Below are 55,182 nucleotides of genomic sequence, written 5' to 3' on the forward strand. Positions count from 1 at the left end.
AGATCCAGGGCCGCGGCGGCCTTGGCGCGGCTGGCCAGGGCGGCGGCAAGGGCGGCTTCCAGTTCGCCCCGGCGCTGGGTGGTGACGCCGGCCTGGCTCTGGCTGACGGCCAGGGCGGCGCGGACATTGGCGGCGTTGGCGCGGGCGGCGATGGCCTCGGTCTGCACGCGCTCGGCGTCGCGTCGCGGCACGGTCCCGGCGGCGACCAGGGCCTGGAAGCGGCGGGCGTCGGCCTCCGCGCGGCTGGCCTCGGCGTCGGCGGCGGCGATGCGGGTGCGGCTCTCGGCCACCCCGGCGGCGGCCAGGCCCTGCTCGGCGCCCAGTCGGCTGATGGCGGCCTGGGCCTGGGCCACGGCGGCGTCGGCCAGGGCGAGATCCCCTTCGGCGGCGGCGAGCCGGGCGGCGTATTCCTCGGGATCGAGTTGGACCAGCGGATCGCCGGCCTTGACCGCCTGGTTGTCGGCGACCAGCACCCTGGCGATCAGGCCCTTGACGCGCGGGGCGACGGTGGTGCTGTCGGCCTTGAGATAGGCGTTGTCGGTGGCCTCGGCTGGCCGGGCGGCGTGCAGCCAGGTCACACCGCCGATGGCGACGGCGGCGGCGACGCCCAAGACAATCAGGGCCCGGATCAATGGTCCGCGCCGGTTCACTTTCGGTGGGGGCGCGATGCTGGGGACGGCTTCGAGAGTGACGGCGCTCATTGGTCAGAGCTTTCAAAGACGGCGGCGATGCGGGCCTTGATCGCCGCGCGCGACTGTTCGAGCAGGCTGTCGGAAAGGGTGGGGTCGGCGACGGCGCGGGCCAGGCTGACCGCCCCGGCCATCTCGGCCATCAGCGAGCCGGCGAGCGCGGTGTTGGCGGCCTCGTCCTCACCGGGCAGCCGACTGGCGATCCCGCCGATCAGCGACTTGATCCCCGTATCGAAGGCCTCGCGGGCCGGGCCGGCCTGGCGGGCCATGTCGCCGGCCAGGGCGGTGATCGGACAGCCCAGCTCGCGGCCATCGCGATGCGAGGCGGAGACATACATGTCGACATAGGCCTCCAGGGCCGTCCGGGCGTCCTGGTCCCCGGCGGTCAGGGCAAAGCGCTTGCGGCCCTGGCGGAACGCCTCTTCCACCGCCGCGCCCAGCAGCGCTTCCTTGGAGGCGAAGTGGGCGTAGAAGCCGCCATGGGTCAGGCCGACCTCGGCCATCACGCCGGCGACGGCCAGCTTGTCGGGGCCCTGCCGGCGCAGCGAACGGGCGGCGGCCTTCACCACCCGCGCTCGGGTTTCCTGCTTGTGATCCTCGGGGTAGCGCATCGCGCGGCCTTTCATTATATGACGGGTATCATATAAAAACTCACTGCCCCGACGCAAGGCCTATCGATGAGTGACGCAGCGGCGATCCCGGCCCCCCGGGTGTTCAGCGAAAAGACTAAGTTCCTGATCTTCGGCCTGATGGCGTTCGGCCAGTTCATGGCCCTGCTGGACATCCAGATCGTCGCCGCCTCGCTCAACACCATCCAGGCGGGGCTCTCGGCCGGACCCGACGAGATCGCCTGGGTGCAGACCGCCTATCTGATGGCCGAGATCGTCATGATCCCGCTGGCCGCCTTCCTGTCGCAGGCCGTCTCGACCCGCTGGCTGTTCACCGCCTCGGCGGCGCTGTTCACGGTCTCCAGCCTGATGTGCGGCCTGGCCTGGGACATCGATTCGATGATCGCCTTCCGCGCCATCCAGGGCTTCGTCGGCGGGGCCATGGTGCCGACGGTGTTCGCCACGGGCTTCACCCTGTTCGAGGGCCCCAAGCGGGCCATGGTGCCGGCCATCCTGGGCGTGGTCTCGACCCTGGCCCCGACCCTGGGGCCGACGGTCGGGGGGCTGGTCACCGAGATAGCCGACTGGCGCTGGCTGTTCTTCATGAACATCGTGCCGGGCCTGGCCATCACCATCATCCTGCCCATGCTGGGCAAGCTGGACGAGGCGCAACCGGCCATGCTGAGGCGCATCGACTGGCTGCACGTCGCCTCGCTGGCCGTGTTCCTGGGCGGGCTGCAATATGTGCTGGAGGAAGGCCCGCGCCACGACTGGCTGGACGACAGCGGCGTCGCCACCGCCGCCTGGCTGTCCTTCGTGGGGGCGGTGGTGTTCTTCGAGCGCAGCTTCTTCTCGACCATGCCGGTGCTCAAGCTCAGCCCGTTCAGGCGCCCGACCTTCGCGCTGGCCTGCGCGCTCAATGTCATCACCGGATTCGGGCTTTATTCGGCGACCTACCTGACCCCCGTCTTCCTGGGCCGGGTGCAGGGCTGGACCAGCCTGCAGATCGGCACGACGGTCTTCGTCACCGGCATCGCCATGTTCTTCGGCGCCCCGATCGCCGCCCGTCTGTCGACCAAGGTCGATCAGCGCCTCGTCATCGCCGCCGGCTTCATCCTGTTCGCCACGGGCCTGTGGATGTTCTCGGCCGTCGATGTCGACTGGGGGTTTGGGCAGTTCTTCATGCCCCAGGTGGTGCGGGGGTTCGCCACCCTGCTGTGCATCGTGCCGGCGGTCGGCATGGCCCTGAACGGCGTGCCCCCCAGCGAGCTGCGCTACGCCTCGGGCCTGTTCAACCTGATGCGCAACCTGGGCGGGGCCATCGGCATCGCCACGGTCAACACCTGGCTGCTCAGCTACGGCCGCGCCCACGGCCAGGACCTGGCCGCCGGCCTCACCGCCGGCGGGGCGGGGAGCTTCGCCAGCGAGCTGGGCCGCCGCATCTCGGCCTGGACCCCCGACGCCGTGCACGCCGCCGCCATCACCCAGGCCGAGATGGCCAAGGTCATCGTTCGCGAGGCCCTGGCCATGGGCTTCGCCGACGTGTTCCGGCTGATGGCCTGGGTGTTCATCGCCGGCCTGATCATGGTGCCGTTCGCCAAGGCGGCGCCGGTGGGGACCGGGACTCCCGCCGAGGCCCATTGACCGGGAGCCGCTTTCCCGCTTTTCCGGTGGAAACAAATGGGAGGCGAGCATGGACCTGCAGCTGACAGGCAAGGTGATTTTCGTGGCGGGCGGCAGCCGGGGCATCGGCCTGGGCATCGTCGAGCGGCTGCTGGCCGAGGGGGCGAAGGTGGCGATCACCGCCCGGGGCGCCGAGGCGCTCGAGGAGACCCGCGCCCGACTCGCCGCCCAGTATGGCGCGGACAGGATCTGGGCCATGGCCGGCGACATGCGCGATGCGGCGACCATCGAGACGGCGCTGGACCGCACCGAGGCCGAGTTCGGGCCGATCTTCGGGGCGGTGGCCAATGTCGGCCTGCATCCGTGCCCGCCGGGCTTCGACATCGATGACGCGACCTGGGACGGCGGCTTTTCGCAGAACCTCGACAGCGCCTATCGCCTGGCCCGGCCGGTGCTGCGCCGGCTGACCGAGCGGGGCGAGGGCGCGCTCCTCTTTATCAGCTCCATCGCCGGCCTGGCCGCGCTCGGCACCCCGCTCACCTACGGGACAGCCAAGGCGGCGATGAACCATCTGGCCGGCGAGCTCTCAAAGCTGGTCGCCGCCAAGGGCGTGCGGGTCAACACCATCGCACCGGGCAACATCATCTTCCCCGGCGGCGACTGGGAGGAACGCTCGACGGGTGAGCGCGCTGACGCCTGGTGGCGCTGGATCAAGCGCGAGGTGCCGATGCGGCGGTTCGGCAAGCCCGAGGAGATCGGTTCGGTGGCGGCGTTTCTGCTCAGCCCGCTGGCCAGCTTCGTGACTGGGACCGTGGTGCCGGTGGACGGCGGCCAAACTCGCTAATACAGACCCGCTAGCCTTCACCCTCGCGGTTCAACTCCGCCACCCGCTCCAGGATCAGCCGGGTCCGAAGGCGCAGGATCAGTTCGCCCAGGATCTCGATCCCCTGCCGGCCCAGCCGCGCCGCCTCGTCAGGGTCGGCGGCGCCGGAGATGCGTTCGTAGAAGCGGTCGACCTCGGCCTTGGCCAGGGGCGCGAGGGCCTCGACATAGATGGCCAGGTCCTCGCTGAAGAAGCCGCCGGTCTCGCCGAAGCCCTGGTCCTGGGCGCGCCGCCAGGTCTGGACCAGGGCCAGGTCATAGGCGCTGATCGCCGGGCCCTCGGCGATGACCCCGGCGGTCATCAACCGCAGCAGTTCCTGCAGGGGCATGCCGGCCAGCGTCGCCGCCTCCTCGACCGGGATCACCGGTTCGAGCGAGGGGACGTCCAGATCCTGCGCCAAGCGCCCTTCCAGCCCCGGGAAGGCGGCGAACTTGCCATGGGTCGGGCGGTCGAGCAGGTCCTTGATGAAGCTGAGCGGCAGGTAGCGCTGCTGCTGTAGCCGCCTGATCACCGCCAGCCGGCGCAGGTGCTCGTCATCATAGTTGGCGACGTTGGGCTTGGGCCGGGTCGGTTCGGGCAGCAGGCCCATGCGGATGTAGTAGCGGATGGTCTCCCGCCCCACGCCGCTCAGCCGTTCCAGTTCCTGCATCTTCACGGGGCGGGTGTCTCAGGCCTGACCTCACCGATCAAGCAAACTCTCAGCGTGCTTTCTGGAACCCTTCCTCCTCGATGGAGGAAGGGCAGGGTTGGTGGTGCGCGCTCGGAATTTGGGCGAGGGGCTCAGGGTGGCGACCACGCCCCCCCGAGCGCTTCCGGAAACGCACTGCCACCACCACCATCCCCGCCCTTCCTCCATCGAGGAGGAAGGGAGCCCGTGGTTTGACCCGGTTTCTACTCCGCCGGTTCCATCGCCCCGGCCCGGGCCATGACGCTCTCGACATAGGTCTTCCGGGCGTCGAACTCCTTGGCGATGTTGTCGTCGTCTTCCTGCAGGGCCTGCACGTCGGCGTCGGCGAAGCCCAGTATGCCCATGGTCTCGTAGCCCTTGGTGATGGTCGGGCCCCAGAGGCCGATGTCCTTCACGATGGGGACGATGCGGGTGAAGAGGGACGAGCGGAACATCTGCATGAAGCCGCTGTCGTACATGTGGGCGGCGCAGTCGGCGGGGTTGAGGCCGAGCGTCTTCCAGACCTCTACCGCGTCGAAGCGGTCGCGCATCAGGTAGCAGGCCTCGAGCAGGAACTCCTCGCGCTCATTGCGTTCGGCCTGGGACAGTTGCGGGTAGTAGTCGCGCAGGGCCAGGCGGCCGAAGGCGACGTGGCGGCTCTCATCCTGCATGACATAGGCGTTGACCGCCGCGGCCAGGGGGTTCTGGGCGTGGTCGCGGATCTGCTGGAAGGCGGCCAGGGCCAGCCCTTCGATGACCACCTGCATGCCCAGATAGGTCATGTCCCAGCGGCTGTCGCGCAGCACCTGGTCGATGAGCTCCTGCAGCGGCGGAGTCATCGGATAGGCGACCTTGAACTTCTCCAGCAGGCGCTTGTAGCTCTCGACGTGGCGGGCCTCGTCGATGACCTGGGTCGAGGCGTAGAACTTGGAGTCCATGTCCGGGACCTGCGTGACGATCTTGGCGGCGCAGATCAGCGCCCCCTGCTCGCCCTGCATGAACTGGCTGATCTGCCAGCCCTGGAAGTGCCGGCGGACGGTCGCCTTTTCCTGGCGCGACATGGCCTCGTACTGGGCCATGCCGGCGATGGGCAGCATGGCTTCGGGGAGTTGCTCGGGGTTGTCCTCGTCCAGCTCCTGGGTCCAGTCGATGCGGGTGTTGGCGTCCCACTGCATCTCCACGCCCTTGCGGTAGAGGCCGGCCATGGCGACGCGGCCATCGTCATAGTCCCAGTTGAAATTGACGTCGTAGTTCTGGGGCACCGACCATTTCGAACCGTCGGGTTCGATGGCGTAGATATCCTTCAGGCTGGGCATGGGGCGTTCCTCTCCCGCAGTGTTTTCGACTCTTACGGCCGATCCTCCAGCCTAGATCATCACAAAATGCGGAGTGGCGCTACGCATTTTTTCGGCCAACATGGCGCAATTCTGGGACTCGCCCTACACCCACAGGATGCAGATCGATCTTTCCGACCGGTCCGTCCTGGTCACCGGCGCCAGCCGCGGCATCGGCGTGGCCATCGCCCGCAAGCTGGCCGAGGCCGGGGCCCGGGTGGCGGTGCATTATGGGTCGAGCGTCGACGAGGCCGAAACCCTGGCGGGCGAGATCGGCGGGGTGGCCCTGCAGGCCGATCTGGCGCGGATCGGCGAGCCCGAGCGGCTGTGGGCCGAGGCCCAGGCCCGGCTGGGCGCCATCAGCGCGCTGGTCAATAACGCCGGCATCGCCCTGGGCTCACCCCTGGACGGCGAGGCCTGGACGGAGAACTGGGACCTCACCCAGGCGGTCAACCTGCGCGCCCCGGCCGCCCTGATCCGCGCCGCCCTGCCGCATTTCATCGCCCAGGGCGGCGGCCATATCGTCAACATCGCTTCCCGCGCGGCGTTCCGGGGCGATACGCCGGACTATCTGGCCTATGCGGCCTCCAAGGGCGGGCTGGTGGCCCTGACCCGCTCGATCGCCCGGGGCTTCGGCAAGCAGGGGATCGTCGCCTTCACCGTCGCGCCCGGCTTCACCCGCACCGAGATGGCCCAGGACTTCATCGACCAGTATGGCGAGGCCTATGCATCATCCGACATCGCCCTGACCCGGATGACCGAGCCGGCGGATATCGCCCCGACGGTGGTGTTTTTGGCCTCAGGTCTGATGGACCACGCGACGGGGGCGACGATCGACATCAACGCTGGGAGCTATGTGCACTAGCCCTTGAGTTGGGCTTCGAAATCCATGGCGTCGTGCAGGACTCGGACCACGTCTACCCGGTCGCTATCAAAACGATAGGCGACAAAGTGGCGAGGGTTGGCAAGCCGCAGACCGGACTGACGCCGCGCGACATGTCTGAGGTGATAGAGCCAAACAGGGCTCGAAGCGCTGCTTTCCAGACGGGACGCCGGTCGCTGTGGTTCTTCAACGAGCTCTTGGAACGCCGCTGTCATCAGGCGGCGGTAGCGGGTCGCCGCCTCTTCTCCGAAGGCTTGCCGGCTCTGTCGGATGATCAGGTCCATATCGCGCCGGGCCGGTAGCGCCAGCACCAGCAGCCTCACTCGGCGCTCTCGTTCTGCAGTTCAAGCATCCAGGCGTCGATATCGGTCACCTCGATACCTTCGCCCCGATCAAGAGACTCCAGCCCTTCGTTTATGGCTTCCCGCAGTCGGGCAAGCTTGGCTTCATGTTCGTCTCGCTGCTCCTTGAGCAAGCGCAGACCAGCCCGAACGACTTCGCTGGCATTCTGATAGACGCCCGATTCCACCTGCTCGTCGATGAAGTGGTCGAGGCCTACGCTCAGATTGACGTTTCGCGTTCCCATGCCCGCACGATAACTCCACTGGCAATTCTTGCCAATGGTTCGGGCGGGATGAACCCAGCCTCACGCAAAGGCGCATTTCGCCAGGCCGACCGAACGCCTACCTTAGCCCCATGTTTTCCTGGCCCGACCGCCGCATCCTCGACCTGTTCGGCATCGACCTGCCGATCATCCAGGCCCCCATGGCCGGCTCGTCCACCGCCGAGATGGCCGCCGCGGTCAGCGCGGCCGGCGGGCTGGGCTCGATGCCGGCGGCCCTGCTGTCGCCGGACCAGCTACGGGAGGCGGTGGGGACCATCCGCGCCGCCACCAACCGTTCGTTCAACCTCAACTTCTTCTGCCACCAGCCACCGGCCGACGACCTGGCCCGGGACCTGGCCTGGCGGGCGGCTCTGGCGCCCTACTATGTCGAGCTGGGGCTGGATCCCGCCGCCATTCCCACCGGCGGCGGCCGCGCGCCCTTCAACGACGCCTACTGCCAGGTGGTCGAGGAGACCGCCCCGGCGGTGGTCAGCTTCCATTTCGGCCTGCCCTCGCCCTCGCTGGTCGAGCGGGTCAAGGTGGCCGGCGCCAAGGTCATCGCCTCGGCGACCACGGTGGCCGAGGCGGTCTGGCTGGCCGAGCGGGACTGCGACGCCATCATCGCCATGGGCTCGGAGGCCGGCGGCCATCGCGGCAGCTTCCTGGGCCTGGACATGGCGGGACAGGTCGGGACCTTCGCCCTGGTTCCGCAGGTGGTCGACGCGGTGGATATCCCGGTGATCGCGGCGGGCGGCATCGCCGATGGGCGGGGCGTGGCGGCGGCGCTGATGCTGGGGGCTTCGGCCGTGCAGGTCGGCACGGCCTATCTGTTCTCGCCGGAAGCCAAACTGGCGCCCGGCCACCGCGAAGCGCTGGAAAACGCCCGCGACGACAACACCGCTATCACCAACGTCTTCACGGGCCGCCCAGCGCGGGGCGTCGCCAACCGGCTGGTCAAGGAGCAGGGCCCGCTATCGCCGAACGCCCCGGCCTTCCCCAACGCCGCCTTCGCCGTGGCGCCGCTCCGGGTCGCCGCGCCGGCCGATTTCGGCAACGCCTGGTCCGGCCAGGCCGCCCGGCTGGCCGCGCACCTGCCGGCTGGCGAGCTAACCCGGCGGTTGGCGGAGGAAGCGCTAGCCTTGCTCGCGCCGTAGGGGCGGAACGCCCTTAAGAATTTACCACGGACAACACAGACAACACGGACGGGAGCCAAATGAGGCCACCCGGCCGAAGGCCGATCGATTAAAAGCCCCTTCGGGGCGATGTCGCGGGAAAACGCAGCCCGTCCGTGTTGTCCGTGGTTCAAATGAGCCGGAACCGCCGCACAGCGCCACCCGGCCTCACACCGTCTCAGCGTCCGCCCCAATCTCCGCCAGCACCTCGTCGGTGTCGCGCCCCAGCGGCGGCGGGTCGCGGCGGATGGAGACGGGGGTCTTGGAGAAGCGCAGGCCGGGCTTCATAGCGCGGTAGGCGCCCTCGCCCTCCAGTTCGCGGGTCTCGAACAGCGTCTCTTTCAGCTGCGGGTCGTCGAAGATTTCCTCGGGCAGGTTGGCCCGCATGGCCGGGATGTTGTTCTCGGCGCAGAGGACCATCCATTCCTCGGTGGTGCGGGTCGAGGTCGCCTCGTCCATCATGCCGTAATAGGCGTCGACTCGGCCGCCGCCGGCCGGGGCGGAGGTGAAGCGTTCGGTCTCATAGGCGTTCGGGATGCCGCCCAGGGCCAGGTAGCGGGCCGACTGCTCGCGGTTGGCGGGCAGCACCGACAGCCAGCCGTCCTTGGTGCGGAACGGACGGCGGTGCGGGGTGATGGTGGTGGTGTGGCCGAAATGGCCGGTCGCCGGCAGGTAGGTCTCGCCATACAGGTGCTCGGCCATCAGGAAGCCGGTGAAGGTCTCCAGCATCGGCACGCAGACATACTGCCCCTCGCCGGTCCGCTCCTTGTGGCGCAGGGCCGCCAGGCAGGCGATGGCGGCGAAGAGGCCACAGGTCTTGTCGGCGATGATGGTGGGCAGGGGGCGGAAGACCGCATCCTTGTCGACCATGGCGGTCAGGCCGCAGGCCCCGGCGGCCGACTGGATCAGGTCGTCAAAGGCCTGGCGTCCGGCATAGGGGCCGGCCGGGTCGTAGCCCATGGCCTCGACATAGACGACGTCGGGCTTGATGACCTTGGCGGCCTCGTAGTCGAAGCCCAGCCGGGCGATGGCCTCGGGCCGCATGTTGTGGATGAAGATGTCGGCGGTCTTCAAGAGGCGGCGCAGGGCCCGGCGGCCGGGCTCTTCCTTCAGGTTCAGCACCACCGAGCGCTTGTTGCGGTTCAGGGCCACATAGGTCGGGCCCATGGTCTTGGAATTGGGGGCCTTGCCGCCCCGCTGGCGGTCGCCGGTCGGCTCCTCGACCTTGATCACGTCGGCCCCCAGGTCGCCCAGGGTCTGGGTGGCGTAGGGCCCCAGCACGAACTGGGTCAGGTCCAGGACACGCACACCGTCCAGGGCGCCGGGGGCAAAGCTCGACATCGGGCAGTTTCCTCGAACAATCGTTTTACCCAGTTTCCCGGCGCGGAAGCCGAAAGGCAACCGCCCGTGCGGCCAAAACACCTCGTGAAGGCGGCGTTAACCATACCCTGTTGGACTGCCGGTAACCCAAAGTGGGCCATTGTCCCGGCCGAGCATGACCCAATCCCTTCGCCCTACGCCCGAATCCGCGCCCGAAACTGCGCCTCGCCGCCTGCCCGTCGCCCGCCCCTGGGCGCCGCCGGCCGAGGCGATACTGCCCTATCTGCATGAGGCGGACGCCAACCGCTGGTACTCCAACTTCGGGCCGCTGCTGACCCGGTTCGAGGAGCGGCTGGCCGATCGTTTCGCCGCCCCCACCAACATCGCCACCTGCGCCAACGCCACCCAGGCCATCACCCTGACGCTGAAGGCGCTGGGCGTGCAGCCCGGCCTCTGCCTGATGCCGGCCTGGACCTTCGTGGCGACCGCCCATGCCGCCATGGCGGCCGGCCTGACCCCGCATTTCCTCGATGTCGATCCGCAGACTCAGGTTCCCAGCCCCGCCGACGTGCGCGCCGCCATCGCCAAGGGCGGGGTCAGCGCGGTGATCGTCGTCGCCCCCTATGGCGCGCCGCTGGAACACCGGCCGTGGGAGGCGCTGATGGACGCCACGGGCGTGCCGGTGCTGATCGACGCCGCCGCCGCCTTCGACACCGTCACCCGCGCCTCGCTGCCGACCCTGGTCAGCCTGCACGCCACCAAGCTGCTCGGGGTGGGCGAAGGCGGCTACCTGGCCTGCGAAGACGCCGACCTCGTCGCGCGGGTGCGGGCCCAGACCAGTTTCGGCTTCCAGGGCAGCCGTGAATCCCTGGTCCCGGCCACCAACGCCAAGCTGTCGGAATACGCCGCCGCCGTGGGCCTGGCGGCCCTGGACGGCTGGCCCTCGGCCCGCCTGCGCTACGCCATCACCGCGCAAAAGATCCGGCTGGCCCTGGCCCTGGTCCCGGAGATCAATTTCCAGCCCGGCTGGGGGACCCACTGGGTCTCGACCACCTGCATCGTCCGCATCGACGGCGGCGGCGCGCCCCTGCTCGAAGCCTCGCTGGCCGAGAGCGGCGTCGACACCCGTCGCTGGTGGGGCGGGGGTTGCCAGGCCAGCCCGGCCTTCGCGGGCTGCCCGTCCGACCCGCTGCCCGTCACCACGAAGTTGGCCCGCGAAACCCTGGGCCTTCCCTTCGCCGCCGACATGGACGAGGACGACATCGACTGGCTGGCCTGCGCCGTCATCCAGGCCGTGCGCGGATGAGCACCATCCTGGTCTTCCCGGCCGGCCTGCCCGACGCCCTGCGGTTCAGGGCCGAGGCCGAGGCGCGGGGCGACACGGTGATCGGAGCCTCGTCGCTGGCCTTCGACGCGGCTCAAAGCTCATACGCCAACTGGGATTTCCTGCCCTTCGTGCATGACGAGGCCTTCCCGCCGGCCCTCAAGGAAGTGGTCGCCCGCCGCCACATCGACGCCATCTACGCTCCCCACGAGGTCGTGGCCGGCCGGCTGGCCGACATCATGGCGGAGTCCGCCCCCGGCGCGCGGCTGATCGAGGCCTCGCCGATGCGCGATAAGGAGCGGGCCTATCGCGACCTGCGCCAGGCCGCCGAACGTCAGAGGACGGAGGACTGGTTCGCCGCCTCGCCCTTGCCGGCCAAGCCGCGCCTCTCGCCCGTTCAGGCGGCGGGCCTGACCCGGCTCGTCGACACCATTCCGGGCATGTGCGACGGCGACAAGATCGCCTCGGTCTGCGAGATCATGCGCCACGCCCCGGCCGGCGATATCGTCGAGATCGGCTCCTGGTGGGGCCGCTCCGCCGCCCTCTTCAACTGGCTGGGCCGCCACTACGGCGTCGGCTCCATGCTCTGCGTCGATCCCTGGTCCAGCGCCGAGCTGCCGCAGGGCGTCGCCGTCCTCGACCGGGCCAGCGCCGCCATGGACACCGACGAAGCCCTGGCCATCTTCCAGATGAACCTCAGCCCCCTGGCGCGGGGCGACCTCAACTACATCCGCGCCCGCTCCACCGACGGCGCAGCCGACTATGGCCCCGGCCTTGTGGTCGACACCCCGGCATTCGGCCATGTGGAATACGCCGGCCAGATCGCGGTGCTCCACATCGACGGCAATCACGCCTATGACAGCGTCGCGGCCGACGCGGCCGCCTGGATCGGCCACATGAAACCCGGCGGCTGGATCATCTTCGACGACTATGTCTGGGCCTTCGGCGATGGGCCGAGGCGCGTTGGCGACGCCTTCCTGGCCAGCGACGCCGACCGCATCGCCTTCAGCTTCGTCATGGGCACCGCCCTCTTCGTGCAGCTTCGGGCCTGACCATGCGCCACGAAACCCCCGCCGCCCCGCCGCTGACCGCCGAGACCGTCGACTATCTGATGACGACCCGCGGCTGGGTGCTGTTCCCCGGCCAGATCGGCGAGGTCCAGCTTCAGGCCCTGCGCGACGACAGCGAAACCGTCTACGCCAGGCGCCGCGCCCTGCAGCTGAAGAACGGCGTCGGCGCCAACATGGAGGGCGCCGCCCATCATGTGCTGGGCGAAGACACCAGCTTCGACGCCTTCATCGCCGACCCGCCGCTCTGGGAGACCATCGAGGGCCACTTCGCCGGCAAATTCATCCTGCTGAACTTCGGCGCCACCCTGCTGCAGCCGGGGGCCGACGGCTATACGCTCAAGCCCCATCGTGACGTGCGCGCCTACAGCCGCGACTATCGGCTGTCGCTCAACATGCTGGTGATGCTGGACGACTTCACCGTCGAAAACGGCGCCACCCTGGTGCTGTCGGGTTCGCACCAGGTCGAAGCCATGCCCTCGCTGGAACTGTTCCATCAGTATGCGGAGCCCGTCACCGGCAAGGCCGGCGACATCCTGCTGTTCGACAGCCTGCTGGTCCATTCCGCCGCCCCGAACCGCAGCGCCGCCCAGCGCCGGGCCCTGACCCTCTGTTTCGGCCGGCCCTTCTTCAAGCCGCAGATGGACTGGCCCCGCTACCTGGGCCCCGACCAGGGCCTGAGCCCCAAGGCCCGCCAGCTGCTCGGCTACGACGCCCGCTCACCCGAGAGCCTGGAAGAATACTACCAGCCGCCCGAACGCTGGACCTTCAAGCCGGACCAGCGATGAGTGAAGCCGCCCGCCTGGACGCCGTGACCGGCAGCTACGGCGAAGGGGCCGCGCCCTTCGACCTGGCCATGCGGCATTTCATGATGCGGACCTTCGAGCCCTGGTTCCGCGACGGCCCGGCCCTGCAGGTCGGCTGCGCCCATGGCGACCAGACCAGCCTGCTGATCGAGCGTTTTCCCGACCTGACCGTGGTCGAGGCGGCGGCCGAGTTCATCGACCATACCCGCGCCCGTATCGGCGGCCGGGCTCAGTTCGTCCAGAGCCTGGTCGAGGACTATGCGCCGGCCAAACGCTTCGAGACCATCCTGTTTTCCCACGTGCTGGAGCATGTCGAGAACCCGGTCGCCGTGCTGGCCCATCTGGGCGGCCTGCTGACCCCGACCGGCCGGCTGTTCGTGGTCGTCCCCAACGCCGAGGCCCCCTCGCGGCGGATCGCGGTGAAGATGGGGGTGCTGGACCATCTCGAAGCCCTCAGCCCCGACGACATCGCCGCCGGCCATCGCCGGGTCTACCGTCTCGACACCCTGGCGCGGGACGTGGGGGCGGCGGGCCTGCCGGCCGAGGCCACCGGTGGCATCTTCTTCAAGCCGCTGGCCAACTTCCAGCTCAACGCCCTGATCGGCGGGCCGCTGATCGGCGATCCCTTCCTGGAGGGCTGCTATCGGCTGGGCCTGGAGCGGCCGGCCGACTGCGCCAGCATCTACGCCATCGTGAGGGCCCGATGATCCGTGGGCGACGCATTCAACTCCGCGCGGTGGAGGAGGGCGACCTGCCCTTGCTGCACCGCTGGGCCAACGACGCCGAGTTGTGGCGCAATCTCGGCGGCTGGCGGTTTCCGTCCAGCCTGGATTCGACCAGGGCCTGGTTCGCCGGGCTGAAGAGTGACGCGGCCAACCACCGCTGGGTGATCGAGACCCTGGAGGAGCCGCAGGTCATCGGCACCGCCAACCTGGTCAATATCGACTGGAAGAACGGCGTCGCCTTCCACGGCATGATGCTGGGTCCCATGGACCTGCGCGGCAAGGGCTATGGCCGCGACACGGTGATGACCGTCATGCGCTACGCCTTCGACGAGCTGGGCCTGTGGCGGCTCGACGGCGACATCATCGAGGACAACGCCGCCAGCCACGCCCTCTATGTCGGCAAGTGCGGCTGGCGCGAAGAGGGCCGCCAGCGCGGCTGGCACTACCGGGCCGGGCGGCGCTGGGACCGCATCCTGGTCGGGGTGACGGCCGAGGACTACCGGCCGCTGGAATCCTACTGGGCGTGAGCCATCCCTATGCCAGCCGGGCCTATGCCGAGGCGCTTAGCCACATTGGCCGGGCAGTCGAGGTTTCGGAGTGGCGCGGGTTCGTCCTTGAGCGGAGCATTGCGGCGGGCGGGACTGACGCCATCGGCCCCTATCCGCTCACCGTGCTGCCGCAAGACGCCGATGTCTCTGGCGGACTGACCCGTTTAGCTGAGCATGGCCTGGTATCGGTTGTGGTGGTGCCCGACCCCTTGCAGGGAACAGACCTCTCGGCCTTCACGATCCGCCGGCCGTTCAAGACCCACCAGCTGATCGACGGCCCCTTCACCCCCAGCAAGCACCACGCCGAGCGCATCCGCCGGGGTCACCGCCGCTGCAGGGTCGAGCGGCGCGCCTTGGCGGACCATCTGGACGACTGGCGGCGGCTCTATGCCGGTCTGGTCGAGCGGCGGACGGTGTCGGGCGCGGCCGACTTCCCGGACGGCTATTTCGCCATGCTGGCGGCCCAGCCGGCGATGCAAGCCTTCGTCGCTGAAATAGGCTCGCAGGTTGTGGCCATGACCCTGTGGTTCGCCTGGGAGGGGGTGGTTTACAACCATCTCACCGCATCCGACGCCGCCGGATACGCCAACGGGGCGAGTTTCGCACTCTACGACGCCGCCATTCAGCACTTCGCCGGGCAGGGGGTGATGAACCTCGGCGGCGGGGCGGGTCACGGCGACGATCCGGACGACGGGCTGGCCGCCTTCAAGCGCGGATTCGCCAACCGCGAAGTGGTGGCGCAGGTCTGTGGGGCGGCGCTGGATGAGGGGCGTTACGCGGCGCTGAGCGCGGGCCGCGAGACGGGGTTCTTCCCGGCCTACCGCGGATAGGCGCGCACGGCCTCGACAATCCGCGCCATGTCCGCCGCGCCATAGCGGCCATCCAGCGGCAGCGACAGGCAACGACGCGCCAGGTCATGCGCCCCCGTGAAGGATGGAGGCGAGGGAACTTCCGCCCAGTGCCGGGGCGCCCAGATGCGGCGGTCGGCCAGCCAGGCGCTCATCGCCGCCGCATCCTCGACCAGGATCGGATAGGCCAGCGGCGTGAACGGAACATCCTGTTCGGGCCACAGCGCCATCCCGGCCAGACCCGAGGCCAGCGCCGTCCAGTTGGCCCGCCGCCTCACCGCCTCGGCTCGCCAGTCAAAACCCTGCAGCGCCGCCAGGGTCCGTCCGCTCATCGCCCGGCCGTCGGGTTCGAACCCGGCTTCGCGGGCGATGAAGGCCAGCCGCCAGCCGCCAGGGTCCAGACCGTCGGGATCGCGGGCGCGGGCGTCGTTGGCGGCCCAGAGCGCCTCGTCGCCGGGTTCGTCCGGCGTCGGCAGCGGCTGGTTCGAGACCAGCAGCCCGCCGTCGCCCACCCCGATCAGCTTGCGCGGACTGTAGAGGATCACATCCCCGAACGGCGGGGCGTCCGGGTCGAGCGCCTGGGCCCGGTCCTCGATGACGAAGACGTCCGGCCGCCGCTCCGCCAGGGCCGGGCGCCCGAAATAGTCGACGACCAGCACCGTGTCGCCGGCCTCGACCTCGCTCAGGTCGGGCTCCAGCTGTCCGTCCACGGCATACCAGCTGACCGGAACGCCAGCCGTCCCGTCCGGCACCGTCTGGCAGACATAGGCCGGCAGCCAGAGCCGCCGGGGTTGCTGCTGCCGCAGGAGCGCCGCCAGCGCCGAACGCGCCGTGGAGAAGGCCGCCGCATGGGCCCAGCCGGCGGTCCAGCGATCCCACAGGCTTTCGGCCACCGGACCCGGAACAACGGCCGGCATGACCCCGCCGATGGCGCGTTCACTCACTCCGCCCCCGCCACCCGCCAGACCGCCTTGGGCTCGCGCTCGTAGGTGGTCAGGACGTAGGTGAGGTAGTCGCCGTAGGCGCTGCCGGCCAGGCGCTGGGCCAGGGCGGCGAACTGGTCCAGGTCGATGAAGCCCATGTTGAGGGCCACCTCCTCGGGGCAGCCGATCTTCAGGCCCTGGCGGCGCTCCAGGGTGTGGACGAACTGGCTGGCCTCCAGCAGGGCGTCGGGGGTGCCCATGTCCAGCCAGGCGACCCCGCGGCCCAGCCGCACGGCGTGCAGCCGGCCGGCCTCCAGATAGAGGCGGTTGAGATGGGTGATCTCCAGCTCGCCCCGCGCCGAGGGCTTGAGGCTGCGGGCCAGGGGCACGACCTGGTCGTCGTAGAAGTAGAGGCCCGTCACCGCCCAGTTGCTGGCCGGCTGGGCAGGCTTTTCCTCGATGGAGATGATTTTCTCGTCGGGGCCGAACCCGGCCACCCCGAACCGCTCGGGATCGACCACGTGATTGAGGAAGACGGTGGCCCCGCCAGGGTCCTGGGCGGCGGCCTGGAGGGTCACCGTCATCTTGTCGCCGTAGAAGACGTTGTCGCCCAGGATCAGCGCCGCCGGCTCTCCGGCGAGAAAGTCCTCGGCGATCAGGAAGGCCTGCGGCAGGCCTTCCGGGTTGGGTTGCTCCGCATACGACAGGTTCAGGCCCCAGTGGTCGCCATCGCCGAACAGCCGCCGGAACAGCGGCAGGTCCTCGGGGGTCGAGATGATCATGATCTCGCGGATGCCGGCCAGCATCAGGGTCGACAGCGGATAGTAGATCATCGGCTTGTCGTAGACCGGGATCAGCTGCTTGGAGATGGCCAGGGTCGAGGGATGCAGCCGCGTTCCCCGTCCGCCGGCCAGGACGATACCCTTCATCGCTTCTCTCCCGCCGCCGCCAGTCCCAAGCGGGCGCGGCCATGGCCCTGGGCGCGCAGGGGCTCCCACCAGGCCGGATTGTCGAGATACCAGCGCACGGTCTTTTCCAGCCCGGTTTCGAAGCTTTCGACGGGTCGCCAGGCCAGCTCGGTCTCGAGCTTGGTCGGATCGATGGCGTAGCGGCGGTCGTGGCCGGGGCGGTCGGCGACGAAGGTGATCAGCTCACGGCGGTTCTGCTGGCCGGCGAAGCGGTCGACCAGGTCGCAGACCTGGCGGACGATATCGATATTGGTCCGCTCGCTGCGGGCCCCGACATTGTAGGTCTCGCCGACCCGGCCCCTGGTCAGGATGGCGACCAGGGCCCGGGCGTGGTCCTCCACATGCAGCCAGTCGCGGACATTGCCGCCGTCGCCATAGACGGGCAGGGGCAGGCCCTCCAGGGCGTTGAGGATGGTCAGGGGGATCAGCTTCTCGGGCAGCTGGCAGGGGCCGTAGTTGTTGCCGCAATTGCTGACCAGGGTCGGCAGCCCATAGGTGTGGTTCCAGGCGCGGGCCAGGTGGTCGCCGGCCGCCTTGCTGGCCGAATAGGGCGAGCGCGGATCGATGGGGCTGTCCTCGCGGAACAGGCCGTCCTCGCCCAGCGAGCCATAGACCTCGTCGGTGGAGACCTGGAGGAAGCGGAAGTCCGGATTGCCGCCGCAGGCCTTGCGGGCCGCCTCCAGCAGCACCGCCGTGCCGGTGATGTTGCTGCGCACGAAGTCCAGCGGCCCGTCGATGGAACGGTCGACATGGGTCTCGGCGGCGAGGTGCATGACCGCGTCCGGCCGGGCCTGAGCGAAGGCGTCGGCCATGGCCGCGGGGTCGGCGACATCGGCCTGGATGAAGGCGATGCGGTCCATCACCGGCGCCAGGCTGGCCAGGTTGCCGGCATAGGTCAGGGCGTCGACGGCCGTGACCGTCCAGCCCGGCGCGTTCGCCAGGAGCCGGCAGACCGCCGAGCCGATGAACCCGGCGCCGCCTGTGACCAGGACCTTCATGGGGGGCAATAGACACCTCCAGGTGATTCGAAGCACGCGGGCCGCGCCCGGCGGTTGCGCCGCATAGCGTCGCGGGCGCCGCCATGATCAAGTCGCCGGATGGGGCGTATCCTGGCCATGGTCGGCGTGGGCGTGCTGGCGGTCCTGGCCGCCGGCCTGGCCTGGTTCGCCCTGCAGCCGGCCCCACCGCCGCCGCCAGCCCTGCCGCCCCCCGCCGTCCTGGCCTCCACGCCGGCCCGCGACCAGCTCACCGCCGAGATCGCCCGCCTGGGCCAATCCATCGATGGCGAGACCGGCATCGCGGTGGTCGACATTTCCGGCGGCTGGGGAACCTCCTGGAATGGCGATAAGCTGTTGCCCCAACAGTCGGTCGCCAAGCTCTGGGCGACCCTGGCCCTGCTCGACGGCGTCGACCACGGCCGGATCTCGCCGACCGAAGCCGTAGTGATCACCAAGGCCGACCTTTCCATCTTCAACCAGCCCCTGCGCGACCGGGTCGGCGACGGCGGCCTGGCCATCAGCCTGCAGAGCCTGATGGAGCATGCCCTGACCCTGAGCGACAACGCCGCCAACGAGGCCCTGGTTCGCCGGGTCGGCGGACCCTGGGCGGTGCAGGCGGTGCTGGCCGCCAAGAACCTGGGCCCAGACATCCGTTTCGGTCCGGGCGAGCGCGAACTGCAGATCGAGGCGGCGGGCCTGCCGGGCTGGAAACCCGAATACAGCTTCGGCCGCGCCTTCTGGGTCGACCGCGAGGCCCTGCCGCCCGACCGGCGCCTGGCCGCGCTGAAGGCCTATCTGGCCGATCCTCCCGACGGCGCAACACCCGACGCCCTGGCCGACGCCCTGGCCCGGCTCTATCGCGGCGAACTGCTCTCGCCGGCCGGCACCCAGCGCATGCTGAGCCTGATGGCCCACGCCATCACCGGTCCCGAGCGGCTGAGCGGCGGCCTCTCGCCCGGCTGGCGCTACGCCCACAAGACCGGCACCGGCCAGGTCGACGAGCAGCTGGCGACCGGCTTCAACGATGTCGGCCTGCTGACCGGCCCGGACGGCCGCACCTATGTCGTGGTGGTGCTGATCGGCCAGACCACGGCCCCGGTGAAGACGCGCCAGGCGATGATGCAGGCGGTGACGCGGGCGGTGATCGCGTATTCAGAAGGGTCTAGGGGAGAGGGGTTAGGGATTAGCCAGCCCCTAGCCCCTAGCCCCTAGCCCCTAGCCCCTCAACCAACCGTCCCAGCTTCTTCGGCGCCATCGCCACGTAGCTCTGACGCATCCAGCCCTTCAGGGTCTCCATCTCGCCGAACGGGTCATCGTCCGGACCGAAATGGATGATCGCCCACTGGTGCTGCCGGTGCCAGCCGACGCTTTCACGCACGAAGGGCAGGTGCTGGATCATTTCGTAGGAGACCGGCAGCTTGACGACCAGCTTCAGCTCGTCGGCCTGACCCCTGTCGCCGACGACGGCGAACCCCTTGCCCTTGACCCGGACATAGTGGGCCGCCAGCCAGGGGATCACGTCGGTCTCGGGCAGGCTCAGGCCGTAAGCGATCAGCTCGGCCTCGGCGCGCTGGTGGAGCGTCTGCTGCATCGTCAGACCAGCCGCGCCAGCGTCTTCGGCGCGATCGCCGCATAGCTCTGCCTCAGCCAGCCCTTCAGCGTCTCCATCTCGCTGAACGGGTCGTCGTCCGGGCCGAAATGGGCGATGGCCCACTGGTGCTGGCGATACCAGCCGCGGCTTTCGCGCACGAACCACAGGTCCTGCACCATCTCGAAGGAGATCGGCAGCTTGACGGTGACGGTCAGCTGGTCGATCGGCTGGGCCTTGTCGCCGAAGATGGCGAACATCCTGCCCCTCACCCGGAGCACGCGCGTGAACGCCCAGCCCAGGCCCGCATCGGTCTCGGGCAGAGTCAGGCCAAAGGCCGTCAGCTCGGCCTCGGCGCGCTGGTGGGGCGTCTCGCTCATCAGCCGAGGCTAGCGCCGGGACGCCGCAAGCGCTACCTCACGCCCATGCTCCTGCACCGCTCCTCCTGGCCCGAGATCGAGGCCTTCCTCACCCGCTCGACCAGCGTGGTCGTGCCCATCGGCTCCAACGAGCAGCACGGCCCCACGGGCCTGCTCGGCACCGACTGGATGTGTCCCGAGATCATCGCCACCGAGGCCCAGAAGGACGCCGACATCCTGATCGCCCCGACCTTCAACATCGGCATGGCCCAGCATCACCTGGCCTTCCCGGGGACGATCTCGCTGCGGCCCAGCACCTTCATCGCCGCCATCGGCGACTGGGTGCGCTCGCTGGCCGGCCATGGCTTTACCCGGATCTATTTCCTCAACGGCCATGGCGGCAATGTCGCCTCCATCGAGGCGGCCTTTTCCGAGATTTATGCCGAGTACAGCTATACTGGCCGCCGCGCGCCCTTCGCCTGCAAGCTGAAGAACTGGTGGGACCTGCCCGAGGTGCTGGGCCTGGCCAACCGCCAGTTCCCGGTCGGTCATGGCAGCCACGCCACCCCGTCCGAGATCGCCGTCACCCAGTGGGCCTATCCGGACGCGATCAAGACGGCCAACTACGCCCCGCAGATCGCCCCGACCGGCCCGATCCGCGAGGCCCTGGACTTCCGCGCCCGCTACGCCGACGGCCGCATGGGTTCGGACCCCGCCCTGGCCACGCCGGAAAAGGGCGGCGAGCTGGTGGCGACCGCGGCGCGCGGGCTGATCAAGGATCTGGCGGCGTTCGGGGCCGAGATCGCACCCTGAGCGCGACGCCCCGTCGCACAGCGATTTATGGTTAAGCCGTTGTTATAGGTCATCGCGTGCAATGGCGGCGATCCTTTGCACGGACCGCCTCACATGCGAATCTCAACCGCCCTGAACCTCTTCGCCGCGGCCCTGGTGGGGGGGCTTCTGGCGCTGGCCCTGGTGGCCTGGTCGACCATCGACACCATCCGCGTCGGGGGCCGGCACTATGACGCCATCATCGCCGGCAAGGACCTGACGGCGGACATGCTGCCGCCGCCGCTCTACATCATCGAGGCCTATCTGACGGTGCGTGAGGCGGCGGATGGCGTCATCACCGCCGACGAAGCCGGCGCCAAGCTGTCCCGGCTGAGGTCCGAATACGACCAGCGGCTGGCGGTCTGGCGGGCCAGTGACTACGACCCCAAGGTCAAGGCCATCCTGCTGGGCGCTTCCCACCAGGCTGCCGCGCAGTTCTGGACCCTGAGCCAACAACAGCTGATGCCCGCCATCGCCGCGGCCAACCAGGCGGAGGTCCAGCGCCTGCTGCCGGAGCTGACCGCCGCCTACCAACGCCATCGGCAGGCCGTGGACCTCATGGTGCCAATGATCGCCGCCGATAACGCCCGCACCGAGGCTGTCGCCGGCCGCGATCAGGCCCGCTCGGTCGGGCTGATGTCCGGGCTGGGCCTGGTGATGGGGGCCATCATCGGGGCGGGGGTCTGGGCCCTGCGCCGCCAGGTGCTGGCTCCCGTGCTGCGGATCGCCGGCTATATGCGTCGCCTGGCCACCGGCGACTACGAAGAGGCGCCGCCCTTCGCCGGTCGGCGCGACGAGATCGGCTCGATGGCCGAGTCGGTGGCGGTGTTCCGCGAAAGCGCCCTGGAGCGGCGGACCCTGCGCGAGCAGGCCGAGGAGGCTCGCCGGCTGGGCGAGGCCGACCGCGAGCGATCGGCCGCCGAACAGGCGCGGGCGGAGCGCGAGCAGCAACAGGTGGTCGCCGCCCTGGCCGAGGCGCTGAAACGCCTGTCGGCGGGCGACCTGGCCGTGCGGATCGAAACCCCGGTCGCCGAGCGCTTCCAGACCTTGCGGACCGACTTCAACGCCGCCGCCGCCAGCCTGGCGGAGGTGGTCGCCGCCGTCGGCCAGGTGGCCCAGAGCGTCCGCACCGCCTCGCAGGAGATCAGCGGGGCCGCCGACGACCTCTCCCGCCGGACCGAACAACAGGCCGCCAGTCTGGAAGAGACCGCCGCGGCCCTGGAGGAAATCACCGCCACCATCTCCCGCACCGCCCATGGCGCCGAGGCCGCCAACCGGCTGAGCGCCGACGCCCGCGCCCAGGGCGACGCCAGCGGCGAGGTCGTGCACGCGGCCATCGAGGCCATGGCGCGGATCGAGACCTCGTCCGGCCAGATCGGCCGGATCATCGGGGTGATCGACGAGATCGCCTTCCAGACCAATCTCCTGGCCCTGAACGCCGGGGTCGAGGCGGCCCGGGCCGGCGAGGCCGGTCGCGGCTTCGCCGTGGTGGCGACCGAGGTCCGCGCTCTCGCACAGAGATCGGCCGACGCGGCCAAGGAGATCAAGGACCTGATCCAGGCCAGTTCCGACGAGGTGGCCGGTGGCGTCGCCCTGGTCCGCCGGGCGGGCGAGGCGCTGGACGCCATCGTCGGCAAGGTCTCCTCGATCCATGACCAGCTTGGCGAGATCGCCGGCTCGACGAACGAACAGTCCCAGGGCCTGGGCCAGGTCAACACCGCCGTCGCCCACATGGACCAGGTCACCCAGCAGAACGCCGCCATGGTCGAACAGACCTCGGCCGCCGCACGGTCGCTGCAGGACGAGACGGCCGAACTGGGCCGCCGGCTGCAACGGTTCTCGACGGGGGTTCGGGCCGCCGCCTGAGGTCAAAGGTCCGCGCCAGTGGCGCGGCGCTTGCGCGCAGTGTGAGTTGTTTGCCCCCAGGATGAGCAATAGCGGCACTTCGCGCGCCTGAAAATTAGGATTCCTTCAACGCGGATAGCGGCCCTTGGTCCGGCGAAAAAGGCGCCGATCATGACCCGTTCCGCAGACAAGCCGACGACGGCCGCGAAGGGCCCGCGACCCGCTCGCCACGAACCGGGCCGCGCCGAGCGCCGCTATCGCCTGCTGGCCGACAGCATGGCCGACGTCATCACCTCCATCCGGCTGGACGGCTCGAGCGACTACATCTCGCCCGGCATCGAGCGGCTGCTGGGCTACAAGCCCCGCGAAATGGCCCGCCGGCCCGCCCAGACCTTCGTGCATCCCGACGACCGCGCCATGGTCCTGCAGGCCTTCACCGACCTGGCGGGCGGGGCCGATCGCCGGATCCTGCAGCATCGCTGTCTGCACAAGGCCGGCCATGCCGTCTGGGTCGAGACCAGTCTGCAGCTGGTCCGCGAAGCGGCGGGCCAGCCGGCGGAATTCGTCGCCGTCATCCGCGACAACACCCAGCAGAAGCGGCAGGAAGACGAACTGGTGCGGGCCCGCGAGGCCGCCGAGGAGCTGACCCGCCGGGCCGACGCGGCCGAAGCCGTCGCCGGCCTGGGCCATTGGCGGCTGGACGCCCGCACCTTCGAGGTCGACTGGTCGCCCCAGATGTACCGCATCTATGGCCTCGATCCGGCCCAGCCTCTGGATCTCGAGGCCCTGATGGCGATGACCCATCCGGAGGACGCCGCCCGCGCCAGGGAGAGCCTGGCCCGCCAACTCGCCGACGGCGAGGGGGAGGAGGCGACGGAGACCCGCATCATCAACGCCAAGGGTGAGCTGCGCTACATGGAAGGCCGCTCGCGGGTCGAGCGCGATGCGACCGGGGCCATCTCGGCCGTGGTCGGCGTGCTGACCGACGTTACCGAGCAGCGCCTGATCCAGATGGCCCTGGCCGAGAGTGAGCTGCGCTACCGGACCCTGGCCGAGCATTCCACCGACATCCTGGTCCGCTGCGGGCGCGACGGCCTGCTGCGCTATGTCTCGCCGGCCATCCGCGCCCTGGGCTACACCCCGGAAGAGCTGAGCGGCCAGCCGGTGCTGAGCATCGTCGCCCCCGAGCACCTGGCGCAGAGCGCCGCCGTGCTCGAGGAGCTGTTCGGGGCCGAAGCGCTCGATCCGTCGGTCCAGCACGAACACTGCGTACTGGACAAGGCCGGCGCCCCGGTCTGGCTCGAGGGCCGGCCCAGCCAGCTGCGCGACGCCGACGGCCAGGTGGTGGAGATCATCACCGTCCTGCGCGACGTCACCGCCCGGCGGGCCATCAAGGCGGCCCTGGCCGAGAGCGAGGCCCGCCACCGCCGCCTCGCCGACACCGCGCCGGACATCATCACCGAAAGCGCGCTGGACGCGACCCTGACCTATGTCTCGTCCGCCAGCCTGGCCATCACCGGCTTTGCGCCCGAGGAGCTGGTCGGCCGATCGTCCTTGTCGCTGATGAACGACGAGGACGCCGCGCGGATGCTGGCCATGTGCCGCGCCGTCCACGCCTCCGACGGCGCCCTGGCCCCCTGGCCGATCCAGTTCCGCACCACGCGCAAGGACGGACAGGAAATCTGGCTGGAATCCAAGCCGGTCTTCTACCGCGACAGCGCCGGCAGGTTCGCCGGCCTGACCGACGTCGTCCGCGACGTCACCGCCCACAAGGCGCTCGAGGCCAGCCTGGAGCAGGCGCGCGCCGAGGCCGAGTCGGCGGCGGCGGTGAAGGCCGAGTTCCTGGCCAATATGAGCCACGAGCTGCGCACGCCGCTGACCGCGGTGCTGGGCTTTTCCCGGCTGGTCGCCGAGCAGCCCGAACTGACCCCGGCGACGCGCGGCTATGTCCAGCGCCTGACCACCGCCGGCAAGGCCCTGATGTCGACGGTCAACGACATCCTCGACTTCTCCAAGCTGGAGGCCGGCCAGGTCGAGATCCACAAGGTTCCGACCGAGCCCGCCGCGGTCATCGCCGAGGCCGTCGCCCTGCTCGAGACCACCGCCGACGACAAGGAGATCGGCCTGGTCACCCTGGGCCTGGAGAACCTGCCGCCCACCCTGTCCCTCGATCCCGACCGCCTGCGCCAGATCCTGCTCAACCTGGTCGGCAATGCGGTGAAGTTCACCGCCACGGGCCAGGTCACGGTGGCGGCCGACTGGGACGCCGCCGGCCAGATCCTCTCCTGCCGGGTGATCGACACCGGCCCCGGGATTCCCCCGGACAAGCTGCTCCGCCTGTTTCAGCGCTTTTCCCAGGTCGACGCCTCCTCGACCCGCCAGCACGGCGGCACGGGCCTGGGACTGGCCATCTGCAAGGGCCTGGTCGAGGCCATGGGCGGCGTCATCGGGGCGTCCAGCCGGCCCGGCGAGGGTTCGGTGTTCCAGTTCACCCTGCCGGCCGTCGCGGTCGAGGCCTCTGACGATGGCGGCGACCCGTCCGTGTCGGGAGGGCTGCCGATCGGCAGCCGCATCCTGGTGACCGACGACAGTCCGGTGAACCGCGAACTGGTCCGGGCCATCCTGTCGACCTGCGACGTGGAACTGACCGAGGCCGGCGACGGCGCCCAGGCCGTCGCCCTGGCCCGCGCCCAGCCCTTCGATCTGATCCTGATGGACCTGCGCATGCCGGTCATGGACGGCGAGACGGCCGCCCGGGCCATCCGCGCGGAACCGGGCCCCAACGCCGGCGTTCCCATCGTCGGCTTCACCGCCGACGCTTCGCTGACCGCGGGCGGGCTGTTCGATGCGGTGGTGGGCAAGCCGATCGAGGCGGGCCGCCTGCTCGGCGTCCTGGCGGAACTGCTGTGCGACGACGACCCGGAGGCCGATTATGCGGCAGCTTGAGGCGCGCAAACAACTGATCTTCGTCGCCGACGACGACCGGATGATCCTGGACCTGATCGTGACCCGGCTGCAGCTGGCCGGCTACCTCACCGCGCACGCCCGGAGCGGCTACGAGGCGATCCACGGCATCGCCGAGATTCGACCGGCGGGGGTGATCCTGGACGTCAACATGCCGGGCCTCGATGGCTTCAGCGTGCTGAAGCAGCTGAAACAGACGCCGCAGACCGCCAGCATCCCGGTGATGATGCTGACCGCCCGCAACGCGCCGGACGACGTGCAGAAGGCCATCGGCCTGGGCGCCCGCGACTTCCTGGCCAAGCCGTTCAGCGACACCCAGCTGCTCAGCCGCGTGGCGCGGCTGGTGCGGCCGGTTCGGCCAAGACCCGTGACGCCGCCGCCCGGGCCGACTCCCAAGCCTTCCGGGGGCGAGGTGCTGCTCTAGGCAGCCTTGGCCAACCGGCTCTGATGCATGCCGTAGAGCAGGTAGGCGACCACGCCGACGCCGTTCCAGATGAAGAAGGCCTTGATGGCCGTGTCGGGCAGGGTGGTGAACAGATAGAGGCAGCCGGCGATCCCGGCCACGCCGACCACCGGCCACAGCGGCGTCCGGAAGGTGCGAGCCCGGCCCGGATCGCGCACCCGCAGGATCATCATGCAGATCAGGGCGGCGATGAAGGCGCACAGGGTGCCGGCGTTGGCCACCGCGGCGATGTCGGCCAGTGGCACGGCGCCGGCGATGACAGCGGCGACGACCCCGGTGAACACCGTCATGATGACCGGGGTCCCGGTCTTGGCGTTCACCTTGGCCATGCCCATCGGCAGCAGGCCGTCGCGGGCCATGACGAAGAAGATGCGGCTCTGGCCATACATGAAGGCCATGATCACCGTCGGCAGGGCCAGGACGGCGGCGCCGGCGATGATCTCGCCGGCCAGAGGGTGTTTCAGCACCTTCAGCACGTTGACCAGAGGCGCGGCGGCGGCGGCGAATTCCGGAACCGCTAGGGCCCCGATCGCGGCGCCCGCCACCACCATGTAGATCAGGGTGCAGATCAGCATCGAGCCGACGATGCCGATGGTCAGGTTGCGGCCGGGGTTCTTGGTCTCCTCCGCCGCCGTCGACACCGCGTCGAAGCCGTAGAAGGCGAAGAACATGATCGAGGCGGCGGCCATCACGCCGATCTTAGTGCCATCCGGCTCCACGCCGCTGAAGCCGCGGGTCATGAAGGGGTGGAAGTGGTCGGGATTGAAGGCCGGGGCGGCCAGGGCGACGAACAGGGCCAGCGCGCTGATCTTGATCATCACCAGCACGATGTTGACCGTGGCGCTTTCCCGCGTGCCGATGACCAGCAGGGCGGTGACCACCAGCGAGATGAACACCGCCGGCAGGTTGATCAGGCCCGGATTGGTCGGATCCCAGGGCCCGGCCAGCAGCGCCTTGGGCAACCAGGGCAGGAACTCGGCCGCATGGCCCGACCAGCCGACGGCGACGGCGGCGCAGACCACGGTGTATTCCAGGATCAGGCTCCAGCCGACGATCCAGGCCAGCCCCTCGCCCAGCACCGCGTAGCTGTAGGTGTAGGCGCTGCCGGCGGCGGGCATCATGGTCGACATCTCGGCATAGGCCAGGGCCGCGCAGGCGCAGACCGCGCCGGCGATGACGAAGGACAGGATGACGGCCGGCCCCGCCAGGCCCGCCCCGACCCCGATCAAGGTGTAGATGCCGGTGCCGACGATGGCCCCGACGCCCAGGGCGATCAGATGGGGCCAGGAGAGGGTCTTCTTCAGCTGATGGTGCTCGGCGTGGTCGAGCAGGGTGTCGATCGATTTGCGCCGCGTCAGGAACATCAGCTGTCCTCCCCAGGATAGGCGGCGACATTGGCGTGCGCCGCGCGGGTTGGCCAGACCCGGCGGTTTGTGTGGCTGAGGCGCAGTAAGAATTGTCCACGAACCACACGAACAACACGAACGGGTCACTCGCGTCTCGACCCGGAGGGTCCTTTCTCTATGGATGGCCTTCGGCCGGTAGAGGCGCCTTCGGCGCGGCTCCGTTCGTGTTTTTCGTGTGGTTCGTGGACAAAACCTACGGCCCGCGCCGCCCCACGGCCTTGCAAGGTTTCCGCGCTTTTCCGGTTGATCCTGCCGGTGAATGGCCCAGCCTGCGGCTCTCAAACTGGAGTCGCCCGATGCTCAAGGCCCTCGCCGTTGCCCTGACCCTGCTGGCGGTTCCCGCCCTCGCCCACGCCACGCCCGCTGACGAGAAGGCCATGCAGGCCATCGTGCGCGACTATCAGGCCTGGTACGAAACCCAGGACCCGATCGGCGCCGGCATCAACGGCGACAAGGCCGCGCTGTCGAAGCTGCCGGACATCACCCCGACCTCGGACGCGGCCCGCAAGGTGGCCCTGCTGGCCTTCGACAAGCGCGTGCGGGCCGTGCCGACCGCCGGCCTGTCCGAGGATTCCAAGCTCAACCAGGGTTTCCTGGAGCGCATCCTGAACGACCAGCTGCAGGACATCCGCTTCGACACCGGCCGCATGCCCTTCAACAGCGATAGCGGCTTCCACCAGACCATGGCCTATCTGGCCAGCTCGACGCCGATCGACAGCGAGGCCGACGCCCTGGCCTGGATCGCCCGGCTGGAGGCGATGCCGAAATACTATGCCGACAACCTCGCCAACATCCGCCGGGGCATCAGGGACGGCTTCACCCAGCCCAAACTGATCGCCGTCATCGTCGCCGGCCAGGCCCGTAGAGCCGCCGACGCCCCGCTGGAGACCGACCCGCTGCTGGCCCCCTTCGTCAAGCTGCCGGCCTCGATTTCCCCCGCCCGCCAGGCCGAGCTGCGGGCCCGGGCGCTGGCCGTGCTGAAGGACAAGGTCCGTCCCGCCCAGCGCGACTTCGCCGAGCTGATGGAGAAGGAATACCTGCCCGCCGCCCGCCCCGGCCTGGGCGCCTCCACCCTGCCGGACGGCAAGGCCTATTACCAATGGCGGGTCAGCTATTTCACCACCACGGCCATGACCCCCGACGAGATCCATGCCCTGGGCGTCAGCGAGGTCGCCCGCATCCGGGCCGAGATGCTGACCGTCATGGCCCAGACCGGCTTCAAGGGCTCCTTGCAGGAGTTCATCGCCTATCTGCGCACCGACCCGCGCTTCTACGCCAAGACCCCCGAAGAGCTGCTCAGCTACGCCAGCACCATCGCCAAGCGGATCGACGACCAGCTGCCGCGCTGGTTCGGAACCCTGCCGCGCCTGACCTATGGCGTGCGGCCCGTGCCCGCCGAGATCGCCGAGGGCTACACCTCGGCCCGCTATTTCACCGGCAGCCCGCGCCAGGGGGTGGCCGGCGGCTTCATGGTCAATACCAGCCACCTGGACCAGCGGCCGCTCTATGAGATGACCGCGCTCGCCCTGCACGAATCGGTGCCCGGCCACCATCTGCAGATCGCCCTGGGGCAGGAGCTGGACGACGTGCCGGCCTTCCGCCGCGACGCCGACATGACCGCCTTCACCGAGGGCTGGGGCCTGTATGCCGAACAGCTGGGCGACGAGATGGGCATCTATCTGACCCCCTATGACGAGTTCGGCCGCCTCTCCATGGAGATGTGGCGGGCCTGCCGCCTGGTGGCCGACACCGGCATCCACTGGCTGGGCTGGACCAAGGAAGAGGCGCGGACCTGCTTCACCGACAACACCGCCCTGGCGCCGCTCAACATCGAGAACGAGCTGAACCGCTACATCGCCTGGCCGGGCCAGGCGCTGGGCTACAAGATCGGCGAGCTGAAGATCATGAGCCTGCGCGCCAAGGCCAAGGCGGAGCTGGGCGGGAAGTTCGACATCCGGCGGTTCCATGACGCGGTGCTGCTGGCCGGTCCCCTGCCGATGGACCTGCTGGAAGGCCGCATCGACCGCTGGATCGCGGCGGAGAAGGCGCGGAAGTAACTGCCCCTAAGAACCCTTCCTCCTCGATGGAGGAAGGGAGAAACAAGCGGGATCGGACTCCCCGCCAGAGTCGTTTCGCCCTCGATCCCGAGGAGCACCCATGGCGACCGCGAAACTCTCACGCTACCAGTCGATGCGCGATTTCGGCGTCACCGCCGAGCCGTCGGGGCGAGACGCCAAGGTCAAGCCGTCCAACCGCCTGCGCTTCGTCATCCAGAAGCACGCCGCCACCCGCCTGCATTTCGACCTGCGGCTCGAGCACAAGGGCGTCTTCCTGTCCTGGGCGGTCACGCGTGGTCCGTCATTCGACCCGCACGATAAGCGGCTGGCCGTCGAGGTCGAGCCGCATCCGCTCGACTATGGCGACTTCGAGGGGACCATCCCCAAGGGCCAGTATGGCGGCGGCACGGTGCAGCTGTGGGACCGCGGCTACTGGGCGCCCGAACCCGGAACCGACATCGACAAGGGGCTGAAGAAGGGCGACCTCAAGCTGGTCATCGAGGGCGAGCGCATGCACGGCTCCTGGGCCCTGGTGCGGATGCGCGACGACAAGCCCGGGGCCAAGCGGCACAATTGGCTGCTGATCAAGCATCGCGACGAGTTCGCGGTCGAGGGGCATGGCGAGGCCAAGGCGCTGGAGGACCGCTCGGTCGCTTCGGGGCGGACGATGGCCGAGATCGCGGCGGGCAAGGGCAAGGGTCCAAAGCCCTTCATGACCGCCAGCCACGCCGCCGCCGACGCCGTCTGGCAGAGCCGCGAGAACGCCCACTCCACCGCCGCCGCCTCGCCCAAGGTCGCCGCCAGCAAGGCCGCCAAACCCAGGGCCGTTGATCGGATGCCCCGCTTCGTCGAGCCCCAGCTCTGCAAGCTGGTCGACCGGCCGGGCCAGGGCGGCGGCTGGGGACATGAGGTCAAGTTCGACGGCTACCGCATGCAGCTGCGCGTCGAGGCCGGCAAGGCGCAGCTGTTCACCCGCAAGGGCCTGGACTGGACAGAGAAGTTCCGGGAGATCGCCAAGGCGGGCGAGGGCCTGCCCGACAGCATGATCGACGGCGAGATCTGCGCCCTGGACCATACCGGCTCGCCCGATTTCGCGGCGCTGCAGGCGGCCATATCCGACCAGAAGACAGCCGACCTGGTGTTCTTCGCCTTCGACCTGCTGTTCGCCGAGGGCGAGGACCTGCGGCCCCTGCCGCTCGAGGGCCGCAAGGCCCGGCTGCGCGGCCTGCTGGAAGGCGCCGACAAGCGTCTGCACTACGTCGAGCATTTCGAAACCGGCGGCGAGGCTGTGCTGCAATCGGCCTGCCGCATGGACCTGGAGGGCATCGTCTCCAAGCGGCTCGACGCCCCCTATCGCTCGGGCCGGGGCAACGACTGGACCAAGGCCAAGTGCCGGGCCGGCCATGAGGTGGTGATCGGCGGCTGGACGACCACGGGCGAGGCCTTCCGGTCGCTGATCGCCGGGGTCTATCGCGGCGAGCGTCTGATCCATGTCGGCCGCATCGGCTCGGGCTATGGCGCCGGCAAGGTCGCCCGGTTGCTGCCCCGGCTCAAGGCGCTGGAGACCGAGAAAAGCCCGTTCCACAACGGTCCCCGCAAGGGTCCGGGCGTCCACTGGGTCAGGCCGGATCTGGTGGCCGAGATCGAATACGCCGGTTTCACGGGCGACGGCTCACTGCGCCAGGCCAGCTTCAAGGGCCTGCGCGAGGACAAGCCCGCCGCCGAAGTCGAGGCCGAAAAACCCGCCGCCCCGACCACGCCCCTGGTCAAACCGACCGGGAAGGACAAGGCTATCGTCATGGGCGTCACCCTCTCCCATCCCGACAAGGCCCTCTGGCCCAATGCGGCCGGCGACGAGACGCCGGTGACCAAGCTCGACCTGGCCCGCTATTTCGAGGCGGTCGGCGGCTGGATGCTGCCCCACATCCAGGGCCGGCCCTGCTCGCTGATCCGCATCCCCGACGGCATCGGCGGCGAGCAGTTCTTCCAGCGCCATGCGATGCGTGGTTCCTCGGCCCTGATCGATGAGGTCGAGGTCAGCGGCGACCACAAGCCCTACCTGGTCTTCAACCGCCTCGAGGCCCTGGCCGCCGCCGCCCAGATCGGTGGGGTCGAGCTGCATCCCTGGAACTGCCGGCCGGACCAGCCCGAGGTTCCCGGCCGGCTGGTCTTTGACCTGGACCCCGGCGAGGGCCTGGGCTTCGAGGCGGTGATCGAGGCCGCCCGCGAGGTCCGCGACCGGCTGGAGACCCTGGGCCTGGTCTCGTTCTGCAAGACCACCGGCGGCAAGGGCCTGCACGTGGTGACCCCGCTCAAGCCGACGAAGCTTTCCTGGGACGAGGCCAAGGCCTTCGCCCGCGAGGTCTGCGCCCGCATGGCGGCCGACAGCCCCGACCGCTATGTGATCAACATGGCCAAGAAGCTGCGGGGCGGGCGCATCTTCCTCGACTACCTGCGCAACGACCGCATGAGCACCGCCGTCGCCCCCCTCTCGCCCCGCGCCAGGGCCGGGGCGACGGTCTCGTTCCCGCTCAACTGGACCCAGGTCCGCAAGGGCCTGGATCCCAAGGCCTGGACCGTGCGGACGGTCCCTGACGCCCTGGCCAAGACCACGGCCTGGGAGGACTACGGCGAGGGCGAGCGGTCGCTGGAGGCGGCGGTGAAGCGGCTGAAGGCCTAATCCGCCGGCTCCCGCGGGCGCAATTCATCCGGCGCCCGCCGACGGGCGTCGAGGTCGGTGCGGAATTGGGCGAGGCCGTGCAGGATCCGCTCGGGGGAGGCGACGCCGCGGTAGGCCATGACTTCGGCGTCGCCCCCGATGGTGCCCGACTGGATGTCCTCCCAGGCCGGCTCGCGGAGCTGGCGTTCGATCAGCTTGCCCCGGCCGTCATAGGTCACGCTGCCGAAAGAGCGCATGCGGTGGGCCTGGCAGTCGATCTGGTGGTAGGAGGCGGTATAGTCGGCCTTTTCGGAGGAGGCCCAGCCGAGGATCAACCAGACGATGGGCTGGTCGGTCTGGCGTGCGCCGGGCTTGGGCAGGCTCATGAACAGGAACGTGCCGTCGCCGTCGGTCAGGAAGGTGGTGTCCAGGTCCTGGGGCATGGCGGGGGGCATGACCGGCAGGGTGTCGGCCAGGGCCGGAGCCGCCGAGATCAGGCCGGCGGCTGCCGCGGCGGCGGCGATGATCCATCTGCGCATGAAGCTGTCCTCCCGGGTCCGCCCCGCTGGCCCAACCTAACAGCCCGGCGGCCGACATCGCCACCTCGCCCGCCCCGATCAACTCTGCTAACCCTCAGCCTGCTTCAGGAACGTCGCGTGGGGGAAGCCGCCCGGTATGTGGATCTATTGGCTCATGTTCATGACGCCGGCGCTGACCAGCATCTCGCCGTACCGCGTCGACCGTATCTCGCGCTACGTCATTCTGGGCGTCTTCTCCCTGATCCTGATCCTGCTGATCGGCCTGCGTGACCACGTCGGCCACGACTGGAACAACTATCTGAAGATGTTCTACCGCGACCAAGCGCGGGACTTCGTGGGGGTCGCCACTTCGGTCGAGCCGGCCTACGCCATACTGAACTGGCTGAGTTCCCGGCTGGGCTGGGACGTCTATGGCGTCAACGTCGCCTGCTCCATCGTCCTGGTCGGCGGCCTGTTCGCCTTCTGCCGCCGCCAGCCCAACTTCTGGCGCACCCTGGCCATGGCGATCCCGGTCATGGTCATCGGCATCGGCATGGGGGCCACGCGTCAGGCCACCGCCATCGGCCTCTTGATGTTCGCCTTCAACGCCTTTTCCGACCGCAAGCTGATCCGTTACCTGATTTTCGTCACCCTGGCGGTGCTGTTCCACCGCACGGCGGCGGTGTTCTTCCTGCCGGCCTGGTTCATCCACAACCGCTTCAGCATCCTGCCGCTGATCGTCGGCGGCCTGACCTTCTTCGTCGTCTCGAACTTCTTCCTGAAGGACGCGATGAGCTACTACAGCGACAGCTATGTCGGGGCCGACATCGTCGCCTCCGGCGCCCTGCCGCGGATCGCCATGAACGTCGCCGCCGCCGGGGTGTTCTTCTATTTCCGCAAGCGCTGGAACGAGCTCTATGACGACGCCCACCTCTATATGCTGATGTCGGGGGTGACGATCCTGATGTCCCTGGCGGTGTTCACCTCGCCCGCCGCCACCGACCGGATGAGCATGTATCTGCTGCCCATCCAGGTGGCGATCTTCTCGCGGCTGCCGGAGATGTTCGACAAGAGCCGCCGCACGCCCATCACCCTGGCGGTGTTCGGCCTCTATGCCGGCGTGCTGTTCGTCTGGCTGAACTTCTCCTATTTCGCCAAGACCTCCTGGCTGCCCTACAACAACCTGCTGTGGTCCTAGGGCGCCGGCGGTGAGCGGGCGGGCCGCCATCCCCATCGTCGTCATCAACGACACCCGCGTCGACCGCCATCACGGCTGCGGGCGGGTGATGCGCACCCTGCTGGATCTGGCCTCCGCCAACGAACTGGAGGTCATCGCCACCGCGCCGGCCCATGCCGACTGGCGGGCCGATCCGGCCTTCATGGCCGCCTTCGAGCGGGCGCGGCTGGTCATCGTCAATGGCGAGGGCACGATCCATCATGACCGTCCGGCTGGGGCGCTGCTGCTGGAAGCGGGCGCCGCGGCGCGAGCGCGGGGCATACCCGCCGCCCTGATCAACGCCTCCTGGCAGACCAATCCGGCGGCGAGCCTCGCCGAATTCGCCCTGATCGCAGCGCGGGAAACCCGCAGCGTCGACGAGATCGCCGAAGCAGGTTTCCGGGCTCGGAGAGTCCCCGATCTGTCGCTCTACGAGACCGTCACCCCCGCGCCTCGCCGGCAGGGAGTCGGCTTTACCGACAGCGTGGTGCGATCGCTGGTCCCGGCCCTGGAATCGGCTCGCCGCCGCGTGCGGGGCGTCCCCGTTCCCATCCAGTATGGCGGCGGCCGGCTGGCCTGGGTGCGTCAGACGCTGGGGCGTCAGGACCTGCTCCACCCCGCCCGGCTGGTGGCCCTGGCCGGGGCGCGCCTGGCCAGCTACGGCGCCCGTTCGGCGGACGACGCCGCCTATATGGACCGTATCGCCGGGCTGGAGATGCTGGTCACCGGCCGTTTCCACGCCGCCACCTTCGCCCTGGCGGCGGGCACGCCGCTGCTGGCCCTGGATTCCAACACCCACAAGATCGCCGCGGTCCTCGAGGACGCCGGCCTCGACCCGGCCCGGCTGATCGGCCCCACCGAGCTGGCGGCCCTGCGCCCGGTCCCTGTCCCCTGGAGCGCCGCCGAGCAGGCCAATCTCGCCGACTATCTCGCCGACGGCCAGCGGGCGACGGCGGCGCTGTTCGCCGACCTGGCGGTTCTGGCCGCATGACTCCCGAGCAGCTCTGGACCCTGGAACTGGACAAGGCAGCGGCGGGGGCCGCCGCCGGCCGCAAGCCGTCCGGCCGTCCGGCGGGCCTGGGCGGGCGCCTGGCGATGTGGCGCGCCGCCCTTCTGGGCGTGCCGGCCTGGCTGATCACCGCCCTGCTGTTCGCCCGCGATCCGCACTGGCCGCCGCCCGGCCCTTGGGCCGCCCTGCACGGCGAGATCGCCAACCGCACCACGCCGCTGCTCGACCTGCTGATCGCCCAGGCCCCGGAGACCCCGATCCTGCTGCTGGGCCGGCCGCAACGCAGCCTGGGCGCCGTCGCCGGCCTGTTCGCCGCCCGGGGCCTGGCCAAACCGCGCCTTTTCCGTCCCTGGAGCCTGGGCGACGCGGTGGCGATCCTGGGTGAATTGATCAGTGTGCTGACCGTCGGCTTCCATGTCGCCGCCGACCGGCCGACCCCTTTGCCGCCGACCCGGGAGATGGTCGCCATCGTCTATCGCCTGGCCCAGGGTCTGGCCTCGCGCCGCTGGACTAAGCGGCAGGGCGGCGGCGCCGGCACGGTGGTGTTCGGCCATACGGGGCTGGCCGACACCAGTCTGCTGGAACTGGGCCTCAAGGCCGCCGGCGCCCGCACCGTCCATTATGTGCATGGCGTCAGCCAGGGCTGGAACTTCACCGGCCTTTCCGATCTCGCCGTCTTCCAGTGCGACAGCGACGCCCGCTGGCACCGCGCCCTGGGCGGCTATGGCAGGACCGCGGCCCTCAAGGCCAAGCCCGCACCCTGCCCCGACGGGACAGGCTGGTTGCTGCTTTCCAACCGCGCTCATCCGATGGATCCCGACTACCAGGCGCGCGGGTTGCGGGCCGAGGTGGCTCTGCTGCGCAGCGTCGCCCGCGCCGCCGACATGGCCGGACAGCCGCGCGCCGGGGTGACCTGGAAGCCGCATCCGGTCCTCTACAGCCTGCCGGCTATCGTCCAGAGTTCGGCCCTGGCGGAGGGCCGGCGGCTGGGCTTCACCCTATGGGACCCCGACAACCGGGATCTGAGCGGCGCCCGCGCCTTCGCGGTGGTCATCACCAGCCCTTCGACCGCCGCCATCGACATGCTGCGCCTGGGCAAGCTGCCGATCGTCTTCGGCGATCCCGGCGACCCGGCCTGCGCGGTCGCCCAGATCCCGGCCCGGGCCAAGGACGCCCCGTCGCTGGCGATAATGGCCGCCGAACTGGCCGATCCTGACCGCTGGCGCGCCCGCTACGACGCCGCCTGGAAGGCCGTGGGGCCGGGGCGCAAGCCGGACTGGGCCGACCTGATCAAGCCTTGAGCAGCGCGTCGCGCCGCGCCTCACAGGCGACGACGTGGCCCGGCGCGATGGCGCGGCAGTAGCCGTCCTGGGTCAGCACCTGACAGGCGCCGGCGTCCCGCGCCCGCGCCGCCGCCTCGACGACGCCACGCAGCACCAGCAGGGTTTCCGGCGCGGTGGCGAGGTTCTCCGGGTGGGTCCAGTAGTGGACGACGCCATCGGTTCGCGCCGCCGTGGCCAGCATCTGCCGGGCCCGTTCGACGCTGAGCGAGACCGGCACGGCCCGGCGCGCGCCGCTGCGCCAGTTGACGAAATAGCCGGGCGGGATGCGCAGCGGCCGGCTGGCTTCCAGATCGCTGTCCGGCGGGCTCCAGAGATTGAACTCCGACAGTAGCCGCAAGGCGCGGGAGCCGGAGGGCCGCTCCTCACGCAGGCCCGCCAGGCCGAACTCGTCCAGCACCGCCTCGTGCGCCTGGGCGTTGCGCGGATAGATCCAGGTGGTCAGGTCACGGAGCATCGGCGCCCTGGCCTGGTAGAGCAGGGCCATCTCGGCCCGCGCCCCGGCCTCGTCCAGCTGGTCCCAGGGGGTGTGGGTGACGCCGTGCAGGCCAATCTCGTGCCTGGTCCTGGCGGCCTGCACGGCCTCCAATGCCCAGTCTCCGGTCCAGCCCTGCCGACTGCCGTCCAAGGCGTCGGCGAGGGCGGGGGCCACATAGGCGCCCTTCAGGTCTGGCCGCAGGTCGGCGAGGGCCTGGGCGCTCAGCGAGAAACAGCCGACGAAGGCGAAGGTGGCCGGCAGGTCGAACTCGTCCAGCAGGGCGATGATGTCGCCATAGGCCTGGCGCAGCCGCGCGTCCGACAGGCCGGCGTGATCGGCGGGGGTCAGGTGGTCGGCCACGCCCCACTTGCCCTCGCAGTCCAGCGACAGGATGAACCGGGCGGTCACAGCGTGTCCGAGTCCAGGTAGCTGAGATACCAGGCCTCGGGCCCGACGGTCGCGGCGACGCCATCGGCCGACAGGGCGCGGACGCCGAAATGCAGGTGGATGGGCCGCAGGGCCTCGGGCATGGGCAGGAAGCCGAGGCGCCGGAAGACCGGCCAGCTGGGGCTGTGCGGGGCGCACCAGGCGAGGGCCGCGTCGGCGCCCTGGGATCGCATGTCGGCCAGGGCGTCGGTCAGCAGCAGCTGCAGGTCGTGGCGGCTGTCGGGCCGGCAGAGGGCTTCCATCACCGAGCCGATGACCCCGCCCTGGCGCTCGCCGATGTGGGTGGTGACGAAGGTCTTCAGGTCGTTGTGCTCGCCGAAGATCCCGCGGGTTTTGTAGCTGGCGGCCGGGTGGTCGAAGATGCGCCAGTTCAGATAGTCGTGGGTGCGGTCCAGGCCGCAGTAGAGGCCGGCGGAGAAGGCGTTCCACAGCGGGTCGGCGCGCTCGTCGAAGCGCTCGATGTCGCGGATATCGGCGCGGGGCCGTCCGACTACGGAGAGGGGCAGGTTCAGGAAACCCGCCCAGTCGCCCAGGACCTTGCGGGCGAAGTAGCCGGACCGCAGCGGCTTGATGACGAAGGGCGGACTGCCCAGCCGCTCCCAGCCCAGCCTGTTGAAGAACCCCGGCGCGGAATTGTCGTTGGGAAAGCCGTAGAAGACCGTGCCGCCGATGCGGTCCTGGGCGTCGTAGAAGGCCTGCACCAGCCGGGTGAAGACACCCTTCCCCCGCGCCGCCGGGGTGACGATGGTATCCATCGACTGATAGGCCGGGACCCTGACCCCGCCCAGCTTGGCGCGGCCGGGGGCGAAGCCGTTCATGCCGACGATCTCGCCGGTCGCGGTGTCTCGCGCCAGCGCCACCCAGCCCTGGCCGGCCGGGGAATCGCGAAACTTCCAGTTCAGCTTGCCCGCCTCGATCGCCTCGGCCTGTTCCGGCAGCAGGGCCAGATAGGCCGCGCGCACCTCGTCGTCGAACGGCCGGACCTCGTAGGCGATCTCCATGCCTTAGGCTTAGGGGGTTTTCGCGCCGGTTTGAACCGAAAGAACCCTTCCTCCTCGATGGAGGAAGGGCAGGGTTGGTGGTGCGCGCTCGGTGTCTGGGCGAAAGGCGTGGGTGGGCTCATGCGCCCACCAGCGTTCCTCCGGAAACGCACTGCCACCACCACCATCCCCAACCCTTCCTCCATCGAGGAGGAAGGGAGTTACGGGGCCTTGCCTTCCAGCCACTGCACGATCCGCTCGGCGGCTTCCACAGCCGTCAGCTTCGAGGTGTCGACCACGATCTCGGCATGCTCCGGCGGCTCATAGGGGCTGTCGACGCCGGTGAAGTTCTTCAGCTCGCCGGCCCGGGCCTTCTTGTAGAGGCCCTTGACGTCGCGCTGCTCGGCCACGGCCAGTGGGGTGTCCACATAGACCTCGACGAACTCGCCCTCGCCCATCAGCTCGCGGGCCATGCGGCGTTCGGCGCGGAAGGGGGAGATGAAGGCGGTCAGCACGATCAGGCCGGCATCGACCATCAACTTGGCGACCTCGGCCACCCGGCGGATGTTCTCGACCCGGTCCTCCTCGGTGAAGCCGAGGTTCTTGTTGAGGCCGTGGCGGACGTTGTCGCCGTCCAGCAGGTAGGTGTGGCGGCCCAGCGCGTGGAGGCGCTTCTCGACAAGGTTGGCGACGGTCGACTTGCCGGCGCCGGACAGGCCGGTGAACCAGACGATGCGGCCCGTCTGGTTCTTCTGGGCGGCGCGGGCGGTCTTGTCGACGTCGGTGGCCTGCCAGTGGATGTTCTGGCTGCGGCGCAGGGCGAACTTGATCATCCCGGCGGCGACGGTGGCGTTGCTGATCCGGTCGATCAGGATGAAGCCGCCCAGGTCCTTGTCGGCGGTGTAGGCCTCGAAGGCGATGGCGTGGTCCAGGGCGATGTTGCAGATGGCGATCTCGTTGAGATCCAGCGTCTTGCCGGCGATGTGCTCCAGCGTGTTGACGTTGATCTTGTGCTTGATCTCGGTGACCTGGGCCCCGACCAGCTTGCTGCCCAGCTTCAGCAGATAGGGCCGGCCCGGGAACAGCTGCTCCTCGGCCATCCAGACCAGGGTGGTCTCGAACTGGTCGGCGACCTCCGGCGGGGCGTCGGCGACGCTCAGGACGTCGCCGCGCGAGATGTCGATCTCGTCCTTGAGGGTGATGGTCACCGACTGGCCGGCGACGGCTTCGTCCAGGTCGCCGTCGTAGGTGACGATGCGCGAGACGCTCGAGGTGCGGCCCGAGGGCAGGGCGCGGACGGCGTCGCCGGGCTTGACCGTGCCGGAGCTGATCAGGCCCGAGAAGCCGCGGAAGTCGAGGTCGGGGCGGTTGACCCACTGCACCGGCATGCGGAAGGGGCCGCGGCGCAGGCGATCCTCGTCCAGCTCCACTGTCTCTAAGTGGTGCATCAGCGTGGGGCCGTCGTACCAGGGGCTGTGCTCGCCCAGGCTGGCGATGTTGTCGCCCTTCAGGCCCGAGATCGGGATGGCCAGCACGTCCCCCAGGCCGATCTCGGCGGCGAAGGCGCGATAGTCGGCGACGATGCGGTCGTAGGTCGCGTGATCCCAGCCGATCAGGTCCATCTTGTTGACCGCCAGCACCACCTTGCCGATGCCCAGCAGCGACACCAGGAAGCTGTGGCGGCGGGTCTGGGTCAGCACCCCCTTGCGGGCGTCGATCAGGATGACGGCGAGGTCCGCGGTCGAGGCGCCGGTGACCATGTTGCGGGTGTACTGCTCATGGCCGGGGGTGTCGGCGACGATGAACTTGCGCTTGTCGGTCGAGAAGAAGCGGTAGGCGACGTCGATGGTGATTCCCTGCTCGCGCTCGGCGGCCAGGCCGTCGACCAAGAGGGCGAAGTCGATCTCGCCGCCCTGCGTGCCCACCTTCTTGGAGTCGGCCTCGAGGGCCGCCATCTGGTCCTCGAAGATCATCTTGCTGTCATAGAGCAGCCGGCCGATCAGGGTCGATTTGCCGTCATCGACGCTGCCGCAGGTGATGAAACGCAGCAGGCTCTTGTGCTGGTGGGACTCGAGATAGGCGTCGATGTCGGTTTCGATGAGGTCGGAAACATGGGCCATCAGAAATAGCCCTCCTGCTTCTTCTTCTCCATCGAGGCGGCCTGGTCGTGGTCGATCATCCGGCCCTGGCGTTCAGAGGTGGTGGTCAGCAGCATCTCCTGGATCACTTCGGTCAGGGTCGCCGCATCGCTCTCGACCGCGCCGCTGAGCGGATAGCAGCCCAGGGTGCGGAAGCGCACCTTGCGCATCTGCGGGACCTCGCCGGGGTGCAGCCGCATGCGGTCGTCATCGACCATGATCAGCGTGCCGTCCCGCTCGACCACCGGCCGCTCGGCGGCGAAGTAGAGGGGGACAATCGGGATCTTCTCCAGGTGGATGTATTGCCAGATGTCCAGCTCGGTCCAGTTGGAGATCGGGAAGATGCGGATGCTTTCGCCCGGCGCCTTGCGGCTGTTGTAGAGCTTCCAGAGCTCCGGCCGCTGGTTCTTGGGGTCCCAGCGCTGGTTGGCCGAGCGGAAGGAGAAGATGCGCTCCTTGGCCCGGCTCTTTTCCTCGTCGCGGCGGGCGCCGCCGAAGGCCGCGTCGAAGCCGTACTTGTCCAGCGCCTGTTTCAGCCCCTCGGTCTTCCACATGTCCGTATGCAGAGCGCTGCCGTGGTCGAAGGGGTTGATGCCGCGCGCCTCGGCCTCGGGGTTCTTGTAGACGATCAGCTCGAAACCGAGCTCGCGGGCCATGCGCTCGCGCATCTCGTACATGGCCTGGAACTTCCAGGTGGTGTCGACATGCAGCAGCGGGAACGGCGGCTTGGACGGGAAGAAGGCCTTGGCGGCCAGGTGCAGCATCACCGCGCTGTCCTTGCCGATCGAATAGAGCATCACCGGGCGTTCGCACTCGGCGGCCACCTCGCGCATGATGTGGATGCTCTCGGCCTCCAGGCGCTGCAGGTGGGTCAGGCGGTCGGGACTGATGTCCAAGATGGTCTCACAAATTCTGGGGCGAGCTAGCGGCTGGACTTATGGGACGGCGCCCGGCGGCGCAAGGCAAGCGGCTGTCAGTTATCCTGTGGGCGCGATCAGCCAACCGCATCGTCCAGGGCCAGGATGGCGCTGACGATGTGGTAGAGCGAGCTGGCCGGGGCCGGCTCCTCGACGAAGGCGCCATCGGCCAGCCTGCGGTCGCGCCAGAGGCCCAGAACCGGCGTGTCGAGATAGGCCATCAGGCCCCGCGCCCCGGCGGCCGCGCCCTGCCAGTGGGCGGCCTCGCCGGTCATGGCGGCGGCCACGGCATGGGCGTGGAGGCGCTCGGTCTGCGGCCACAGGCGGGCCTCCAGGTCCAGCGGCGTCAGGTCCGGCTGCATCAGGTTGAAGACGACATTGCGGGCCGGATCGACCCCATGGGTCTCGCCGATGGCGATCAGCCTGAGGGCCGGGGCCACCGCGTCGGCGCGGCCGAGCAGGCGGGCGAATTTCAGCAGCAGCCAGCCCCATTCGAACTGGTGGCCACAGTCGAGGGGCGATCCGGCGGCCGGGCGCCAGTCGTCGTCGCGGAATTCGGCGAGGGCGCCGCTGGCCGGGTCGATCAGATGGGTGAGGGCGATGTCGCCCAGGCTGCTCGCCAGGCCTCGCCAGGCCGGGCCGCCGCCGGCTTCGAGCCAGGCCAGCGAGGCCTCGAAAAGGTGCATGTGGGGGTTGGCGTCCAGCGGCGGGTGGCGCGTGTCGTCGAGATAGAAGCCGCCGCCGGCCTTGCCCTGCCGCGCCGTCAGGCTGTCCAGCAGCTTCAGCGCCGGCGCCTCCCGTCCCGCCACGGCCAGGGCCAGCAGGGCGAAGGCCTGTTCATAGAGGGCGGGCGTGTCGTCCAGCACTGTCCCGTCGGCGGCGATCAGGATGCGGACCAGGCCGTCGGAACGCAGGAAGCCGTGGGGGTCCATCAGCCGGTGCAGGGCCTGCTCGGCCCGGCGGGCCGAGGGGCCAGTCCAGCCCAGCCGGGCGGCCTGGTCGAACACATAGACCTGGCGAGCGGTGACGCGGGCCCGGCGCGGCGCCTCGACCGGCGCGCCGTCCATGCCGATCTTTTCATAGAAGCCGCCGTGGTCATCGACCCCGACCTCGGCCCACAGCGGCAGGGCGGCCTGCAGCAGCCAGTCCTTCAATTGATCGCGAAGAGCGATGATTTCAGCGGGCGCCATGGCTTCCGCTTCTAGGCGAAGGCCATGCCGAGGGCTACCTATTGCACATGACCGCCGCCGACCGCCGCTACGCCGTGCTGTTCGATCGCGATGGCGTGCTCAATGTCGACCACGGCTATGCCCACCGCCCCGATCAGCTGGAATGGATCGACGGGGCCAAGGCCGCCGTCGCGGCGCTGAACCGCGCGGGGGTGCTGGTGCTGGTGGTCACCAACCAGTCGGGCGTGGCGCGGGGCTATTATGGCGAGGCCGATGTCGACGGCTTCCACGCCGCCATGCAGGAAGACCTGGCCGGCGAGGGCGCGCAAATCGACGGCTTCTACATCTGTCCCTATCTGGCCGACGCGCCGGTCGAGCAGTACCGCCATCCCGACCATCCCGACCGCAAGCCCAATCCCGGCATGCTGGTCCGGGCGCTCCAAGACTTCGCGGTCGAGCCCGCAAACGCCCTGATGATCGGCGACCGCGAGAGCGACATGCAGGCCGCCGCCGCCGCCGGCGTGGCCGGCCACCGCTTCCATGGCGGCGACCTGGCGGCCTTCCTGGAACGCATCCTGGCGGGAACGGATTTCCCACGCTGAACCCCGTCCCGCCTTCCGCCTTGCCCCGATACGCGTTAGAGCCGGGCCAAACATTTCCCTAGCGTGAGCCATCATGAACGACCTGCCCAAGGCCGCCCATTCGGCCCTCGACCTGATCGGGCGCACGCCCATGGTCGAGGTCACCCATATCGACACCGGCCCCTGCCGCCTGTTCCTCAAGCTGGAAAACCAGAACCCCGGCGGCTCGATCAAGGACCGCATCGCCCGCTCGATGATCGACGCGGCCGAGAAGGACGGCACGCTGAAGCCCGGCGGCACGATCATCGAGGCCACCGCCGGCAACACCGGCCTGGGCCTGGCCCAGGTGGCGACCGTCAAGGGCTATAAGCTGATCCTGATCGTCCCCGACAAGATGGCGCGGGAGAAGATCCTGCACCTGCGGGCCATGGGCGTGGACGTGCGCATCACGCGCTCGGACGTCGGCAAGGGCCACCCGGAATACTATCAGGACATGGCCCAGACCATCGCCCAGAAGACCGGGGCCTTCTTCGTCAACCAGTTCGAAAACCCGGCCAACCCGGCCGCCCACTACGCCACCACGGGCCCGGAAATCCTCGACCAGATGGATGGCGACATCGACGCCATGGTGGTCGGCGTCGGCTCGGGCGGCACGCTGACGGGCCTGGGCCGCTACTTCAAGGAAGCCTCGCCCAAGACCCAGATGATCCTGGCCGACCCCAAGGGTTCGATCCTCTACGACTACGTCAACACCGGGACCTACGGCGAGGCGGGCAGCTGGATCGTCGAGGGCATCGGCGAGGACTTCATTCCTGTGAACGCCCAGATGGACCTGGTGTCCAAGGCCTATGAGATCACCGACCGCGAGAGCGTAGAGACGGCCCGCGAGCTCTTGCAAAAGGAAGGCATCCTGGCCGGCTCCTCGTCGGGGACCCTGCTGGCCGCGGCCCTGAAATACTGCCGCGCCCAGACCGAGCCCAAGCGGGTGGTCAGCCTGGTCTGCGACACCGGCGCCAAATACCTGACCAAGATGTTCAACGACATGTGGGTCGCCGCCCACGGCTTCGAGGACCGCACCACCCACAACGACCTGCGCGACCTGATCGCCAAGCGCTACGCCGAGGGCGGGGTGATCGTCATCGGGCCGGACGACACCCTGCTGACCGCCTACAACCGCATGCGCAGCGCCGACATCAGCCAGCTGCCGGTGGTCGACCACGGCAAGCTGGTCGGCATTCTCGACGAGAGCGACGTGCTGAACGCCCTGGCCAAGAGCGAGGATGGCCTCAGCTCCAAGGTCGGCTCGGCGATGACCGCCCGCGTCCACACCCTGCAAAGCCACCTGCCGATCGACAGCCTCAATCCCGTCTTCGAGCGCGACGAGGTGGCCGTGGTCATGGACGGCGAGGAGCTGCTGGGCCTGATCACCCGGGTCGACCTGATCAACCACCTGCGGCGGACCGCCTGATGAGCTCAACCGACGGCAAGAACCGCCTGGCCTTCGCCACCCGCACCATCCATGGCGGCCAGCAGCACGACCCGACCACCGGGGCGGTGATGGTCCCCATCTACGCCACCTCGACCTACGCCCAGGAGAGCCCGGGCGTGCACAAGGGCTTCGAATACGCCCGCAGCCAGAATCCCACCCGCTTCGCCTTCGAGCGCTGCGTGGCCGATCTGGAGAGCGGGACCCAGGCCTTCGCGTTCGCCTCCGGGCTGGCGGCGGCCGCGACCATTATGGAGACGCTGGACAGCGGCGCCCATGTCATCGCCAGCGACGACCTCTACGGCGGCAGCTACCGGCTGTTCGAGCGGGTAAAGCGGCGCTCGGCGGGCCTGGACTTCACCTTCATCGACATGAGCGACGTGGCGGCCATCGAGGCGGCCATCAAGCCAAACACCCGCATGCTGTGGGTCGAGACCCCCACCAATCCGACCCTGCGGCTGGTCGACCTGGCCGCCGTCGCGGACCTCGCCAAGCGCCGGGGCCTGGTCTCGGTGGCCGATAACACCTTCGCCAGCCCCTTCGTGCAGCGGCCGCTGGAGCATGGTTTCGACCTGGTGCTGCATTCCACCACCAAATACCTCAACGGCCATTCGGACATGGTCGGCGGCGTGGTGGCGGTCGGCGACAACGCCGAGCTCGCCACCCAGATGAAGTTCCTGCAGAACGCTGTCGGCGCCATCTCCGGGCCGTTCGACAGCTTCCTGGCCCTGCGCGGTCTCAAGACCCTGGCCCTGCGCATGGAGCGTCACTGCCAGAGCGCCCTTCGCATCGCCACCTGGCTGGAAGGCCGGCCGGAAGTGCGCCGGGTCATCTATCCGGGCCTGGCCAGCCATCCGCAGCACGACCTCGCCAAACGCCAGATGAGCGGGTTTGGCGGCATCATCTCGGTGGACCTGAACCGCGACCTGGCCGGGACCCGGCGGGTGTTGGAGCGCACCCAACTCTTCACCCTGGCCGAGTCGCTGGGCGGGGTGGAGAGCCTGATCGAGCATCCGGCCATCATGACCCACGCCTCCATCCCGCCCGACCAGCGGGCGGCGATCGGCATCACCGATTCCCTGGTCAGGCTGTCCGTCGGGATCGAGGATTGCGATGACCTTCTGGCCGATCTGGAACAGGCTCTGGCCTGATCTCCGGTTTGGCGGCCGCAAGTTCGCGGACAGCCAGCATCACGTCGGCCGACAGGGCGGTCTTGTCCTGGCGGCCGGCCCAGAGCTTGGCGGTCAGCTCGACATTGTCCTTGTCCATGCCGGTGACCTCCAGCCGAGGCTCGGGCGTCTTGTCGATACGCTCATCGGCCTCGAAGCGGCCGATCAGCCCCTTCATCAGCGGCGGCAGGTCGGTGTCGACCGGCAGCTTGAACAGCAGGTCCAGCCGCACCCGGCCATGGGCGCTGTGGTTGACGATGACGTCGCCGAACACCTTGCCGTTGGGGATCAGCACCTTGAGGTTGGAGTCGGTGGCCAGCTCGGTGAAGAACAGGTCCAGCGCCCGCACCGTGCCCTTCTTGCCGGCGCTCTCGATGGTGTCGCCCACCCGGTAGGGCCGGAACAGCAGGATCATGATTCCCGCCGCCATGTTGGCCAGCGCGCCTTGCAGGGCCAGGCCGATGGCCAGGGAGGCGGCGCCCAGCACCGCCAGGATCGAGGCGGTCTTGACGCCCAGCTGCTGCAGCACCGCCACCAGGCCGATGATGATCACCACATAGCGGACCAGCGAGGAGAAGAAGCCAGTCACCGTCGGGTCGGTGGGGTGGCGGGCGTTGAGGCGGTTGAAGCCGCCGCGCACCAGGCTGGATGACCAGCCGGCGGCCCAGAAGGTGCCGACGAGGATAATGCCGGCCACCAGCAGATCGACGCCGAACTGGCTGGCCTTGTCGATGAAGCCGGCGGCGACCAGGCCGCGGGTGTCGGCATGGGGGATGAGGCGCGAAACAGCGCTGAGATCGATAGACGGCATGAGTTTCCCGGCGTGGCGCCCCATTCGGGAACGAGGTCCGCGCAAGCTTGTTCCGCATTTTTGTGCGAGCACGTCCGGGCGGCGGAACCGCAAACACTTCCGCCTGACGTGCTCGGCAGGGCTGTCCCGCCGAAGCGAATTGCGGGAAACATCCGGTTACAGGGTTTGTGTCGCCGCTGACCGCCCACCGCCTTAAGAGGCCGGCCCCATGAGCCAGAACATCGCCTTCATCGACCTCGCCGCCCAGCAGCGGCGCATCCGGGGCAGGATCGACGCCGCCATCGCCCGGGTTCTCGACCACGGCGGTTATGTCATGGGTCCCGAGGTCCGCGCCTTCGAGGAACAGCTCGCCGCCTTCGGCCAGGCCAAGCGTTCGCTCTCCTGCGCCAACGGCACCGACGCCATCGCCTTGCCGCTGATGGCCTGGGGCGTGGGCGAGGGCGACGCGGTCTTCTGCCCGTCCTTCACCTTCACCGCCACGCCGGAAGTCGTGCCGTGGACCGGGGCGACGCCGGTGTTCGTCGACGTGCTGGCCGACACCTACAACATTGACCCCGACAGGCTTGAAGCCGCCATCGAAGGCGTTAAGGCCGACGGCAAGCTCAAGCCCGCCGTGGTCATCGCCGTCGACCTGTTCGGCCAACCGGCCGATTATCCGCGTCTGCGGGCCATCTGCGACAAGCATGGCCTGAAGCTGATCTCGGACTCGGCGCAAGGATTTGGCTGCACCCTGAACGGCCAGCACCCGATCCATTGGGCGGACGTCACCACCACCAGCTTCTTCCCGGCCAAGCCGTTGGGCTGCTACGGCGACGGCGGGGCGGTGATCTGCAAGGACGACGGCCTCTGGGACCTGATGGACAGCTACCGCGTCCATGGCAAGGCGGTCGCCGCCGACCTCAACGGCCGCGCCTTCGAGCACGAGTCCAAGTATCTCAACGCCCGCATCGGCATGAACAGCCGCCTGGACACCATCCAGGCCGCCATCCTGATCGAGAAGCTGGCCATCTTCACCGAAGAGATAGCCCTGCGCCAACGCGTCGCCGGCCGCTACGCCGAGGGTCTGGCCGGGTCGGTGAAGGTCGTGCCGGCGGTGATCGAAGGCGGCGTCTCGGTCTGGGCCCAGTACGTCATCCAGCACAACGACCGCGACGGCCTGGCCGCCCATCTGAAAACCCAGGGCGTCCCCACCGCCGTCTACTATCCGGTGCCCATGCACCAGCAGGAACCCTACGCCCACTTCCCGCAGGGCGCCGGCGGCCTGCCGGTCACCGAGGCCCTGGCCGGGACCGTGCTGGCCTTGCCGATGCACAGCTACATGGACGAGGTCACCCAGGACCGCATCATCGCGGCGGTGAAGGGGTTCAACGGGTAGCTAGTCCAGCATCCGCTCCAAGGTCGCCAATTCATCCGCCTCCCGAGACGGCTTGTCCCAGCGTATCCGGCTGATCCTGGGAAACCGCATCGCCACCCCGCTCTTGTGGCGGGTCGAGCGCTGCAACCCCTCGAACGCCACCTCCAGCACCAGGCCGAAGTCCTGGTCGGCGCGGACCGATCTCACCGGGCCGAAGCGTTCGATGGTGTGGTCGCGGACGAACTTGTCGAGCAGCTTCAGCTCCTCGTCGGTGAAGCCGAAATAGGCCTTGCCGACCGGGGTGAGCGAGCGGTGGCCCTCGGCGTCCTCGCGCCAGACGCCGAAGGTGTAGTCGCTGTAGAAGCTGGAGCGTTTGCCGTGGCCGCGCTGGGCGTACATCAGCACCGCGTCGATCAGGTGCGGATCGCGCTTCCACTTGAACCAGGGACCCTTGGGCCGGCCGGCCTCGTAGGGGCTGTCCCAGCGCTTGAGCATCAGGCCTTCGGAGAGGGCAGGATCCCCGGGGGGCGGGTTGGCGCGCAGGGCGGTAAGTTCCTCCCAGGTCTCGAAGGGCTGCATGGGCGAGAGGTCGATGCGGGGCGTGGCCAGTTTTGCGACGAAGGCTTCCAGGCGCTGGCGGCGGTCGGCGAAGGGGAGGGCGCGCAGGTCGGTTTCGCCGTCGAGCAGCAGGTCATAGGCGCGGATGCCGGCGGGGTAGGCGGCGAGCAGTTTCGCATCGACCGTCTTGCGGTTCAGCCGCTGCTGCAGGTCGCCGAACGGGGCCAGGGCGCCGTCGCGCAGCACCAACAGCTCGCCATCCAGGGCGCCTTCGAAGTCCAGCGCCGCCAGAACGTCGGGAAAGGCGCCGGAGATGTCGTCGCCGGTGCGGGTGTAGAGGCGGCGCTGGCCGCGCTCGCTGACCGCCTGGATGCGGATGCCGTCCCACTTCCACTCGGCGGCGTAGGCGGCGGGGTCGAGCCGGGCGAAATCGACGTCCTCGTCGATGGCCTGGGCCAGCATCACCGAGCGGAAACGGCCCGGATTGTCGGCGCTGGGGGCCTCCGAACGGCCCTCCAGCCAGGCGAACAGGTCCTCGTAGGGTGGTTTGAGCGCGTGCCAAACCTCCTCGATGTCGCTGACCGGGATAGTCAAGCCCTTGGCCGTGGCGAGGTCGGAGCAGGCCTGCTTGGCCAGCCGGGTGGAGAAGCCCACCCGCAGGCCGCCGGTCAGCAGCTTGAGCAGGGCCCAGCGGCCGTCGGCGTCCAGGGCGTCCAGCCAGCGCTCGATATGGCCCTGGACCGAGGCCCGGGCGGTGGTGCGCAGGGTCTCGATGACTTCCGACAGTTCCGGCTCGCGGTTGGCGCCGGGCGCGGCGGGCCAGACCAGGGCCACGGTCTCGGCCAGGTCGCCGACGAAATCGTAGGACCAGCGGAACAGGATGGGGTCCAGCCGGGCCTCCGCCGCCTTGCGAATGGCGGCCGGCTTGGCCTCGGCGAAGGTCAACTCGCCGGTCAGGGCCGCCAGCGCCCAGCCCCGGTCGGGGTCGGGCGTCTCGCTCAGGAAGTCCCGCACCAGGGTCAGCTTGGCGTTGCGCGAGCCGGTCAGGGCCAGGCGGTCAAGCAGGTGGGCGAAGGCGCGCATGCGGCATCATAACAGCTGATCGCCGCGCAGGTTCAGGTGGCGGTCCTGTTCCCTCGCCGCTAGGGTCGTCGCGGGGTTGTTCTGGTTCTGGGGGTTTTCAATGTCGCGTTTGTTTCGGACCGTCGCGTTGGCGGCGGGATTGGCCGTGCTGTTGGCATGGATCGGCCCGGCCGCGCCGGCCCTGGCCCAGGGCGCGCCGCCCGCCGTCGCGCCGGCCCAGCCCGACTACAGCTGGCAGGACAGCCTCAAGCGCCAGACGGGCCGCATTGCGCTGCCGGACGGCAAGGCCAGCCTCGATCTGGGGGACGACTACTATTTCATTGGCAAGGACGACGCGCGCAAGGTGCTGGTCGACGGCTGGGGCAATCCGCCGAACGCGGTGGACGGCGTCATGGGGATGATCTTTCCCAAGCGGTTCAAGCCGATGGACGAAGGCTCCTGGGGCGCGGTGATCACCTTCGATCCGGTGGGCTATGTGTCGGACAAGGACGCCCGCACCGCCGACTACGCCAAGATTCTCGAAGACATCAAAAGCGCTGACGCGGCCGACAACGTCGAACGCAAAAAGCAGGGCTTCCCGGAGATCAACGTGGTCGGCTGGGCCGAGCCGCCGAAGTATCTTCCCGACGGCCATGTGGTGATCTGGGCCCGCGATCTGATTTCCAGCGCCAGCCAGAATCACTCGCTGAACTATGACATCCGCGTGCTGGGCCGCGAGGGTGTGCTGAGCCTCAACGTGGTGGCGGCGATGGACGACCTGGCCAACGTGCGCGACGCGGCGGACGGCATCGCCCGCACCGCCGTCTTCGACCAGGGCCAGCAATACGCCGACTACAAGGAGGGCGTCGACAAGGCGGCCGGGTTCGGCATCGCCGGGCTGGTCGCCGCCGGCGCGGGCGTGGCGGTGGCCAAGAAGGCCGGGCTGCTGGGCCTGATCCTGCTGTTCGGCAAGAAGTTCCTTGTGCTGATCCTGGCCTTCTTCGGCGGCGCGGTGGCCTGGCTGCGGCGGCTGGTCGGCCTCAAGCCCAAGGCGCCGGCGGTCAGGCCGGCCCCGGCCGACTTCTCCGAGCCCCTCGCCTCGCCCTCGGCCAATCCGATCGAGGGTGGATCCAAGGGCGGCGACCTGATCAGCTGACGAGGTCGGCCGCCGCTCCCGGCCCGGATCGCCGCGCGCGTTGCAGCTCTCCCTAGCTCTCCGGCGTCGCCGGCTTGCGTCGGAACTTCGGCAGCCGCTTGCGGAACAGCCAGATCAGGCCGCCGACCAGCAGGACCCAGGGCGCCGCCACGGCGATGAAGCGGATCATCAGCCCGATGGTGCCGGCCAGGATGCCGACGAAATCGCCGATGGCGTCGGTCAGCGGCGACATCACGCCCTGCGGCGCCAGGACGCCGCCCGACTCGTAGCCGATGGTGACGTCGGACATCGCCACCCGCGCCCGCATCATCGCCAGCTCGGAGGTGGTGGTATCGATCTCGCCCTGGACGTTGGACAGCGCCTGTTCCAGTTCGACCAGGTCGGACAGCTTCCCTGGGCGGGTCGCCAGCAGGTTCTGCAGACGGTCGCGCAGGGTGGTCTTGGCCCGCAGCGCCGCTTCCGTATCGACCAGTTGGCGCGACAGGTCCTCGGAGGTGACGTCGGCCCGGTTGACCTTGCCGCCGGCGTCGCGGGCCTGGCCCTCGATCCCGGCGCGGAAGGTCTTCAGCCAATCCGGCGTGGCGCGGAAGCTGAGCGTCGCCCGCACCCGGTCCTCGCCCATCTCGTTGACGGTGGACGAGACCACCTGGCAGCGGTTCAGCCCGGCGGCGGCGCAGGCGGCCTGGTGGGCGGCGAGCAGGCCGCGCACGCCCTTGGGCGAGGCGGATATGCCGTAGCTGTAGCTGTAGGCCAGTTGGGGCGTGCTGATCGGAACCGGGGCCGGCGCCGGTTCCGCGCCGCCCCGCGCATTCGCCGGCGGCGGCTTCAGCATCATGACCGGGGCGGCTGCGGCGTCAGCGGCCGGCGCCGCGGCGTCGAGTTTTTCGTCGGAAAAGACCGCTGACCGTTCGGCCGGGCGACTGCAGGCCGTCAGGACCAGAACGGCCATCAGAATGAACGCCTTACGCATCGTCGTCTCCTCGAAAGCCCCCGCTCTCAGGTTCAGGCGCGGCCCTCATCCAGCTGGCTGAGGATCATGATCTTCTGCCAGACCTTGCGGCCCAGATCGGTGCAGAGGTTCTCGACATCGCCGGCCGCGGCGATGATCACGTGGTCGTTCGACTGGCCGGCATAGAGGGCCGACAGCTTGCCGGTCAGGGCCAGCATCTCGGCGCAGTATTCCAGGTAGCGGGCCAGCTGGAACTCGGTCATCGCCCGCTGCGGCGAGGAGGGCGTCGAGGGGCCGGCCTTGAGGACCACGGTCGGGTCCTTGGTCAGCTGGTGCATGTCGACGACATGGGCGAAGGCGCGCAGTTCGTGCAGCCAGCGCTGCACCCGGGCCCGCCGCCAGCGCTCCTCCAGGGTCAGCAGGAACCAGATGCCGGCCCCCATCAGGATCACCAGGTTGACCAGCGACTCCAGCCCCTGGGTCAGGCCCAGCAGGTCCGAGCCGTCGGTAACGGAGCGCCAGTCGATCTGCAGGCCGATGGCGGCGGCGCCGCCCATGACGACGAGGGCCAGAAGCAGCACCAGCAGCCGCAGGAAATAGTAGGGCCGCGCCGCGCCCGCCCGCTTGACGGTGTCGCGGGCCATGCGGCCCAGCTCGGCCGCCGCTTCGGTCAGCCCGGCGTCGGCGAACCGCTCGCCGACGCGGTCCCGCAGCCGGTCGATGGTGAGGATCACCTGGTCGGCGTCTAGGCGGCGGTAGCTGCGCTTGGCTTGGGCCATGACAGGGGGACGGTAACAGAACTGTGATCGCCGTCCAGGGGTCTTCGCTTACGTGGCGAAAACCGGCGCAGGATCGCGCCATGACCGTCTACTGCATCGCCCAGCTCCGCTTCACCGACCGCCCGGCCTATGATCGCTACCAGGCCGCCTTCATGCCGGTGTTCCTGAAGTTCCAGGGGAGGCTGCTGGCGGCGGATGAAGCCCCGCAGGTGGTCGAGGGCGACTGGGACCGGGAGAAGCTGGTGCTGATGTCGTTTCCCGACGAGGCGGCCTATCGCGCCTGGGCGGAGTCGCCGGAGTATCAGGCCATCTCGAAGGATCGCGTGGCGGGGTCGGAGGCGGTGGTGCTGCTGGTCAAGGGGTTCGGCTAGTCCTCCTCGTCGTCATACCCCACCAGCGCCAGGGCCCGCGCCGGCTGGCCCTGCAGTTCGCACCAGCGCAACAACGCCTCCTCCCGGCCATGGGTGATCCACACCTCGGCGGGTTTCAGTTCGGCCAGCGTTCCGGTCAGCTCGTCCCAGTCGGCGTGGTCCGACAGGATCAGCGGCAGCTCCACACCCCGCTGCCGGGCCCGGGCCCGCACCCGCATCCAGCCCGAACAGAAGGCCGCCACCGGGTCTGCGAACCGCCGCGACCAGCGGTCGGCGATGGCCGAGGGCGGGGCGATGACGATTTCGCCGGGCAGCTTGTCCTTGGCGTCGGTGGCCGGGGCCAGGGGGCCGAGGTCGACGCCGTGGCGCTGGTAGAGGGCGTTCAGGCCCTCCAGCGCGCCGTGGCAATAGAGGGTGCGATCCCAGCCGGCCTCGCGCAGCAGGCAGATGACCCGCTGCGCCTTGCCCAGGGCATAGGCGCCGACCAGGTGGGTGCGTTCGGGGAACTGTCGAACCGAGGCCAGCAGGCTGGCGATCTCGCCGGCGTCCGGCGGGTGGCGAAAGACCGGCAGGCCGAAGGTGGCCTCGGTGATGAAGACATCGCACGGGACCGGCTCGAAGGCCGCGCAGGTCGGGTCGCGCCGGCGCTTGTAGTCGCCGCTGACCACCATGGTCAGGCCCCTGTAGCGGACCACCGCCTGGGCCGAGCCCAGCACATGGCCGGCCGGGACCAGGGTGACCTCCACGCCATTGCGGACGATGGACTCGCCATAGGTCAGGGCCTGGCGGCGGCCCGTGAAGTCCTCGCCGTAGCGCGAGGCCATGATGTCCAGGGTCTGGGGCGTCGCCGCCACCGTGCCGTGGCCCGACCGCGCGTGGTCGGCATGGCCATGGGTCACCACCGCCGCGTCCACCGGCCGGGTGGGGTCGATATAGAAGTCGCCGGGCGGGCAGTAGAGGCCGCCGGGGCGAGGCTGCAGCAGGTCCTGGGGCTTCAACACGGGCTGGATATACCAGAAGCGGCGCTCTAAGACCGCTGCATGAGCGACCGGATGGATATCATGCGGCAGGCGCTGGGGGCGATGAACCAAGGTTCGCCGCACGCCCGGGCCCTGGGCATCGAGACAATTTCGATCGGCCCGGAAGGTTCCGTCCTCCGCGCCCCCTACAAGCCCGAGATGGTCGGCGATCCCGACACCGGGGTGATCGCTGGCGGGGTGGTCACGGCCCTGCTGGACCATGCCTGCGGCCAGGCGGTGCATACGGCGCTGGAGCAGTTCACCACCATCGCCACCCTGGACCTGCGCATCGACTACATGCGCCCCGCCGAGCCCGGGAAGGACATCTTCGCCCGGGCCCATTGCTATAAGGCCACCCGCTCGGTCGCCTTCGTGCGGGCGGTGGCCTACGACACCGACCCCGACGATCCGGTGGCCGCCGCCCAGGCCGCCTTCATGCTGGATTCCAGCGCCGGCCGCGGCTTCGGGGCCAACCTCAAGCCGGCCAAGAAGCCCGTGAAGGGTAGGTCATGACCCCGTCCGAGCAGCTGCAGACGGTGCTGGAGCGCATCCCCTACGCCCGCTTCTTAGGGATACGGGCCGAGCTGGCCGGCGACGAGATGACCGCCATCCTGCCCTTCGGTGAGCACCTGATCGGCAACCCGATGCTGCCGGCCATCCATGGCGGGGTGCTGGGGGCCTTCATGGAGATGACCGCGCTCGCCCAGCTCTCGGTCAGCGAGGGCCAGGCCCGCCAGCCGCGGGTCATCGACATCACCATCGAATACCTGCGCTCGGGCCGCCCCCTGACCACCTACGCCCGCGCCCAGATCAAGAAGGTCGGCCGCCGCATCGCCAACGTTCATGTCGAGGCCTGGCAGGAACAGCGCGCCGCCCCGATCGCGGCGATGCGGGGGCATTTCCTGGTGACGCCGACAACCTGACGGGTTAATTACTTGCGTGTAATTTTCTAACCTGGCCGTCATTTACTTAAATCGTTGTCATGACGCTAACTTAACAAGCATTCGCGGAAGCATAGTCCTATATCCCCATCACCGGAGCGGATGGCCGCCCCGGCGAGTTTCAAACCAAGGGGATTACATCATGTCCAAGTCTTTCAACGGTTCGTTCAGCAACCTGGCCACCCTGATCCTGGCCGTCGTGCCGCTGGCCGTCGTGGCCCTCACCGCCGTTCAGACCGCCGGCCTCGCCTAGTGCTCGCCGCCAAGCCTCGCCGGACCTGATCCTCCCATCAGGCCGGCGAGCGAAGGCGGAAATCCGAAACCTGAATTGACCCCAAATCTTCTCTTGCACACCAAGAGGGCCTTCCGATCCGGAGGGCCTTTTTGCTATGGCGGTCCATGGAAAACCCCGCCGCCGTAATCTTCGACTGTGATGGCGTCCTGGTGGACAGCGAAATCCTGGCCATCGAGGTCGAGATCGAACTGCTGGCCGCCCACGGCCTCACCTACGACGTGGCCGAATACGGCCACCGGTTCCTGGGCCTCAACGACGCCGCCTTCCGGGACGCCCT

53 protein-coding genes (2 of these 53 cut by a window edge) are annotated in these 55,182 nt (G+C 69.2%); 29 read left to right on the top strand and 24 right to left on the bottom strand.

Annotated elements, in window-relative coordinates; genetic code table 11:
* On the bottom strand, positions 1-701 hold the 5' portion of the coding sequence (locus QO010_RS11925) for an HlyD family secretion protein (RefSeq protein ID WP_307349400.1). 421 nt of this gene lie to the left of the window's left edge; only the first 701 of its 1,122 coding nucleotides appear in the window; it begins with the start codon at positions 699-701; its stop codon lies beyond the left edge, outside the window.
* The gene (locus QO010_RS11930) at positions 698-1,300 is read right to left on the bottom strand and encodes a TetR/AcrR family transcriptional regulator (RefSeq protein WP_307349402.1); all 603 of its coding nucleotides are present in this window, start codon (positions 1,298-1,300) and stop codon (positions 698-700) included. The genes QO010_RS11925 and QO010_RS11930 overlap by 4 nt, the downstream gene beginning before the upstream one ends.
* 66 nt (positions 1,301-1,366) lie before the next feature.
* Between QO010_RS11930 and QO010_RS11935 the strand changes: the two genes are divergently transcribed.
* Together QO010_RS11935 and QO010_RS11940 are read left to right on the top strand one after the other, a co-directional pair.
* Positions 1,367-2,941: a DHA2 family efflux MFS transporter permease subunit gene (locus QO010_RS11935; protein ID WP_307349404.1), complete on the top strand. Its 1,575-nt coding sequence runs from the start codon at positions 1,367-1,369 to the stop codon at positions 2,939-2,941.
* Between the two features lie 49 nt (positions 2,942-2,990).
* Entirely contained in the window at positions 2,991-3,764 is a 774-nt protein-coding gene (locus tag QO010_RS11940) for an SDR family NAD(P)-dependent oxidoreductase (RefSeq protein WP_307349407.1), read from the top strand.
* Positions 3,765-3,774: 10 nt separating this feature from the next.
* Here QO010_RS11940 and QO010_RS11945 read toward each other — a convergent pair whose 3' ends face one another.
* Both QO010_RS11945 and QO010_RS11950 read right to left on the bottom strand, forming a co-directional pair.
* Positions 3,775-4,452 (bottom strand): MerR family transcriptional regulator, encoded by a 678-nt coding sequence (locus tag QO010_RS11945; protein ID WP_307349827.1) that lies wholly within the window; start codon positions 4,450-4,452, stop codon positions 3,775-3,777.
* Between the two features lie 242 nt (positions 4,453-4,694).
* Entirely contained in the window at positions 4,695-5,786 is a 1,092-nt protein-coding gene (locus QO010_RS11950) for a ferritin-like domain-containing protein (protein ID WP_307349409.1), read from the bottom strand.
* A gap of 100 nt (positions 5,787-5,886) precedes the next feature.
* Between QO010_RS11950 and QO010_RS11955 the strand changes: the two genes are divergently transcribed.
* Positions 5,887-6,669, top strand: a complete 783-nt coding sequence (locus QO010_RS11955; protein ID WP_307349411.1) for an SDR family NAD(P)-dependent oxidoreductase — start codon at positions 5,887-5,889, stop codon at positions 6,667-6,669.
* Here QO010_RS11955 and QO010_RS11960 read toward each other — a convergent pair.
* On the bottom strand, positions 6,666-7,010 hold the full coding sequence (locus QO010_RS11960) for a type II toxin-antitoxin system RelE/ParE family toxin (protein WP_307349412.1): 345 nt from the start codon (positions 7,008-7,010) through the stop codon (positions 6,666-6,668). The two genes, QO010_RS11955 and QO010_RS11960, sit on opposite strands and share 4 nt — an antisense overlap.
* Entirely contained in the window at positions 7,007-7,273 is a 267-nt protein-coding gene (locus tag QO010_RS11965) for a type II toxin-antitoxin system ParD family antitoxin (RefSeq protein WP_307349413.1), read from the bottom strand. Before QO010_RS11965 ends, QO010_RS11960 begins: the two co-directional genes overlap by 4 nt.
* Before the next feature lie 110 nt (positions 7,274-7,383).
* On the opposite strand from QO010_RS11965, the gene QO010_RS11970 reads away from it, so the two are divergent.
* Positions 7,384-8,445: an NAD(P)H-dependent flavin oxidoreductase gene (locus tag QO010_RS11970; RefSeq protein WP_307349414.1), complete on the top strand. Its 1,062-nt coding sequence runs from the start codon at positions 7,384-7,386 to the stop codon at positions 8,443-8,445.
* 186 nt (positions 8,446-8,631) lie between these two features.
* Here the strand turns inward: QO010_RS11970 and QO010_RS11975 are convergent, their stop codons facing one another.
* Complete coding sequence (locus QO010_RS11975) at positions 8,632-9,804, bottom strand: CaiB/BaiF CoA transferase family protein (protein ID WP_307349415.1); 1,173 nt, start codon at positions 9,802-9,804, stop codon at positions 8,632-8,634.
* A gap of 154 nt (positions 9,805-9,958) precedes the next feature.
* Between QO010_RS11975 and QO010_RS11980 the strand changes: the two genes are divergently transcribed.
* The 6 genes from QO010_RS11980 to QO010_RS12005 are packed head-to-tail and all read left to right on the top strand — an operon-like array spanning position 9,959 to position 15,083.
* Positions 9,959-11,089, top strand: coding sequence for a DegT/DnrJ/EryC1/StrS family aminotransferase (locus QO010_RS11980; protein WP_307349417.1), 1,131 nt, complete (start codon positions 9,959-9,961; stop codon positions 11,087-11,089).
* Positions 11,086-12,159 carry a class I SAM-dependent methyltransferase gene (locus QO010_RS11985; protein WP_307349419.1) on the top strand — a complete coding sequence of 358 codons (1,074 nt, stop codon included), beginning with the start codon at positions 11,086-11,088 and terminating at the stop codon, positions 12,157-12,159. Before QO010_RS11980 ends, QO010_RS11985 begins: the two co-directional genes overlap by 4 nt.
* 2 nt (positions 12,160-12,161) lie before the next feature.
* Positions 12,162-12,962: a phytanoyl-CoA dioxygenase family protein gene (locus QO010_RS11990; RefSeq protein ID WP_307349421.1), complete on the top strand. Its 801-nt coding sequence runs from the start codon at positions 12,162-12,164 to the stop codon at positions 12,960-12,962.
* A complete protein-coding gene (locus tag QO010_RS11995) occupies positions 12,959-13,687 on the top strand; it encodes a class I SAM-dependent methyltransferase (protein ID WP_307349424.1) in 729 nt (242 codons plus the stop codon). The genes QO010_RS11990 and QO010_RS11995 overlap by 4 nt, the downstream gene beginning before the upstream one ends.
* Positions 13,684-14,232: a GNAT family N-acetyltransferase gene (locus QO010_RS12000; protein ID WP_307349426.1), complete on the top strand. Its 549-nt coding sequence runs from the start codon at positions 13,684-13,686 to the stop codon at positions 14,230-14,232. Before QO010_RS11995 ends, QO010_RS12000 begins: the two co-directional genes overlap by 4 nt.
* A complete protein-coding gene (locus QO010_RS12005) occupies positions 14,229-15,083 on the top strand; it encodes a GNAT family N-acetyltransferase (RefSeq protein WP_307349427.1) in 855 nt (284 codons plus the stop codon). The genes QO010_RS12000 and QO010_RS12005 overlap by 4 nt, the downstream gene beginning before the upstream one ends.
* Here the strand turns inward: QO010_RS12005 and QO010_RS12010 are convergent.
* From QO010_RS12010 to rfbB, 3 genes are read right to left on the bottom strand one after another with little or no spacing between them, the layout of a single operon-like run.
* Complete coding sequence (locus tag QO010_RS12010; RefSeq protein ID WP_307349428.1) at positions 15,071-16,045, bottom strand: aspartate aminotransferase family protein; 975 nt, start codon at positions 16,043-16,045, stop codon at positions 15,071-15,073. The genes QO010_RS12005 and QO010_RS12010 overlap by 13 nt on opposite strands.
* On the bottom strand, positions 16,042-16,953 hold the full coding sequence (gene rfbA / locus QO010_RS12015) for a glucose-1-phosphate thymidylyltransferase RfbA (protein ID WP_307349429.1): 912 nt from the start codon (positions 16,951-16,953) through the stop codon (positions 16,042-16,044). Before rfbA ends, QO010_RS12010 begins: the two co-directional genes overlap by 4 nt.
* Entirely contained in the window at positions 16,950-17,990 is a 1,041-nt protein-coding gene (rfbB, locus tag QO010_RS12020) for a dTDP-glucose 4,6-dehydratase (RefSeq protein WP_307349430.1), read from the bottom strand. Before rfbB ends, rfbA begins: the two co-directional genes overlap by 4 nt.
* A 99-nt stretch (positions 17,991-18,089) precedes the next feature.
* Here rfbB and QO010_RS12025 point away from each other — a divergent pair, with 99 nt between their 5' ends.
* Positions 18,090-19,202 (top strand): serine hydrolase, encoded by a 1,113-nt coding sequence (locus QO010_RS12025; RefSeq protein ID WP_307349431.1) that lies wholly within the window; start codon positions 18,090-18,092, stop codon positions 19,200-19,202.
* Here QO010_RS12025 and QO010_RS12030 read toward each other — a convergent pair.
* Both QO010_RS12030 and QO010_RS12035 read right to left on the bottom strand, forming a co-directional pair.
* Positions 19,192-19,581, bottom strand: a complete 390-nt coding sequence (locus QO010_RS12030) for an MmcQ/YjbR family DNA-binding protein (RefSeq protein WP_307349432.1) — start codon at positions 19,579-19,581, stop codon at positions 19,192-19,194. The two genes, QO010_RS12025 and QO010_RS12030, sit on opposite strands and share 11 nt — an antisense overlap.
* A gap of 2 nt (positions 19,582-19,583) precedes the next feature.
* Positions 19,584-19,958, bottom strand: coding sequence for an MmcQ/YjbR family DNA-binding protein (locus QO010_RS12035; protein WP_307349433.1), 375 nt, complete (start codon positions 19,956-19,958; stop codon positions 19,584-19,586).
* Between the two features lie 45 nt (positions 19,959-20,003).
* On the opposite strand from QO010_RS12035, the gene QO010_RS12040 reads away from it, so the two are divergent.
* The 4 genes from QO010_RS12040 (at position 20,004) to QO010_RS12055 (ending at position 26,001) form a co-directional block, all read left to right on the top strand.
* Positions 20,004-20,750: a creatininase family protein gene (locus QO010_RS12040; RefSeq protein ID WP_307349434.1), complete on the top strand. Its 747-nt coding sequence runs from the start codon at positions 20,004-20,006 to the stop codon at positions 20,748-20,750.
* A gap of 93 nt (positions 20,751-20,843) precedes the next feature.
* The gene (locus tag QO010_RS12045; protein ID WP_307349435.1) at positions 20,844-22,634 is read left to right on the top strand and encodes a methyl-accepting chemotaxis protein; all 1,791 of its coding nucleotides are present in this window, start codon (positions 20,844-20,846) and stop codon (positions 22,632-22,634) included.
* A 150-nt stretch (positions 22,635-22,784) separates the two neighbouring features.
* On the top strand, positions 22,785-25,559 hold the full coding sequence (locus QO010_RS12050; RefSeq protein WP_307349436.1) for a PAS domain-containing hybrid sensor histidine kinase/response regulator: 2,775 nt from the start codon (positions 22,785-22,787) through the stop codon (positions 25,557-25,559).
* A complete protein-coding gene (locus tag QO010_RS12055) occupies positions 25,546-26,001 on the top strand; it encodes a response regulator (RefSeq protein WP_307349437.1) in 456 nt (151 codons plus the stop codon). The genes QO010_RS12050 and QO010_RS12055 overlap by 14 nt, the downstream gene beginning before the upstream one ends.
* On the opposite strand, the gene QO010_RS12060 is transcribed toward QO010_RS12055, so the two are convergent.
* Positions 25,998-27,407: an amino acid permease gene (locus QO010_RS12060; RefSeq protein WP_307349829.1), complete on the bottom strand. Its 1,410-nt coding sequence runs from the start codon at positions 27,405-27,407 to the stop codon at positions 25,998-26,000. The genes QO010_RS12055 and QO010_RS12060 overlap by 4 nt on opposite strands.
* A gap of 335 nt (positions 27,408-27,742) precedes the next feature.
* Between QO010_RS12060 and QO010_RS12065 the strand changes: the two genes are divergently transcribed.
* Complete coding sequence (locus tag QO010_RS12065; RefSeq protein ID WP_307349438.1) at positions 27,743-29,503, top strand: DUF885 domain-containing protein; 1,761 nt, start codon at positions 27,743-27,745, stop codon at positions 29,501-29,503.
* Positions 29,504-29,603: 100 nt separating this feature from the next.
* Positions 29,604-32,183, top strand: a complete 2,580-nt coding sequence (ligD, locus tag QO010_RS12070) for a DNA ligase D (protein ID WP_307349439.1) — start codon at positions 29,604-29,606, stop codon at positions 32,181-32,183.
* Here the strand turns inward: ligD and QO010_RS12075 are convergent.
* Positions 32,180-32,701 (bottom strand): hypothetical protein, encoded by a 522-nt coding sequence (locus QO010_RS12075; RefSeq protein WP_307349440.1) that lies wholly within the window; start codon positions 32,699-32,701, stop codon positions 32,180-32,182. The genes ligD and QO010_RS12075 overlap by 4 nt on opposite strands.
* 160 nt (positions 32,702-32,861) lie before the next feature.
* Between QO010_RS12075 and QO010_RS12080 the strand changes: the two genes are divergently transcribed.
* From QO010_RS12080 to QO010_RS12090, 3 genes are read left to right on the top strand one after another with little or no spacing between them, the layout of a single operon-like run.
* Positions 32,862-33,878 (top strand): EpsG family protein, encoded by a 1,017-nt coding sequence (locus QO010_RS12080; RefSeq protein ID WP_307349442.1) that lies wholly within the window; start codon positions 32,862-32,864, stop codon positions 33,876-33,878.
* A 10-nt stretch (positions 33,879-33,888) separates the two neighbouring features.
* Positions 33,889-34,887 carry a polysaccharide pyruvyl transferase family protein gene (locus QO010_RS12085; protein ID WP_307349443.1) on the top strand — a complete coding sequence of 333 codons (999 nt, stop codon included), beginning with the start codon at positions 33,889-33,891 and terminating at the stop codon, positions 34,885-34,887.
* A complete protein-coding gene (locus QO010_RS12090) occupies positions 34,884-36,206 on the top strand; it encodes a hypothetical protein (RefSeq protein ID WP_307349444.1) in 1,323 nt (440 codons plus the stop codon). The genes QO010_RS12085 and QO010_RS12090 overlap by 4 nt, the downstream gene beginning before the upstream one ends.
* On the opposite strand, the gene QO010_RS12095 is transcribed toward QO010_RS12090, so the two are convergent.
* From QO010_RS12095 to QO010_RS12115, 5 genes are all read right to left on the bottom strand, one after another.
* A complete protein-coding gene (locus QO010_RS12095; protein ID WP_307349445.1) occupies positions 36,196-37,131 on the bottom strand; it encodes a polysaccharide deacetylase family protein in 936 nt (311 codons plus the stop codon). The two genes, QO010_RS12090 and QO010_RS12095, sit on opposite strands and share 11 nt — an antisense overlap.
* Positions 37,128-38,171 (bottom strand): GNAT family N-acetyltransferase, encoded by a 1,044-nt coding sequence (locus QO010_RS12100; protein ID WP_307349446.1) that lies wholly within the window; start codon positions 38,169-38,171, stop codon positions 37,128-37,130. Before QO010_RS12100 ends, QO010_RS12095 begins: the two co-directional genes overlap by 4 nt.
* A 200-nt stretch (positions 38,172-38,371) precedes the next feature.
* Positions 38,372-40,270, bottom strand: coding sequence for a sulfate adenylyltransferase subunit CysN (cysN, locus tag QO010_RS12105; protein ID WP_307349448.1), 1,899 nt, complete (start codon positions 40,268-40,270; stop codon positions 38,372-38,374).
* Positions 40,270-41,199: a sulfate adenylyltransferase subunit CysD gene (gene cysD / locus QO010_RS12110; protein WP_307349830.1), complete on the bottom strand. Its 930-nt coding sequence runs from the start codon at positions 41,197-41,199 to the stop codon at positions 40,270-40,272. Before cysD ends, cysN begins: the two co-directional genes overlap by 1 nt.
* A gap of 83 nt (positions 41,200-41,282) precedes the next feature.
* Positions 41,283-42,395 carry an AGE family epimerase/isomerase gene (locus QO010_RS12115; RefSeq protein ID WP_307349449.1) on the bottom strand — a complete coding sequence of 371 codons (1,113 nt, stop codon included), beginning with the start codon at positions 42,393-42,395 and terminating at the stop codon, positions 41,283-41,285.
* Between the two features lie 47 nt (positions 42,396-42,442).
* Here QO010_RS12115 and QO010_RS12120 point away from each other — a divergent pair, with 47 nt between their 5' ends.
* The 3 genes from QO010_RS12120 to QO010_RS12130 all read left to right on the top strand — a co-directional run bounded on the left by QO010_RS12120 (position 42,443) and on the right by QO010_RS12130 (position 45,592).
* Positions 42,443-42,976, top strand: coding sequence for an HAD family hydrolase (locus QO010_RS12120; RefSeq protein ID WP_307349451.1), 534 nt, complete (start codon positions 42,443-42,445; stop codon positions 42,974-42,976).
* Positions 42,977-43,049: 73 nt separating this feature from the next.
* Positions 43,050-44,423: a pyridoxal-phosphate dependent enzyme gene (locus QO010_RS12125; protein ID WP_307349455.1), complete on the top strand. Its 1,374-nt coding sequence runs from the start codon at positions 43,050-43,052 to the stop codon at positions 44,421-44,423.
* Positions 44,423-45,592 (top strand): cystathionine gamma-synthase, encoded by a 1,170-nt coding sequence (locus QO010_RS12130; RefSeq protein ID WP_307349457.1) that lies wholly within the window; start codon positions 44,423-44,425, stop codon positions 45,590-45,592. Before QO010_RS12125 ends, QO010_RS12130 begins: the two co-directional genes overlap by 1 nt.
* On the opposite strand, the gene QO010_RS12135 is transcribed toward QO010_RS12130, so the two are convergent.
* A complete protein-coding gene (locus QO010_RS12135; RefSeq protein ID WP_307349459.1) occupies positions 45,525-46,421 on the bottom strand; it encodes a mechanosensitive ion channel family protein in 897 nt (298 codons plus the stop codon). The two genes, QO010_RS12130 and QO010_RS12135, sit on opposite strands and share 68 nt — an antisense overlap.
* Before the next feature lie 208 nt (positions 46,422-46,629).
* Between QO010_RS12135 and QO010_RS12140 the strand changes: the two genes are divergently transcribed.
* Complete coding sequence (locus QO010_RS12140; protein ID WP_307349461.1) at positions 46,630-47,796, top strand: DegT/DnrJ/EryC1/StrS family aminotransferase; 1,167 nt, start codon at positions 46,630-46,632, stop codon at positions 47,794-47,796.
* Here the strand turns inward: QO010_RS12140 and QO010_RS12145 are convergent, their stop codons facing one another.
* Entirely contained in the window at positions 47,797-49,416 is a 1,620-nt protein-coding gene (locus tag QO010_RS12145; protein ID WP_307349463.1) for a cisplatin damage response ATP-dependent DNA ligase, read from the bottom strand.
* Positions 49,417-49,516: 100 nt separating this feature from the next.
* Here QO010_RS12145 and QO010_RS12150 point away from each other — a divergent pair, with 100 nt between their 5' ends.
* A complete protein-coding gene (locus QO010_RS12150; protein WP_307349465.1) occupies positions 49,517-50,551 on the top strand; it encodes a DUF2167 domain-containing protein in 1,035 nt (344 codons plus the stop codon).
* Positions 50,552-50,603: 52 nt separating this feature from the next.
* On the opposite strand, the gene QO010_RS12155 is transcribed toward QO010_RS12150, so the two are convergent.
* Both QO010_RS12155 and QO010_RS12160 read right to left on the bottom strand, forming a co-directional pair.
* A complete protein-coding gene (locus QO010_RS12155; RefSeq protein WP_307349466.1) occupies positions 50,604-51,521 on the bottom strand; it encodes a DUF4349 domain-containing protein in 918 nt (305 codons plus the stop codon).
* A 32-nt stretch (positions 51,522-51,553) separates the two neighbouring features.
* The gene (locus tag QO010_RS12160) at positions 51,554-52,279 is read right to left on the bottom strand and encodes a hypothetical protein (RefSeq protein WP_307349469.1); all 726 of its coding nucleotides are present in this window, start codon (positions 52,277-52,279) and stop codon (positions 51,554-51,556) included.
* Between the two features lie 80 nt (positions 52,280-52,359).
* Here QO010_RS12160 and QO010_RS12165 point away from each other — a divergent pair, with 80 nt between their 5' ends.
* Positions 52,360-52,650 (top strand): DUF1330 domain-containing protein, encoded by a 291-nt coding sequence (locus QO010_RS12165; protein ID WP_307349471.1) that lies wholly within the window; start codon positions 52,360-52,362, stop codon positions 52,648-52,650.
* Here the strand turns inward: QO010_RS12165 and QO010_RS12170 are convergent.
* The gene (locus tag QO010_RS12170; RefSeq protein WP_307349831.1) at positions 52,647-53,660 is read right to left on the bottom strand and encodes a ligase-associated DNA damage response exonuclease; all 1,014 of its coding nucleotides are present in this window, start codon (positions 53,658-53,660) and stop codon (positions 52,647-52,649) included. The two genes, QO010_RS12165 and QO010_RS12170, sit on opposite strands and share 4 nt — an antisense overlap.
* 30 nt (positions 53,661-53,690) lie before the next feature.
* Between QO010_RS12170 and QO010_RS12175 the strand changes: the two genes are divergently transcribed.
* The 3 genes from QO010_RS12175 to QO010_RS12185 form a co-directional block, all read left to right on the top strand.
* Complete coding sequence (locus QO010_RS12175; RefSeq protein ID WP_307349473.1) at positions 53,691-54,182, top strand: PaaI family thioesterase; 492 nt, start codon at positions 53,691-53,693, stop codon at positions 54,180-54,182.
* A complete protein-coding gene (locus QO010_RS12180; protein WP_307349475.1) occupies positions 54,179-54,592 on the top strand; it encodes a PaaI family thioesterase in 414 nt (137 codons plus the stop codon). The genes QO010_RS12175 and QO010_RS12180 overlap by 4 nt, the downstream gene beginning before the upstream one ends.
* 417 nt (positions 54,593-55,009) lie before the next feature.
* Positions 55,010-55,182, top strand: partial view of an HAD family hydrolase gene (locus QO010_RS12185; RefSeq protein WP_307349476.1) — the beginning only. 505 nt of this gene lie beyond the right edge of the window; only the first 173 of its 678 coding nucleotides appear in the window; the start codon lies at positions 55,010-55,012; the stop codon falls past the right edge of the window.

The organism is Caulobacter ginsengisoli, assembly GCF_030814835.1.
Classification (GTDB): Bacteria; Pseudomonadota; Alphaproteobacteria; order Caulobacterales; family Caulobacteraceae; genus Caulobacter; species Caulobacter ginsengisoli.

Excerpts from the sequence above, each read along its gene's own strand:
- QO010_RS11970 (WP_307349414.1), top strand. The coding sequence starts at position 7,384 with ATGTTTTCCTGGCCCGACCGCCGCATCCTCGACCTGTTCGGCATCGAC.
- QO010_RS12030 (WP_307349432.1), bottom strand. The coding sequence starts at position 19,581 with ATGCAGCAGACGCTCCACCAGCGCGCCGAGGCCGAGCTGATCGCTTAC.
- QO010_RS12050 (WP_307349436.1), top strand. The coding sequence starts at position 22,785 with ATGACCCGTTCCGCAGACAAGCCGACGACGGCCGCGAAGGGCCCGCGA.
- QO010_RS12150 (WP_307349465.1), top strand. The coding sequence starts at position 49,517 with ATGTCGCGTTTGTTTCGGACCGTCGCGTTGGCGGCGGGATTGGCCGTG.
- QO010_RS12075 (WP_307349440.1), bottom strand. The coding sequence starts at position 32,701 with ATGCGCAGATGGATCATCGCCGCCGCCGCGGCAGCCGCCGGCCTGATC.
- QO010_RS12025 (WP_307349431.1), top strand. The coding sequence starts at position 18,090 with ATGGGGCGTATCCTGGCCATGGTCGGCGTGGGCGTGCTGGCGGTCCTG.
- QO010_RS12125 (WP_307349455.1), top strand. The coding sequence starts at position 43,050 with ATGAACGACCTGCCCAAGGCCGCCCATTCGGCCCTCGACCTGATCGGG.
- QO010_RS12160 (WP_307349469.1), bottom strand. The coding sequence starts at position 52,279 with ATGGCCCAAGCCAAGCGCAGCTACCGCCGCCTAGACGCCGACCAGGTG.
- QO010_RS11975 (WP_307349415.1), bottom strand. The coding sequence starts at position 9,804 with ATGTCGAGCTTTGCCCCCGGCGCCCTGGACGGTGTGCGTGTCCTGGAC.
- QO010_RS11990 (WP_307349421.1), top strand. The coding sequence starts at position 12,162 with ATGCGCCACGAAACCCCCGCCGCCCCGCCGCTGACCGCCGAGACCGTC.
- QO010_RS11985 (WP_307349419.1), top strand. The coding sequence starts at position 11,086 with ATGAGCACCATCCTGGTCTTCCCGGCCGGCCTGCCCGACGCCCTGCGG.
- QO010_RS12135 (WP_307349459.1), bottom strand. The coding sequence starts at position 46,421 with ATGCCGTCTATCGATCTCAGCGCTGTTTCGCGCCTCATCCCCCATGCC.
- QO010_RS12065 (WP_307349438.1), top strand. The coding sequence starts at position 27,743 with ATGCTCAAGGCCCTCGCCGTTGCCCTGACCCTGCTGGCGGTTCCCGCC.
- QO010_RS12115 (WP_307349449.1), bottom strand. The coding sequence starts at position 42,395 with ATGGCGCCCGCTGAAATCATCGCTCTTCGCGATCAATTGAAGGACTGG.
- QO010_RS12165 (WP_307349471.1), top strand. The coding sequence starts at position 52,360 with ATGACCGTCTACTGCATCGCCCAGCTCCGCTTCACCGACCGCCCGGCC.
- QO010_RS11940 (WP_307349407.1), top strand. The coding sequence starts at position 2,991 with ATGGACCTGCAGCTGACAGGCAAGGTGATTTTCGTGGCGGGCGGCAGC.
- QO010_RS12100 (WP_307349446.1), bottom strand. The coding sequence starts at position 38,171 with ATGGAGATCGCCTACGAGGTCCGGCCGTTCGACGACGAGGTGCGCGCG.
- QO010_RS12180 (WP_307349475.1), top strand. The coding sequence starts at position 54,179 with ATGACCCCGTCCGAGCAGCTGCAGACGGTGCTGGAGCGCATCCCCTAC.
- QO010_RS11935 (WP_307349404.1), top strand. The coding sequence starts at position 1,367 with ATGAGTGACGCAGCGGCGATCCCGGCCCCCCGGGTGTTCAGCGAAAAG.
- QO010_RS11945 (WP_307349827.1), bottom strand. The coding sequence starts at position 4,452 with ATGCAGGAACTGGAACGGCTGAGCGGCGTGGGGCGGGAGACCATCCGC.
- QO010_RS12155 (WP_307349466.1), bottom strand. The coding sequence starts at position 51,521 with ATGCGTAAGGCGTTCATTCTGATGGCCGTTCTGGTCCTGACGGCCTGC.
- QO010_RS11950 (WP_307349409.1), bottom strand. The coding sequence starts at position 5,786 with ATGCCCAGCCTGAAGGATATCTACGCCATCGAACCCGACGGTTCGAAA.
- ligD (WP_307349439.1), top strand. The coding sequence starts at position 29,604 with ATGGCGACCGCGAAACTCTCACGCTACCAGTCGATGCGCGATTTCGGC.
- QO010_RS11955 (WP_307349411.1), top strand. The coding sequence starts at position 5,887 with ATGGCGCAATTCTGGGACTCGCCCTACACCCACAGGATGCAGATCGAT.
- QO010_RS12000 (WP_307349426.1), top strand. The coding sequence starts at position 13,684 with ATGATCCGTGGGCGACGCATTCAACTCCGCGCGGTGGAGGAGGGCGAC.
- QO010_RS12120 (WP_307349451.1), top strand. The coding sequence starts at position 42,443 with ATGACCGCCGCCGACCGCCGCTACGCCGTGCTGTTCGATCGCGATGGC.
- rfbA (WP_307349429.1), bottom strand. The coding sequence starts at position 16,953 with ATGAAGGGTATCGTCCTGGCCGGCGGACGGGGAACGCGGCTGCATCCC.
- QO010_RS12175 (WP_307349473.1), top strand. The coding sequence starts at position 53,691 with ATGAGCGACCGGATGGATATCATGCGGCAGGCGCTGGGGGCGATGAAC.
- cysN (WP_307349448.1), bottom strand. The coding sequence starts at position 40,270 with ATGGCCCATGTTTCCGACCTCATCGAAACCGACATCGACGCCTATCTC.
- QO010_RS11965 (WP_307349413.1), bottom strand. The coding sequence starts at position 7,273 with ATGGGAACGCGAAACGTCAATCTGAGCGTAGGCCTCGACCACTTCATC.
- QO010_RS12090 (WP_307349444.1), top strand. The coding sequence starts at position 34,884 with ATGACTCCCGAGCAGCTCTGGACCCTGGAACTGGACAAGGCAGCGGCG.
- QO010_RS11980 (WP_307349417.1), top strand. The coding sequence starts at position 9,959 with ATGACCCAATCCCTTCGCCCTACGCCCGAATCCGCGCCCGAAACTGCG.
- QO010_RS12035 (WP_307349433.1), bottom strand. The coding sequence starts at position 19,958 with ATGAGCGAGACGCCCCACCAGCGCGCCGAGGCCGAGCTGACGGCCTTT.
- QO010_RS12145 (WP_307349463.1), bottom strand. The coding sequence starts at position 49,416 with ATGCGCGCCTTCGCCCACCTGCTTGACCGCCTGGCCCTGACCGGCTCG.
- rfbB (WP_307349430.1), bottom strand. The coding sequence starts at position 17,990 with ATGAAGGTCCTGGTCACAGGCGGCGCCGGGTTCATCGGCTCGGCGGTC.
- QO010_RS12040 (WP_307349434.1), top strand. The coding sequence starts at position 20,004 with ATGCTCCTGCACCGCTCCTCCTGGCCCGAGATCGAGGCCTTCCTCACC.
- QO010_RS12130 (WP_307349457.1), top strand. The coding sequence starts at position 44,423 with ATGAGCTCAACCGACGGCAAGAACCGCCTGGCCTTCGCCACCCGCACC.
- QO010_RS12080 (WP_307349442.1), top strand. The coding sequence starts at position 32,862 with ATGACGCCGGCGCTGACCAGCATCTCGCCGTACCGCGTCGACCGTATC.
- QO010_RS12045 (WP_307349435.1), top strand. The coding sequence starts at position 20,844 with ATGCGAATCTCAACCGCCCTGAACCTCTTCGCCGCGGCCCTGGTGGGG.
- QO010_RS12055 (WP_307349437.1), top strand. The coding sequence starts at position 25,546 with ATGCGGCAGCTTGAGGCGCGCAAACAACTGATCTTCGTCGCCGACGAC.
- QO010_RS11995 (WP_307349424.1), top strand. The coding sequence starts at position 12,959 with ATGAGTGAAGCCGCCCGCCTGGACGCCGTGACCGGCAGCTACGGCGAA.
- QO010_RS12140 (WP_307349461.1), top strand. The coding sequence starts at position 46,630 with ATGAGCCAGAACATCGCCTTCATCGACCTCGCCGCCCAGCAGCGGCGC.
- QO010_RS11930 (WP_307349402.1), bottom strand. The coding sequence starts at position 1,300 with ATGCGCTACCCCGAGGATCACAAGCAGGAAACCCGAGCGCGGGTGGTG.